General features: G+C 73.0%; 53 protein-coding genes and 1 pseudogene (1 of these 54 cut by a window edge). 27 read left to right on the plus strand and 27 right to left on the minus strand.

The window, feature by feature from the left end; translation table 11 throughout:
* From ASD33_RS34030 to ASD33_RS10405, 3 genes are all read left to right on the plus strand, one after another.
* A partial coding sequence (locus ASD33_RS34030; protein ID WP_132919430.1) for an acyl-CoA dehydrogenase family protein occupies positions 1-94 on the plus strand: 94 nt, incomplete at its 5' end.
* Between the two features lie 44 nt (positions 95-138).
* Positions 139-924 (plus strand): electron transfer flavoprotein subunit beta/FixA family protein, encoded by a 786-nt coding sequence (locus ASD33_RS10400; RefSeq protein WP_056557065.1) that lies wholly within the window; start codon positions 139-141, stop codon positions 922-924.
* Positions 925-963: 39 nt separating this feature from the next.
* A complete protein-coding gene (locus ASD33_RS10405; protein ID WP_056557069.1) occupies positions 964-1,920 on the plus strand; it encodes an electron transfer flavoprotein subunit alpha/FixB family protein in 957 nt (318 codons plus the stop codon).
* Positions 1,921-1,991: 71 nt separating this feature from the next.
* On the opposite strand, the gene ASD33_RS10410 is transcribed toward ASD33_RS10405, so the two are convergent.
* The 5 genes from ASD33_RS10410 to ASD33_RS10430 all read right to left on the minus strand — a co-directional run bounded on the left by ASD33_RS10410 (position 1,992) and on the right by ASD33_RS10430 (position 5,410).
* Positions 1,992-2,375, minus strand: a complete 384-nt coding sequence (locus ASD33_RS10410) for a zinc ribbon domain-containing protein (protein WP_056557072.1) — start codon at positions 2,373-2,375, stop codon at positions 1,992-1,994.
* 132 nt (positions 2,376-2,507) lie between these two features.
* Positions 2,508-3,215 carry a TetR family transcriptional regulator gene (locus ASD33_RS10415; RefSeq protein WP_056557075.1) on the minus strand — a complete coding sequence of 236 codons (708 nt, stop codon included), beginning with the start codon at positions 3,213-3,215 and terminating at the stop codon, positions 2,508-2,510.
* A gap of 113 nt (positions 3,216-3,328) precedes the next feature.
* Positions 3,329-4,090, minus strand: coding sequence for an SDR family NAD(P)-dependent oxidoreductase (locus ASD33_RS10420; protein WP_056557077.1), 762 nt, complete (start codon positions 4,088-4,090; stop codon positions 3,329-3,331).
* Between the two features lie 201 nt (positions 4,091-4,291).
* Positions 4,292-4,762, minus strand: coding sequence for a cyanase (gene cynS, locus ASD33_RS10425; RefSeq protein ID WP_056557079.1), 471 nt, complete (start codon positions 4,760-4,762; stop codon positions 4,292-4,294).
* A gap of 51 nt (positions 4,763-4,813) precedes the next feature.
* Positions 4,814-5,410, minus strand: coding sequence for a carbonic anhydrase (locus ASD33_RS10430; RefSeq protein WP_056557082.1), 597 nt, complete (start codon positions 5,408-5,410; stop codon positions 4,814-4,816).
* An 83-nt stretch (positions 5,411-5,493) separates the two neighbouring features.
* Between ASD33_RS10430 and cynR the strand changes: the two genes are divergently transcribed.
* The 4 genes and pseudogenes from cynR (at position 5,494) to ASD33_RS10445 (ending at position 7,635) form a co-directional block, all read left to right on the plus strand.
* Positions 5,494-6,420, plus strand: coding sequence for a transcriptional regulator CynR (gene cynR, locus ASD33_RS10435; RefSeq protein ID WP_056557085.1), 927 nt, complete (start codon positions 5,494-5,496; stop codon positions 6,418-6,420).
* Between the two features lie 151 nt (positions 6,421-6,571).
* A partial coding sequence (locus ASD33_RS10440) for a heme-binding protein (RefSeq protein ID WP_242427110.1) occupies positions 6,572-6,874 on the plus strand: 303 nt, incomplete at its 3' end.
* A 1-nt stretch (position 6,875) separates the two neighbouring features.
* Positions 6,876-6,970 (plus strand): annotated as a pseudogene (locus ASD33_RS36230) (heme-binding protein); the annotation flags it as partial.
* Positions 6,971-7,002: 32 nt separating this feature from the next.
* The gene (locus tag ASD33_RS10445) at positions 7,003-7,635 is read left to right on the plus strand and encodes an ankyrin repeat domain-containing protein (protein WP_056557091.1); all 633 of its coding nucleotides are present in this window, start codon (positions 7,003-7,005) and stop codon (positions 7,633-7,635) included.
* 34 nt (positions 7,636-7,669) lie between these two features.
* Here ASD33_RS10445 and ASD33_RS10450 read toward each other — a convergent pair whose 3' ends face one another.
* The gene (locus ASD33_RS10450) at positions 7,670-8,821 is read right to left on the minus strand and encodes an acyl-CoA dehydrogenase family protein (RefSeq protein WP_056557094.1); all 1,152 of its coding nucleotides are present in this window, start codon (positions 8,819-8,821) and stop codon (positions 7,670-7,672) included.
* 115 nt (positions 8,822-8,936) lie between these two features.
* Between ASD33_RS10450 and ASD33_RS10455 the strand changes: the two genes are divergently transcribed.
* From ASD33_RS10455 to ASD33_RS10465, 3 genes are all read left to right on the plus strand, one after another.
* Positions 8,937-9,542 carry a TetR/AcrR family transcriptional regulator gene (locus tag ASD33_RS10455; protein WP_056557097.1) on the plus strand — a complete coding sequence of 202 codons (606 nt, stop codon included), beginning with the start codon at positions 8,937-8,939 and terminating at the stop codon, positions 9,540-9,542.
* A 158-nt stretch (positions 9,543-9,700) separates the two neighbouring features.
* The gene (locus tag ASD33_RS10460) at positions 9,701-10,336 is read left to right on the plus strand and encodes a TNT domain-containing protein (protein WP_056557425.1); all 636 of its coding nucleotides are present in this window, start codon (positions 9,701-9,703) and stop codon (positions 10,334-10,336) included.
* Positions 10,333-10,596: a hypothetical protein gene (locus tag ASD33_RS10465; RefSeq protein ID WP_056557100.1), complete on the plus strand. Its 264-nt coding sequence runs from the start codon at positions 10,333-10,335 to the stop codon at positions 10,594-10,596. The genes ASD33_RS10460 and ASD33_RS10465 overlap by 4 nt, the downstream gene beginning before the upstream one ends.
* Here the strand turns inward: ASD33_RS10465 and ASD33_RS10470 are convergent.
* The 4 genes from ASD33_RS10470 to ASD33_RS10485 are packed head-to-tail and all read right to left on the minus strand — an operon-like array spanning position 10,574 to position 15,180.
* The gene (locus ASD33_RS10470; protein WP_056557103.1) at positions 10,574-11,953 is read right to left on the minus strand and encodes a GH1 family beta-glucosidase; all 1,380 of its coding nucleotides are present in this window, start codon (positions 11,951-11,953) and stop codon (positions 10,574-10,576) included. The genes ASD33_RS10465 and ASD33_RS10470 overlap by 23 nt on opposite strands.
* 29 nt (positions 11,954-11,982) lie before the next feature.
* Positions 11,983-12,822 carry a carbohydrate ABC transporter permease gene (locus ASD33_RS10475; RefSeq protein ID WP_056557426.1) on the minus strand — a complete coding sequence of 280 codons (840 nt, stop codon included), beginning with the start codon at positions 12,820-12,822 and terminating at the stop codon, positions 11,983-11,985.
* A gap of 19 nt (positions 12,823-12,841) precedes the next feature.
* Positions 12,842-13,849, minus strand: coding sequence for a sugar ABC transporter permease (locus tag ASD33_RS10480; RefSeq protein ID WP_056557429.1), 1,008 nt, complete (start codon positions 13,847-13,849; stop codon positions 12,842-12,844).
* Positions 13,850-13,863: 14 nt separating this feature from the next.
* Complete coding sequence (locus ASD33_RS10485) at positions 13,864-15,180, minus strand: sugar ABC transporter substrate-binding protein (RefSeq protein ID WP_056557106.1); 1,317 nt, start codon at positions 15,178-15,180, stop codon at positions 13,864-13,866.
* Between the two features lie 188 nt (positions 15,181-15,368).
* Between ASD33_RS10485 and ASD33_RS10490 the strand changes: the two genes are divergently transcribed.
* Both ASD33_RS10490 and ASD33_RS36770 read left to right on the plus strand, forming a co-directional pair.
* On the plus strand, positions 15,369-16,679 hold the full coding sequence (locus ASD33_RS10490; RefSeq protein ID WP_107103668.1) for an ROK family transcriptional regulator: 1,311 nt from the start codon (positions 15,369-15,371) through the stop codon (positions 16,677-16,679).
* 97 nt (positions 16,680-16,776) lie between these two features.
* Positions 16,777-16,899: a hypothetical protein gene (locus tag ASD33_RS36770; RefSeq protein ID WP_277922083.1), complete on the plus strand. Its 123-nt coding sequence runs from the start codon at positions 16,777-16,779 to the stop codon at positions 16,897-16,899.
* A gap of 50 nt (positions 16,900-16,949) precedes the next feature.
* Here ASD33_RS36770 and ASD33_RS10495 read toward each other — a convergent pair whose 3' ends face one another.
* The 6 genes from ASD33_RS10495 to ASD33_RS10520 form a co-directional block, all read right to left on the minus strand.
* The gene (locus ASD33_RS10495) at positions 16,950-17,462 is read right to left on the minus strand and encodes a DinB family protein (protein ID WP_056557109.1); all 513 of its coding nucleotides are present in this window, start codon (positions 17,460-17,462) and stop codon (positions 16,950-16,952) included.
* 68 nt (positions 17,463-17,530) lie between these two features.
* Entirely contained in the window at positions 17,531-18,667 is a 1,137-nt protein-coding gene (locus ASD33_RS10500) for an XdhC/CoxI family protein (protein WP_056557112.1), read from the minus strand.
* A gap of 42 nt (positions 18,668-18,709) precedes the next feature.
* Complete coding sequence (locus ASD33_RS10505) at positions 18,710-20,176, minus strand: NCS2 family permease (protein ID WP_056557115.1); 1,467 nt, start codon at positions 20,174-20,176, stop codon at positions 18,710-18,712.
* 310 nt (positions 20,177-20,486) lie between these two features.
* Complete coding sequence (locus tag ASD33_RS10510; protein ID WP_056557118.1) at positions 20,487-22,886, minus strand: molybdopterin cofactor-binding domain-containing protein; 2,400 nt, start codon at positions 22,884-22,886, stop codon at positions 20,487-20,489.
* Positions 22,887-22,888: 2 nt separating this feature from the next.
* Positions 22,889-23,485 carry a (2Fe-2S)-binding protein gene (locus ASD33_RS10515; protein ID WP_056557121.1) on the minus strand — a complete coding sequence of 199 codons (597 nt, stop codon included), beginning with the start codon at positions 23,483-23,485 and terminating at the stop codon, positions 22,889-22,891.
* A gap of 2 nt (positions 23,486-23,487) precedes the next feature.
* Positions 23,488-24,378 carry a xanthine dehydrogenase family protein subunit M gene (locus tag ASD33_RS10520; protein ID WP_056557124.1) on the minus strand — a complete coding sequence of 297 codons (891 nt, stop codon included), beginning with the start codon at positions 24,376-24,378 and terminating at the stop codon, positions 23,488-23,490.
* A 307-nt stretch (positions 24,379-24,685) separates the two neighbouring features.
* On the opposite strand from ASD33_RS10520, the gene ASD33_RS10525 reads away from it, so the two are divergent.
* Together ASD33_RS10525 and ASD33_RS10530 are read left to right on the plus strand one after the other, a co-directional pair.
* Positions 24,686-26,383, plus strand: coding sequence for a PucR family transcriptional regulator ligand-binding domain-containing protein (locus tag ASD33_RS10525; protein ID WP_056557127.1), 1,698 nt, complete (start codon positions 24,686-24,688; stop codon positions 26,381-26,383).
* Between the two features lie 291 nt (positions 26,384-26,674).
* Positions 26,675-27,460, plus strand: coding sequence for a hypothetical protein (locus ASD33_RS10530; RefSeq protein ID WP_056557130.1), 786 nt, complete (start codon positions 26,675-26,677; stop codon positions 27,458-27,460).
* 123 nt (positions 27,461-27,583) lie between these two features.
* Here the strand turns inward: ASD33_RS10530 and ASD33_RS10535 are convergent, their stop codons facing one another.
* Positions 27,584-29,272, minus strand: a complete 1,689-nt coding sequence (locus tag ASD33_RS10535) for a hypothetical protein (RefSeq protein WP_056557133.1) — start codon at positions 29,270-29,272, stop codon at positions 27,584-27,586.
* A gap of 65 nt (positions 29,273-29,337) precedes the next feature.
* Positions 29,338-30,141, minus strand: a complete 804-nt coding sequence (locus ASD33_RS10540; protein WP_056557135.1) for a GntR family transcriptional regulator — start codon at positions 30,139-30,141, stop codon at positions 29,338-29,340.
* A 194-nt stretch (positions 30,142-30,335) separates the two neighbouring features.
* Here ASD33_RS10540 and ASD33_RS10545 point away from each other — a divergent pair, with 194 nt between their 5' ends.
* Both ASD33_RS10545 and ASD33_RS10550 read left to right on the plus strand, forming a co-directional pair.
* Positions 30,336-31,202: a (2Fe-2S)-binding protein gene (locus ASD33_RS10545; RefSeq protein WP_056557138.1), complete on the plus strand. Its 867-nt coding sequence runs from the start codon at positions 30,336-30,338 to the stop codon at positions 31,200-31,202.
* 204 nt (positions 31,203-31,406) lie between these two features.
* The gene (locus tag ASD33_RS10550; RefSeq protein WP_056557141.1) at positions 31,407-32,534 is read left to right on the plus strand and encodes a DUF2637 domain-containing protein; all 1,128 of its coding nucleotides are present in this window, start codon (positions 31,407-31,409) and stop codon (positions 32,532-32,534) included.
* A gap of 42 nt (positions 32,535-32,576) precedes the next feature.
* Here the strand turns inward: ASD33_RS10550 and ASD33_RS10555 are convergent, their stop codons facing one another.
* From ASD33_RS10555 to ASD33_RS10570, 4 genes are all read right to left on the minus strand, one after another.
* Positions 32,577-32,981, minus strand: coding sequence for an ATP-binding protein (locus tag ASD33_RS10555; protein WP_056557144.1), 405 nt, complete (start codon positions 32,979-32,981; stop codon positions 32,577-32,579).
* Positions 32,982-33,051: 70 nt separating this feature from the next.
* Positions 33,052-34,794: a pyruvate dehydrogenase gene (locus ASD33_RS10560; protein WP_056557148.1), complete on the minus strand. Its 1,743-nt coding sequence runs from the start codon at positions 34,792-34,794 to the stop codon at positions 33,052-33,054.
* Positions 34,795-34,821: 27 nt separating this feature from the next.
* Complete coding sequence (locus ASD33_RS10565; RefSeq protein WP_056557151.1) at positions 34,822-36,309, minus strand: protein phosphatase 2C domain-containing protein; 1,488 nt, start codon at positions 36,307-36,309, stop codon at positions 34,822-34,824.
* Between the two features lie 123 nt (positions 36,310-36,432).
* Complete coding sequence (locus ASD33_RS10570) at positions 36,433-40,194, minus strand: S8 family serine peptidase (RefSeq protein WP_056557154.1); 3,762 nt, start codon at positions 40,192-40,194, stop codon at positions 36,433-36,435.
* Positions 40,195-40,427: 233 nt separating this feature from the next.
* On the opposite strand from ASD33_RS10570, the gene ASD33_RS10575 reads away from it, so the two are divergent.
* The 3 genes from ASD33_RS10575 (at position 40,428) to ASD33_RS10585 (ending at position 42,463) form a co-directional block, all read left to right on the plus strand.
* Positions 40,428-41,411: a LuxR family transcriptional regulator gene (locus ASD33_RS10575; protein ID WP_056557157.1), complete on the plus strand. Its 984-nt coding sequence runs from the start codon at positions 40,428-40,430 to the stop codon at positions 41,409-41,411.
* A 69-nt stretch (positions 41,412-41,480) separates the two neighbouring features.
* Positions 41,481-41,915 (plus strand): hypothetical protein, encoded by a 435-nt coding sequence (locus ASD33_RS10580; RefSeq protein WP_056557160.1) that lies wholly within the window; start codon positions 41,481-41,483, stop codon positions 41,913-41,915.
* A gap of 65 nt (positions 41,916-41,980) precedes the next feature.
* A complete protein-coding gene (locus ASD33_RS10585; protein WP_056557163.1) occupies positions 41,981-42,463 on the plus strand; it encodes a DUF456 domain-containing protein in 483 nt (160 codons plus the stop codon).
* A gap of 64 nt (positions 42,464-42,527) precedes the next feature.
* On the opposite strand, the gene ASD33_RS10590 is transcribed toward ASD33_RS10585, so the two are convergent.
* The 3 genes from ASD33_RS10590 to ASD33_RS10600 form a co-directional block, all read right to left on the minus strand.
* The gene (locus ASD33_RS10590; protein WP_277922084.1) at positions 42,528-43,937 is read right to left on the minus strand and encodes a DNA-3-methyladenine glycosylase 2 family protein; all 1,410 of its coding nucleotides are present in this window, start codon (positions 43,935-43,937) and stop codon (positions 42,528-42,530) included.
* 64 nt (positions 43,938-44,001) lie between these two features.
* The gene (gene rsgA / locus ASD33_RS10595; protein ID WP_056557168.1) at positions 44,002-45,123 is read right to left on the minus strand and encodes a ribosome small subunit-dependent GTPase A; all 1,122 of its coding nucleotides are present in this window, start codon (positions 45,121-45,123) and stop codon (positions 44,002-44,004) included.
* Positions 45,124-45,345: 222 nt separating this feature from the next.
* Entirely contained in the window at positions 45,346-46,410 is a 1,065-nt protein-coding gene (locus ASD33_RS10600; RefSeq protein WP_056557172.1) for a hypothetical protein, read from the minus strand.
* Between the two features lie 97 nt (positions 46,411-46,507).
* On the opposite strand from ASD33_RS10600, the gene ASD33_RS10605 reads away from it, so the two are divergent.
* Positions 46,508-46,966 carry a VOC family protein gene (locus ASD33_RS10605; RefSeq protein WP_056557175.1) on the plus strand — a complete coding sequence of 153 codons (459 nt, stop codon included), beginning with the start codon at positions 46,508-46,510 and terminating at the stop codon, positions 46,964-46,966.
* Here the strand turns inward: ASD33_RS10605 and ASD33_RS10610 are convergent.
* Together ASD33_RS10610 and ASD33_RS10615 are read right to left on the minus strand one after the other, a co-directional pair.
* Positions 46,858-47,646: a DUF6597 domain-containing transcriptional factor gene (locus ASD33_RS10610; protein WP_056557178.1), complete on the minus strand. Its 789-nt coding sequence runs from the start codon at positions 47,644-47,646 to the stop codon at positions 46,858-46,860. The two genes, ASD33_RS10605 and ASD33_RS10610, sit on opposite strands and share 109 nt — an antisense overlap.
* A gap of 29 nt (positions 47,647-47,675) precedes the next feature.
* Positions 47,676-48,800: a YihY/virulence factor BrkB family protein gene (locus ASD33_RS10615; RefSeq protein ID WP_079044700.1), complete on the minus strand. Its 1,125-nt coding sequence runs from the start codon at positions 48,798-48,800 to the stop codon at positions 47,676-47,678.
* Between the two features lie 17 nt (positions 48,801-48,817).
* Between ASD33_RS10615 and ASD33_RS10620 the strand changes: the two genes are divergently transcribed.
* From ASD33_RS10620 to ASD33_RS10645, 7 genes are all read left to right on the plus strand, one after another.
* Positions 48,818-50,476, plus strand: a complete 1,659-nt coding sequence (locus ASD33_RS10620) for an acyl-CoA dehydrogenase family protein (protein WP_056557184.1) — start codon at positions 48,818-48,820, stop codon at positions 50,474-50,476.
* A 390-nt stretch (positions 50,477-50,866) separates the two neighbouring features.
* Entirely contained in the window at positions 50,867-52,153 is a 1,287-nt protein-coding gene (locus ASD33_RS10625; RefSeq protein ID WP_056557187.1) for a helix-turn-helix domain-containing protein, read from the plus strand.
* Between the two features lie 106 nt (positions 52,154-52,259).
* Complete coding sequence (locus tag ASD33_RS10630) at positions 52,260-52,829, plus strand: GNAT family N-acetyltransferase (RefSeq protein ID WP_056557190.1); 570 nt, start codon at positions 52,260-52,262, stop codon at positions 52,827-52,829.
* 155 nt (positions 52,830-52,984) lie between these two features.
* Positions 52,985-53,068 (plus strand): putative leader peptide, encoded by an 84-nt coding sequence (locus tag ASD33_RS36920; RefSeq protein WP_310591794.1) that lies wholly within the window; start codon positions 52,985-52,987, stop codon positions 53,066-53,068.
* 136 nt (positions 53,069-53,204) lie between these two features.
* Positions 53,205-54,902 carry a nitrite/sulfite reductase gene (locus ASD33_RS10635; RefSeq protein WP_056557193.1) on the plus strand — a complete coding sequence of 566 codons (1,698 nt, stop codon included), beginning with the start codon at positions 53,205-53,207 and terminating at the stop codon, positions 54,900-54,902.
* The gene (locus ASD33_RS10640; RefSeq protein ID WP_056557195.1) at positions 54,899-55,078 is read left to right on the plus strand and encodes a hypothetical protein; all 180 of its coding nucleotides are present in this window, start codon (positions 54,899-54,901) and stop codon (positions 55,076-55,078) included. Before ASD33_RS10635 ends, ASD33_RS10640 begins: the two co-directional genes overlap by 4 nt.
* Positions 55,075-55,351: the start of a phosphoadenylyl-sulfate reductase gene (locus ASD33_RS10645; RefSeq protein WP_056557198.1), read on the plus strand. It continues 446 nt past the right edge of the window; 277 of the gene's 723 nt are visible here — the first part of the coding sequence; it begins with the start codon at positions 55,075-55,077; its stop codon lies beyond the right edge, outside the window. The genes ASD33_RS10640 and ASD33_RS10645 overlap by 4 nt, the downstream gene beginning before the upstream one ends.

The following is a 55,351-nucleotide window of genomic DNA, read 5'->3' on the forward strand; positions in this document are numbered from 1 at the left end:
CGTCGAGCGCATGATGCGCGACGCCAAGATCACCCAGATCTACGAAGGCACCAACCAGGTCCAGCGCATCGTCATGGCCCGCAACCTCCCGTAACGGCACGAAGCCCGAACCACCAGCCTCTCGAAAGGAGACAGGCCGTGACCCTGAAGATCGCTGTCTGTGTGAAGTACGTCCCCGACGCGACCGGCGACCGCGGATTCGCCGACGACCTGACGACCGACCGCGAGGCCGTCGACGGCCTGCTCTCGGAGCTGGACGAGTACGCGGTCGAGCAGGCGCTGCGCATCTCGGAGGAGTCCGACGACGCCGAGGTCACCGTCGTGACCGTGGGCCCGGACGACGCCAAGGACGCGCTGCGCAAGGCGCTGTCGATGGGCGCCGACAAGGCCGTGCACGTCAACGACGAGGACATCCACGGCTCGGACGTCATCGCCACCTCGGCGATCCTGGCCAAGGCGCTGGAGAAGACCGGTTTCGACCTGGTCGTCTGCGGCATGGCCTCGACCGACGGCACCATGGGCGTGCTGCCCGCGCTGCTCGCCGAGCGCCTGGGCCTGCCGCAGGTCACCCTGCTGTCGGAGCTCTCCGTCGAGGACGGTCTCGTGAAGGGCCGCCGTGACGGCGACGCCGCCACCGAGCACCTGGAGGCCCCGCTGCCGGCCGTCGTCTCGGTCACCGACCAGTCCGGCGAGGCCCGTTACCCCTCCTTCAAGGGGATCATGGCCGCCAAGAAGAAGCCGGTCCAGGAACTGGACCTGGACGACCTGGACATCGACGCGGACGAGGTGGGCCTCGCCGGGGCCTGGACCCTGGTCGACACGGTCGCCGCCCGCCCGGCGCGCACCCAGGGCACGATCGTCACGGACGAGGGCGACGGCGGCAAGCAGCTCGCCGCCTTCCTCGCCACCCAGAAGTTCATCTGACCCGCCGCCGGTCACTCACCCACACAGGAGCTACGAATCATGGCTGAGATCCTGGTTCTCGTGGACCACGCCGACGGTGCGGTCCGCAAGCCGGCCCTCGAACTGCTGACCCTGGCCCGCCGCATCGGCGAGCCCTCGGCGGTCGTCCTCGGCGCCGGCGAGGCCGCCGCCTCGATCGCCGCCACCGCCGGCGAGTACGGCGCGGCGACGGTGTACGTCGCGGACGGCGGCGAGTTCACCGAGCAGCTGGTCGTCCCGAAGGTCGACGCGCTCACCCAGCTCGCTCAGGAGAAGGGGGCGGCCGCCGTCCTGGTGACCTCCTCCGGCGAGGGCAAGGAGATCGCGGCCCGGGTCGCGCTCCGCCTCGGCTCGGGTCTGATCACCGACGCCGTGGAGCTGGAGGCCGGCGAGAACGGCCCGGTCGCCACCCAGTCCGTCTTCGCCGCCTCGTACCAGGTGAAGTCGACGGTCTCGCACGGCGTCCCCGTCATCACCGTCAAGCCGAACTCCGCCGCCCCGGAGGCCTCCCCGGCCGCCGGTACGGTCGAGGACGTCACCGTCTCCTTCACCGGCAACGCCGCGAAGGTCGTCTCGCGCACCCCGCGCGTCTCCACCGGCCGTCCCGAGCTGACCGAGTCCGCGATCGTGGTCTCCGGCGGCCGCGGTGTCGGCGCGGCCGAGGGCTTCGCGGTCGTCGAGAAGCTGGCCGACTCGCTCGGCGCGGCCGTCGGCGCCTCCCGCGCCGCCGTCGACGCCGGCTGGTACCCGCACGCCAACCAGGTCGGCCAGACCGGCAAGCAGGTCTCCCCGCAGCTGTACGTCGCGGCGGGCATCTCCGGCGCGATCCAGCACCGGGCCGGCATGCAGACCTCGAAGACGATCGTCGCGGTCAACAAGGACGCCGAGGCCCCGATCTTCGATCTGGTCGACTACGGCGTGGTCGGCGACCTCTTCGAGGTGCTGCCCCAGCTGACGGACGAGATCGGCGCGCGCTGACCTCTGCGACACACACAGCGGAAGGGGGTGGGTGGCACTCTGTGCCACCCACCCCCTTCCGCTGTCCCGTCTCAGTACCAGCCGTCGAGCGGTACCTCCTCGCAGAGCCGGACGACCGGCCTGCGCCCGGAGCCGGCGACGCCGGAGACCTTCACCCGGACCCCGGGGCGCACCGCGTGCACCGGTCCGTCGACCCGGCAGCGGACCACGAAGCCCTCCGTCATATGGACCGGCCAGAGGTCCGCGTCGGCGGCGGCGACCCCGCGCCGTACGGATATCACACCCTCGCCCTCGCTGAGTTCGGGCGCGAGGTCGGTCGACCCGCAGGTCGGACAGAGCAGGCGCTGGAACGTCGTGGTGTCGCACCAACGGCAGCGCTGGAAGTAGAGCTCGGAGTCGGTTTCCGACTCCTCGACGTGGACGGCGGTCCCGCTCCTCAGTCCCGTGTGGAACACGATGCCTTCTCCTTGCACTCGGCGGCTCGACCGTGCATGGAGCCAAGATATGGCACTGAGTGCCAACAAATAAAGACCCGAGTTCCCTCAATTGGAGATACCGAGAACCCTGGAGGGATTCGGGTGGACCTCTCAGTCCTCGCCGAGGCTCGACTCCACCTCGCGCACCACGCGCCACATGGGGGTGGACCGTTTGGTGATCACCACGACGATATCCTCGGTCTCCTCGGCCGGCGCGGCCGCGGCCTGGCCGGTGGCCCAGGTGGCGCGGACGAACTCCAGGGCCCCGTCGACCTCGGCCCGCGGGTCGCCCTTCCCGCCCGAACGCAACCAGTGCCGCAGGGCGTGGTTGTGGGCGGCGACCACGGCCGCCGCGACGACGTTGGCGCGCAGGGTGCCGTCCTTGCGGTCGGCCCACCGGGTGCGCAGATAGTCGCCGAGGGTCTTCTCGTACCGCCAGACCACCGACAGCTCGTAGGTGCGCAGTCCGGTCACCTCGCGGGTGAGCCGGTAGCGCTGCACGGAGAAGGTGGGGTTCTCGGCGTACATCCGCATGACGAGCCGGGCGGCGTCGCAGACGCGGACGACCGGGTCGTCGGAGTCGGCGCTCGCGGCGAGGAAGCGCGTCATGTCGGCGAGGCACTGTTCGTGGTCGGGGAAGACCACGTCCTCCTTCGACGGGAAGTACCGGAAGAAGGACCGGCGGCCGACGCCCGCGAGCGTGACGATGTCGTCGACCGTGGTCTGCTCGTAGCCCCGTTCCAGGAAGAGCTGGAAGGCGGCGGCGACGAGGGAGTCCCGCATCGCCGGCTTCGTGGAGTTCGTCGACGCTGTACCCATGGGCCGAACCTAACACCCGAACCGCCTCCGCGCGGCACTAGGTGCCGGGGGAATCCGGCACCGAGTGCTGCGATGAGGGTACGGAGGACCGGAGAGGCCCTCCGGAGCGGGACTCAGCGGGCGGTCATCCGCAGGGCGCCGTCCATCCGGATCGTCTCGCCGTTGAGGTAGTCGTGCTCGGCGACCATCGTCACGAGACGGGCGTACTCCTCCGGGCGCGCGAGGCGCTGCGGGAAGGTGACGCTCGCGGCCAGACCGGCCCTGACGTCCTCCCCGAACCCGGCCATCATCGGGGTGTCGACGATGCCGGGGGCGATCGTGACGACCCGGATGCCGAACTGCGCCAGGTCGCGGGCGGCGGTGACCGTCATGCCCGCGACGCCCGCCTTGGAGGCGGCGTACGCGATCTGGCCGACCTGGCCCTCGAAGGCGGCGATGGAGGCGGTGTTGACGACGAGGCCGCGCTGCCCGTGCTCGTCGGGCTCGTGCCGCGCGATGGCCTCGGCGGCGAGCCGCATCACGTTGAAGGTGCCGAGCAGGTTGACGTGGAGCACGGCCCGGAACAGATCCAGGTCGTGCGGTCCCTTGCGGCCCAGGATGCGGGCGGAGGGGGCGATGCCGGCGCAGTTCACGGCGAGCCGCAGCTCGGCGCCGTCGGCGTCGATCACGGCGAGGGCCTCGCGTACCTGGTCCTCGTCGGTGACGTCGGCGGCGAGCAGCCGGACGCCCTCGGGGAGCGCCCCGGCGGCGGCCACGGCCTTGTCCAGGTCGAGTCCGTACACGGTGGCGCCCCGGGCGGCGAGCGCCTCGGCGGTGGCGGCGCCGAGCCCGGAGGCGGCACCGGTGACGAGAGCGGCGGAGCCGGCGATGTCCATGGAACTCCTCGTACGTGTCGTGCGGGGGCGACCCTGCCGCCGGGTTGGCCGCCGGATCGGGCGCGTGCCCGCGGGGGACCGCGCGGTCCGCGCGATCTGCGCCGCCCACCATAGAACCGCAGGCCGCGCTCCCGGAAGCGGAACCGGGGAGGCCGTCCGGGAGCGCGTCGGCACCAAGGAGGGTCCGGGGTGCGGGCCCGGTCAGAAGGGCTTGGTCGGCAGGTACTTGCCGTCCAGGGTGATCACCGCGCGCTCGCCGCCCTCGGGGTCGGCGACCTTCTTGACGTCCAGCCGGAAGTTGATCGCGGAGATGATGCCGTCGCCGAACTCCTCGTGGACCAGGGCCTTCAGCGTGGTCCCGTAGACCTGGAGCATCTCGTAGAAGCGGTAGATCGTCGGGTCGGTCGGGACGGTGCCGTCGAGGGAGCCCCGGGTGGGGATCGTCCGGAGCAGCCGTACGGCGTCCTCGTCGAGACCGAGGAGACCGGCGACGGCCCGGGCGGCCGGCTCGGGCAGGGCGTGCTGGCCGAGGACGGCGGCGGTGACGAAGGCGACGGAGAAGCCGGTGGCGTCGGCGATCTCCTGCCAGCTGAGGTCCTTGACGGTCTTGGCCTCGACGGCGGCGAGGGCGAGCTCACGACGGGCGGTGGGGTCGAACTGGGCGTGCACCATGAGAGGTACGTCCTTTCGGAAGGGGTGGAAGGGGGCTTCTGGGGGGGTGGGTCAGGCGGCGACGCGGGCCGGCGGGCCCGCCAGCTCCTCGACGGTGCCGTCGGCGATGTCGAAGACCCAGCCGTGCAGCCGGATCTCTCCCTCGGCGAGGGCGCGGGCCACCGACGGGTGGGTGGCCAGGTTGGCCAGCTGCGCGGCGACGTTCTCCCGCACCAGGGCGGCCACGTCGCCCGCCCGTCCGGCCGCGGCGGTGCGGGCCAGGGAGGCGTCGGCGTGCCGCAGCCAGTTGGCGACGGCGGGCGCGGCGGTCAGGTCGCTGCCCTCGGCGAGCGCGGTCATCGCGCCGCAGGCGGAGTGCCCGCAGACGATGACGTCCCGCACGCCGAGCACGGTGACGGCGTACTCGACTCCGGCGGCGACCCCGTCGGTGCCCGGCGTGTGGGCGGGGACGAGGTTCCCGGCGGTGCGGATGACGAAGAGTTCACCGGGGTCGGTCTGGGTGATCAGTTCGGGTACGACGCGGGCGTCCGAGCAGCCGATGAACAGCGTCCCGGGCCGGTGGGCGGTGGCCAGGCGGGCGAACAGGCCGGCCTTGGCAGGGAAGACCTCCCGCTGGAAGCGGGCGATTCCCTCGGCGAGATGAGGCATGTCCTCACCCTGCACGAGCTGGACCTATAGCGTCCAAGACCTTCTGTCGATGTCTGCTATAGATGCGATCTATAGTCGACCGTATGCAGCCGGAACTCCGTCATCTCCGCTATCTGCTCGCCGTCGCCGAGCACGCCAACTTCACCCGCGCCGCCGAAGAGCTCCGGATCGCCCAGCCCACGCTCTCCCAGCAGATCAAGCAGCTGGAGAAGGCCCTCGGGGTGCTGCTCCTCGACCGCACCGGCCGCACCGTGCGCCTCACGGACGCCGGGGAGGCGTACGCGGGGTACGCGCGGCGCGCGCTCCAGGACCTGGCGGCGGGCGAGCGGGCGGTGCTCGACGTCCACGACCTCTCCCGGGGCCGGCTGCGGCTGGCCGCCACACCCACCTTCACCGCGTACCTCACGGGCCCCCTGGTCGCCGCCTTCCACGGCCGCCACCCCGGCATCACCGTGGAGGTGCGGGAGCTGACCCAGGACCACATCGAGACCGAACTCCTCGCCGACCGCCTCGACCTCGGCGTCGCGTTCCAGGGCGGCCACCTCCCCGGCATCGAGGCCACCGCGCTCTTCGACGAGACCCTCGGCCTGGTCGTCGGACCCGGACACCCCTTCGCCGGCCGTACGGAGCCGGTGCCCGCGGAGGAGCTGAACCACCATCAGCTCGCCCTGCTCAGCCAGGACTTCGCCACCCGCCGGCACATCGACGCGTACGTCACCGAGCACGGCGTCCGGCCGCGGATCGCGGTGGAGGCCAACGCCGTCGGCGCGCTCACCGAGATCGTCCGGCACACCGCGCTGGCCACCGTCCTGCCCGACGCCGTCACCCGCGACCACCCGCACCTGAGCCCCGTCCCCCTCTCCCCCGCCCTGCCGTCCCGCGGCGTCACGATGCTGCGCCGCGCCGCCGGTTACCGGAGCGCGGCGGCCCGCGCCTTCGGCGGGCTGGCCGCGCGGTGGGCGGAGGACCAGGTCCGGGCGGAGCCCGGGGAGGGTCAACCGATCGGATGACCCCGGGGTCCACCGTTGCGGGCGCCGGGTGCAGCCGGGACGACGACCGGTCACCCGGGACTCCGGCTCCAGGATGGAGGGGAAGCGGGCCGCGGAGCACCGACGGCCCGTGAAACCCACCGAGTTCACTGGAGCAGATCCCATGAAGCACGTGAAGAAGGCCACCTCGCGCACCCGTGTCGTGACCGGTGGGGCGATCGTCGCCGCGCTCGCCCTCGGTGGCTTCGGTGCCTACTCGGCCAGCGCCACCGGCGAGGACACGGCGGCCGCGCCCGCCGCCGCGGTCGCCAAGGCGGACGCCAAGAACAAGAACACCACGCAGTCGACGCACCTGACGATCGAGGCAGCCACGAAGGCCGCGCAGGCCACGCTGGACGCCGCCGAGAAGGAGAACCAGCGCGTCTCCGTCGCCGTCGTCGACCGCAACGGCAACACCATCGTCACCCTCCGCGGCNGCGCGCCCATCGCGGGCATCGGTGTCGCGGGCGCCCCCTCCGGCGACCTCGACGAGAAGTTCGCCCAGGCCGGCGTCGCCACGCTCGGCAAGTAACCGACACCCGCCCGCGCCCGAGGAGCACCGTCATGAACGCGCTCGACGAGACCCTCCTGACGGCCGCCGCGCACGGTGACGCCGTCGCCGTCCACGCGGCCCTCGACGCGGGCGCCCGGGTCGACGCCCGGGACCGGCACCGCCGCACCCCGCTGCTGCGGGCAGCCCGGCACGACCACGTGCCCGTCGCGCGGCTGCTCCTCGCGGCGGGCGCGGACCCGAACGCCCAGGACGACCGGTCGGACAGCCCGTGGCTGGTCACCGGCGTCACGGGCGGCGTCGCGATGATGCGGACGCTGCTCCCCGCGGGGCCGGACCTCGGCCTCACCAACCGCTACGGCGGTACGGCCCTGATCCCGGCGGCCGAGCGCGGCCACGTCGCCTATGTCCGCGCCCTCCTGCGGGAGACGGCCGTCGACGTCGACCACGTCAACCGGCTCGGCTGGACGGCCCTCCTGGAGGCCGTGATCCTCGGCTCCGGAGGCCGCGACCACCGGGACGTCGTCGCCCTCCTCCTGGCCGCGGGCGCGAACCCGGAGCTCCCGGACCCCCACGGCCGGACGGCCCTGGACCACGCGGCCCGCCACGGCTTCACGGAGATCGCGGCCCTGCTGAGGACCGCCGGCTCGCACCGCCTTCTCCACGGGACCGCCGGGGCCCGGTGAACACCGGGAGCCGTCCGGCCCCCGGTGCCCGCGCTCACGCCGGCCGCGCCAGCCCCCTGCTGATGACCAGCCGCTGGATCTGGTTCGTTCCCTCGAAGATCTGGGTGATCTTCGCTTCGCGCATGTAGCGCTCGACCGGGAAGTCGCGGGTGTAGCCGTAGCCGCCGAGGACCTGGACGGCGTCCGTGGTGACCTTCATGGCCGTGTCCGTGGCGATGAGCTTGGCCGCGCTGGCCTGGCGGCTGAAGGGGCGGCCGAGGTCGCGGCGGCGGGCCGCGTCCAGGTACGTGGCACGGGCCGCGTCGACCGAGGCGGCCATGTCGGCGAGCAGGAACCCGAGGCCCTGGTGGTCGACGATGCGGCGGCCGAAGGTGGTGCGCTCGTTCGCGTAGTCCACGGCTGCGTCCAGCGCGGCCTGGGCGAGGCCCGTGGCGCAGGCGGCGATGCCGAGGCGGCCGCTGTCCAGGGCGCTGAACGCGATCTGGAGCCCCTGGCCCTCGTCGCCGACCAGCCGGTCGGCTTCGAGGAGCGCGCCGTCCCAGTACGCGGAGGTGGTGGGGACGGCCTGGAGGCCCATCTTGCGTTCGGGGGCGCCGAAGCTCAGGCCCTCGGTGGCGCCGGGGGCGAGGAAGCAGGAGATGCCGTGGCTGCCGGGCGCGGTCCGCGCGAAGAGCGCGTAGAAACCGGCCTTGCCACCGTGGGTGATCCACGCCTTGGTGCCGGTGATCCGGTACCCGCTGCCGTCGTCCTGGCGCTCGGCCTTGCAGCTGAGGGCGGCGGCGTCGGAGCCGGCCTGCGGCTCGGAGAGGCTGTAGCCGCCGACGTTCCGGCCCTCCAGCATCTCGGGCAGCCAGCGCTCCTTCTGCTCCGCGGTGCCGAAGGTGTGCAGCGGGTGGCAGGCCAGGGTGTGGACGCTGGTGGCGACGGCGACGGCCGCCCAGCGCGCGGCGAGTTCCTCCAGGACCTGGAGGTAGACCTCGTAGGGCTGGCCTCCGCCGCCGTACTCCTCGGGGTACGGCAGGCCGAGCAGGCCCGCCTCTCCGAGGGTGGCGAAGAGCCCTTCGGGATAGGTCTCGGCGGCCTCGTACTCGTCCACCTTGGGAGAGAGCTCCTTGTCGGCGATCTCCCGGGTGAGGGCGATGAGGTCCGCCGCCTCGGGGGTGGGAAGCAGGCGGTCGACATCCATGGCGACTCCAGCGGCGCGCAAAGTGGTACTGGGGCAGGTACTGCAGTACCGCTGAGAGTAGCGCAGAAGGGTGTCCCCGACACCCCCTGGAACTCCGGCCTGGAATACTGGCCGGGTGATCGAGACCTCAGCCGCCGACGCCCCGAAGCTGACGGGCCGCGGCGCGGCGCGCCGCTCCGCCCTCTTCGAGGAGCTCGTCGCCCTCCTCGTCGGCGAGGGTTTCGCCCAGCTGACGCTCGACGATCTCGCCGCCCGGCTGCGCTGCTCGAAGCGGACCCTGTACGGCCTGGCAGGCAGCAAGGAGCAGCTGGTCCGCGCGGCCGTCGTGCACTTCTTCCGGCGCGCCACGGCCCGGGTCGAGGCGGTGCTCGCCGCCGCGACCGACCCGGCGGAGCGGCTCGCCGCCTATCTGCGGGCGGTTTCGGCCGAGCTGGCGCCGGTCTCGCCGCAGTTCTTCGACGACGTGGCCGGATTCGAACCGGCGGCGGAGGTGTACGAGCGCAACACGCGCGCGGCGGCCGGCCGGGTCCAGCAGCTCATCGAGGAGGGCGTACGGGCCGGGGTCTTCCGCGAGGTGCACGTGACCTTCGCGGCGGACGTCATCTCCTCGGTGATGGTCCGCATCCAGCGGCGCCAGGTCGCCGCGGCGACCGGCCTCGCCGACGCCGAGGCGTACGAACAGCTGGCCGAACTGCTCCTCAGCGGACTCCGTAGGGCCTGAGGGGCCGCACGGCGCACCTGGCCGGATTGCGCCCGCGTTCGGTCACTCTGCGCAGATGATCCACTACTGTGCGCGTCGCCACTGACCACCCCACCCCAGGGAGCCTCCGCGTGGAGCGCAGCCGTACCGCCTTCAGGATCCGTGCCGTCCTCGCCGCCATGGGCGTCACCGCCGCCCTCGCCGCCGCCCCCGCGGCGCAGGCCGTGCCCGCCGAGAAGCCCGCCGCCGCGCCGCCGGCCCCCTGCACCGGGGAGTTCCAGGGCGACAAGCGGCTCGGCCCGAAGTTCCTGCCCAGGAAGTGGCAGCAGCCGGTGGGCCCGCTGCTCAACCGGTACCACCGGACCGGCGGCCTGTCCTCGGCCGACTTCCTGAAGAAGTACTGGGAGGGCCCGGCCGACACCGGCAGCTGGAAGTACCCGCCGAACGACGGTTTCGGCGAGGTCAACGGCACCGTCGACAAGGCGCCCGAGCTGCTCGCCGAGGGCGAGCGGCTGGACCGCTTCGGTTCGGAGTACGGCGGCTACCTGGCCCCGGCCGGCGACGACTACGCCCAGCGCGCGCTGCCCCCGCAGAACCTCAACACCCGGGACGCGGCCTTCCCCTGCGACTACCACCTGTACGAGGTGACCCGGGCGTTCGTGGTCTGGGAGGGCTCCATCGCGCCCTGGTTCGAGCAGCCGGGCGGCGGCCGTCAGATCAAGCTGGACGCCGCGTTCCTGAACCCGGGCGAGGGCCAGCGCCTCAACGTGAAGTGGCTGCTCGACAACGGCTATCTGGTGCGCGTCCCGGCGTGACGGACCGCCGCGCGCTGGACCGGGCACTCCGGGAGGCCGGGGTGCCCGGGGCGTACTACTGGATCGAGGGCGTCCACGAACCGGCGCCCACGCCGCCCGACTTCGTCTATCTGCGGACGGGGCCGGGCGGCCCCGGCACGTGGGAGACCGGGGTGTACGAGCGCGGCGCGTACGAACCGGTCGCCACCCACGCCACGGAGGCGGAGGCCTGCGCGCACCTCCTGGCGCTGGCGGGCGTCACGGGGCAGCCGGGCGCGTGACGGCGGGCCCCGGCGCGCGGTGGGCGCGGACGAGTTCCGCGTACCGCCGGCCGCTCGTCTTCACGGTCCTGCGCTGGGTGGCGAAGTCGACGTGGACGAGCCCGAAGCGCTTGTCGTAGCCGTAGGCCCACTCGAAGTTGTCGAGCAGGGACCAGGCGTAGTACCCGGCGAGCGGGACGCCCTTGCGCAGGGCGCGGGCGCAGGCCGCCAGGTGCTGTTCGAGGTAGCGGGTGCGCTCGGGGTCGTGGACCGCGCCGTCGGGGCCGACGGCGTCGGGGAAGGCCGAGCCGTTCTCGGTGACGTACAGCTCCCGTACGCCGTACTCCTCGGTGAGCCGCAGCAGGAGGGCCTCCAGGCCGCCGGCGTCGATCTGCCAGTCCATTCCGGTACGGGGCACCTCGGGCGGCCGCACCTCGCGGGCGTGCGGGACGGGGCCCGTGGGGTCGTCGGCGACGGTCACCGGGAAGTAGTAGTTGAGGCCGTGCCAGTCGAGCGGTGCGGCGATGGCCGCCGCGTCCCCGGGCCGTTCCGGCAGGTCGACCCCGTACAGCTCGCGCATGTCGGCGGGGAAGCCGCGGCCGTACACCGGGTCGAGCCACCAGCGGTTGGTGTGGCCGTCCGCGCGGACGGCGGCGGCGAGGTCCTCGGGGCGGGTGGAGGCGGCCGCGACGGTGGAGTGGTTGGTGACCAGGCCGACCCGGGCGCCGGGGGCGGCGGCGCGGACGGCGGCGGTGGCGAGGCCGTGGCCGAGGAGCAGGTGGTACGAGGCTCGGACGGCGGCCGTGAGGTCGGTGAGGCCCGGTGCCATCCGGCCCTCCAGGTGGCCGATCCAGGCGGAGCAGAGCGGTTCGTTGAGGGTGGCCCACTGGGTGACGCGGTCGCCGAGGCGTCCGGCGACGGCGGAGGCGTACCCGGCGAGGTGTTCGGCGGTCTCGCGGACGGTCCAGCCGCCGCGGTCCTGGAGGGTCTGCGGCAGGTCCCAGTGGTAGAGGGTGACGGAGGGGGTGATCCCGGCGTCGAGGAGTCCGTCGACGAGCCGGTCGTAGAAGTCGAGTCCGGCGGTGTTGACGGGACCGTCGCCGCCGGGGACGACGCGCGGCCAGGCGACGGAGAGCCGGTAGGCGTCGGTGCCGAGGGCCTTCATCAGGGCGATGTCCTCGGGCCAGCGGTGGTAGTGGTCGCAGGCGGTGTCGCCGTGGTCGCCGTTGTCGATCGCCCCGGGCACGCGGGAGAAGGTGTCCCAGATGGAGGGGGCGCGGCCGTCCTCGGCGGCGGCGCCCTCGATCTGGTACGCGGAGGTGGCCGTGCCCCAGGCGAAGGAGGGCGGGAAGGCGGCGAGGTCGAGCGGTTCGGACACGGGAGTCCTTTCGGGGGCGGAGGAGGGCGTCACTTGACCGCGCCGGCGGTGAGGCCGGTGACGAGGTAGCGCTGGAGGAGCAGGAACCCGGCGACGACCGGGACGCTGACCACGAGGGAGGCCGCCATCACCTGGTTCCAGTACACGTCGTTCTGGGTGGCGTAGCCCCGGAGGCCGACGGCGAGGGTGCGGGTGGCGTCGTTCGTCATGACGGAGGCGAAGAGGACCTCGCCCCAGGCGGTCATGAAGGCGTAGACGCCGACGGCGACGATGCCGGGGGCGGCGGCCGGGACGACGACCCGGAAGAGCGCGCCGAGCGGGCCGCAGCCGTCGACCTCGGCGGCCTCGTCGAGTTCGCGCGGGACGCCGTCGAAGTAGCCGATCAGCATCCAGATCGAGAACGGCAGCGAGAAGGTCAGGTAGGTGAGGATCAGACCGCCGCGCGAGCCGAAGAGGGCGATGCCGGTGGCGTTGCCGATGTTGACGTAGAGCAGGAAGAGCGGCAGCAGGAAGAGGATGCCGGGGAACATCTGGGTGGAGAGGACCGTCACCGTGAAGACCCGCTTGCCGCGGAAGGCGTAGCGGCTGACGGCGTAGGCGGCGAAGACCGCGACGACGAGCGAGCAGGCGGTCGCCGCGCCCGCGACGATCAGGGAGTTCACGAAGTAGTCCGCGAGCGGGACGGTCTCCCAGATGTCGAGGTAGGGGCGGAAGGTGAGGCCGGAGGGGATCCACCGGAACTTCCCCGAGACGTCCTCCAGGGGTTTGAGGGAGCTGGAGACCATCACGTACACCGGCAGCAGGACGAAGCCGGTGAGCAGCGTGAGGAAGATCCGCCGGCCCCAGAGGAAGGAGCGGGGCGGGGCCATGGGCGAGCGGGGCCGGTCGCTACGGGGCATCGGTGGCCTTCCTTCGCCGGAATCCCCGGGTGGTGAGCAGCAGGTAGACGCCCGTGACGACGAGCAGGAACAGCAGGAGCAGCACCGACATCGCCGAGCCCGTACCGAAGTTCCAGGTCTGGAACGAGGACTGGTAGATGTGCAGGGAGATCAGGTCGGCCGACTCGGGGGCCGCCCTGCCGAACAGCACGAAGGGGGTGTTGAAGTCGTTGAACGTCCAGAGGAACAGCACCAGGACGAGCACCTGGGTGACGGGCCTCAGGGACGGCAGGGTGATCCGGCGGAGCTGCTGCCAGAGGCCCGCGCCGTCCAGGGCGGCGGCCTCGTACATCTCGCGGGGGATGTTCTGCAGTCCGGCCATCATGACGAGGAAGGCGAACGGCCAGCCCTTCCAGACGGAGACGACCAGCAGCGTCCAGAAGGCGTTGTCGCCGATCAGCCAGAAGGCGGGGCTGTCGCCGATGCCGAGCTGGTCGTGCAGGACGTGGTTCACCAGGCCGTTGTCCCGCTGGAACATGAACGCCCAGGTGATGACGGCCGCGTAGACCGGCAGGGCGTACGGGACGAGGAAGAGCGCCCGCAGGAAGCCCCGGCCGCGGAAGGTCTCCTGCATGAGGACGGCGGCGGCGGTGCCGAGGAGCCAGCAGAGGCCGACCGAGCAGAGGGTGAAGACGCAGGTGGTGACGGAGGACCGCAGGAGGGACGCGCCGACGGGTGCGTCGAAGTCGACGGAGACCGCGTAGTTGTCGAACGCGGCCCAGGGGGCGGCCACCCAGTCGCGGATGAAGAACTGGGTGAGTTCCTTGAAGCTCATGACGATGCCGATGAGCATCGGCACGAGGTGGACGAGGAGTTCGAGGGCCAGGGCCGGGAGGAGCAGGAGGTAGGGCAGTCCGGCGGACCGGAGCCGCCCGGGACGGCGGGTGCGCGGGGCCGTCCCGGGGGTGGCCCGCCGCTGTCCGGTCCGCCCGACGGGCTTCTCGACGGTGGTGGTCATGGCGGCGTCCGGGTTCACTTCTTCGGCATCTGCTGCTGGGCCTTGTCGAGCTCGGCCCGTACGGACTCGGTGGTGACGGGGCGGCCGGCGGCGGCGTCGGCGAACAGCTTCTTGACCGCGGTGCCGACGACCGTCTCGAACTGGGACTCCTCGGGGACCTGCGGCAGGGCGGCGGCGCTGGTGGCGAGGGTCTGCTTGAGGACGGCGACGGTGGGGGTGTCGAAGGCGGGGTCCCGCTGGGCGCTCGTGACCGGGGGGATGGAGCCGTAGGCCTTGTTGAGGGCCTTCTGTTCCGCGTCGCTCGTCATGAACTTCACGAAGTCGAGGGCGCCTCGGGTGTTCCGGGTGTTCCTGAAGACGGCGAGGTTGATGCCGGCGACCATGGAGTTGATGCCCGTGCCCCGGCCGGGGGTGCCGGAGGCGACGGGGGCGGGGGCGACGCCCCACTCGTCGGCGCTCATGCCCTGGGCGGCGAAGGTGGTGCCGGGGGTCTGCCAGAGGACCATGGCGGTCCGGTCCTTGGCGAAGTCGCTGAGGGACTGGTTCTGGGCGTACTCGGCGTTGCCGGGGGCGACGATCCCGTGGGCTGCCATGAGGTCGACGTACTGCTTGACGGCGGCGACGGCCCCGTCGGAGGTGAAGTCGGCCCTGCCGTCGGCGGTGAAGAAGTCGGCGCCGTGCTGCTTGCCGAGGACGAAGACCTGGTGGATGTTGTTGGCGAGGTTGCCGCCCTCGACGCCGATGGCGGACTTTCCGCCCTTGCTGAGCTTCCTGCCGTCGGCGATCAGCTCGTCCCAGGTGGCCGGCGGCTTCGCTATGCCGGCGTCGGCGAACATCTTCCTGTTGTAGTAGAGGGCGTACGCCATGGAGTAGAGCGGTACGGCCGCGGGGTCCTGGCCGGTGGCGCCGGTGGAGCCGAGCGCGGAGTCGACGAAGCGGTCCCTGCCGCCGATGGCCCGGAAGTTCTCGGCGTTCCAGGGCAGCAGGGCGCCGCTCGCCTGGAGCGAGGCGCTCCAGGTGTTGCCGATGTTGAGGACGTCGGGGCCCTGGCCGGAGGTGGTGGCGGTGAGGATGCGGTTGAGGAGGTCGGACCAGGGGATGACCTCCAGCTCGACCTTGATGCCCGTCTGCTTCTCGAACCTGTCGAGTTCGGGCTGGAGGACCTTCTTGTCGACCTCCAGGTTCGCGCCCTGGTTGGAGGCCCAGTAGGTGAGGGTCCTGGTGCCACCGCCGCCGGAGCCGTCGGTCGGGGAGCCGCCTCCGCAGGCCGCGGCGGTGAGGACGAGGGAGAGGGTGACGGCACCGGCGGCCGCGGCTCTGATTCTGCGCATGGCTCCTCAGGACCCTTTCGGGGAGTGGCGGGGAGCTGGGGAGGAGGGGGTGGCGAAGCGTCCCGCGTTCAGGCCCTGAAGCCCTCCCCGGCTTAATTTAGGATGTGAGTTAAACCTCAAGAGAAGGTCGCGTCAAGGGTCCTGACAGCGGTATGTTGCGCTCAGGACTACTTCACCTGGGGGCCCAAGTGACCATGCGGAACGGCCGCACCGTGCGTGACCTGCGACGCGAGAACCGCACCGCCGTCCTCCAACGCCTCTATTTCGACGGGCCGATGAGCCGCTTCTCGCTCGGCCCCGCGACCGGCCTCAGCTCCGGCTCCATCAGCAACGTCGTCGCGGAGCTCGTCGCGGAGGGTCTCGTCGAGGAGGCGGGCAGCGTCGACTCGGCCGGCGGGCGCCCCCGTACCCTGCTCCGGATCACCCCGGGCAGCGGCTGCATGATCGGCGTCGACGTCGGCGAGACCCGGGTCAGGATCGAGCTGTTCGACCTCACCCTCACCGAACTCGCGCGCACCGAGCGCCCGTTGGCGGTCGACAGCCCGAACCCCCATGACCGGTACGAGGTCGGCGTCGTCGTCGACCACATCCGCGAGGGCATCGCCGAGGTGCTGCGGACGGCGGACGTGCCCGCCGACCGGCTGCTCGGCGTCGGTGTCGGCGTGCCCGGCATCGTGGCCCGTACCGCCGAGGACGGCGCCGTCGTGCACGGCCAGACCATCGGCTGGGACGCCGTCCCCCTGGAGCGGCTGCTGCGCGCGAGCGTGGCCCTGCCGACGATGGTGCCGTACTGGATCGACAACGGCGCGAAGACCCTCGGCCAGGCCGAGATGTGGTTCGGCGCCGGGCGGGGCGCGCGCAGCGCGGTGATCGTCCTCTTCGGCTCGGGCGTCGGCGCCTGTGTGGCCACGGACCCGATGGGGCCGGGCCGGGCGATCGAGTGGGGTCATCTGACGGTACGGGTCCGGGGGCGCCGCTGCCGCTGCGGCGCGCGTGGCTGCCTGGAGGCGTACGCGGGCGCGGAGGCGCTGCTCGAACGGTGGCGGGAGGCGGGCGGGCGGCCTCCGGCGGGGGCGGACGAGGAGACGGCGCTGACGGCGATGCTGGCGGGGGCGTATCCGGCGGACGCCGGGGCGGAACCCGACGCGACGGCCCGCGAGGTCCTCGAGGAGACCGCCGAGTACCTGGGCGCCGGTTTCGCCGATCTGATCAACCTCTTCCAGCCCGAGCGCATCCTCGTCGGCGGCTGGGCGGGCCTCCAGCTCGGCGCCCGCTTCCTGGAGACGGTGAAGGGGTACGCGGCCGAGTACGCCCTGAAGTACCCGGCGGCCCGGGTCTGCATCGACCTGGGCACGCTCGGCCCCGACGCGGTGACGGTCGGCGCGGCGATCCTGCCGCTCGCGGACTTCTTCGCCCGGGGAGGCCGGCGGGCCGAGACGGAGGCCGTCGAGGAGCAGCCGGCGTGGACGTCGACGGTGCGGGAACGGGCGGCGCACTGAGCGTGCGCCGCCCTCGGGGGTCCGGTGGGGTCAGGGGCTCTTCTGCGACCACCCGGAGGGCGAACGCCCCCTCTGCACGGGCCGCCACGCCCTGAGGGTGACGACCGACCTCACGGGCCGCCTGGTGGGTGAACCCCGCGTCCACCGCGACGTACGCGAGGGGAACGGGCCGCTGGAACTGCCGCGGGAGGAGGGACTGGAGACGGGCGAGGGGAGCTGACGCGGGGCCGCGCACCGTCGCCGGCAGGGCCGGCAGCGACCGGCTCCGCGCTACACCCCGGTAGCGCCGTCCACCCGTTCCCGGACCAGGTCCGCGTGGCCGTTGTGGCGGGCGTACTCCTCGATCATGTGGACGTAGATCCAGCGGAGGCTCACGTCCTGGCCCATGAAGCGGCCCGTGTCCGTCAGGGTGTGATCCGCGCAGTTCTCGCGGGCGCGGGCGATCTCCGACCGCCAGGTGGCCAGGGCGTCGGCCAGGGTGGTTCCCTCCGCCACGTCGAAGCCGCCGTCGGGGGCGTCCGGGTCTGCCTGCGGGTCGTGGAGGGGCGGGGCCTCTTCTCCGGCGAACACGCGGCGGAACCAGTTCCGCTCCACCTCCGCCATGTGCTGGACCAGACCGGTCAGCGTGAAGCCGGACGGCGGCACGGACGCCGTGGCGGCCTGCTCGTCGTCCAGTCCCTCGCACTTCATGGCCAGCGTGGCGCGGTGGAAGTCCAGCCAACTCTCCAGCGTCGTGCGCTCGTCGGCGTTCAGGGGCGGCAGGGGGCGATCGATGGCACTCATCGCTTCATTGTCGCCCGTGCCCGAGGCCGTCGACCGGCGGGGCCGCCCGCAGGGAGGAGCCGCACCGGCTACGCCACGGACGTGATGCGGCCGTCCGGCTCGCGCGGGCCGTCGTGGTGGATCGGGGTGTGGGCGCCCGTGAGGGAGCGGCCGGTGCCGCCCCGGCGGTTCGCCACGATCTCGGCGCCGATCGACAGGGCCGTCTCCTCGGGCGTGCGCGCGCCCAGGTCGAGGCCGATCGGCGAGCGCAGACGGGCGAGTTCGAGTTCGGTGACGCCGACCTCGCGCAGGCGCTTGTTGCGGTCCTCGTGGGTGCGGCGGGAGCCCATCGCGCCGACGTAGGCGACGGGAAGCTTCAGGGCGGCGCGCAGGAGGGGCACGTCGAACTTGGCGTCGTGGGTCAGGACGCACAGGACCGTGCGGCCGTCGACCTCCGTCGACTCCAGGTAGCGGTGGGGCCATTCGACGACGATCTCGTCGGCCTCGGGGAAGCGGGCCGGCGTCGCGAAGACGGGCCGCGCGTCGCACACGGTGACGTGGTACCCGAGGAACTTGCCCACCCGTACCAGCGCGGCGGCGAAGTCGATCGCGCCGAAGACGATCATGCGCGGGGCCGGCACGGAGGACTCGACGAGCAGGGTCAGCGGCTGCCCGCAGCGGCTGCCGTCCTCGCCGATCTCCACGGTGCCGGTGCGGCCCGCGTCGAGCATCGCGCGGGCCTCGGACGCCGCCGTGCGGTCCAGCTCGGGGTGGCCGCCGAGCTTCCCCTCGTACGAGCCGTCGGGGCGGACCAGCAGGGCCCGGCCCATCAGGTCCTCGGGTCCGGAGACGATCCGGGCGAGGGCCGCCGCCTCCCCCGTGGTGGCGGCGCCGAGCGCGGCGGGGAAGACCCCGCCGCGCACCGGGGTGACGAGGATGTCGATGACTCCTCCGCAGGTCAGGCCGACCGCGAAGGCGTCCTCGTCGCTGTACCCGAAGCGCTCGACGACGGTCCTGCCGTCTTCGAGGGCCTGCACGCACAGCTCGTACACCGCCCCCTCCACACACCCGCCGGAGACCGATCCGATCGCCGCGCCCTCGCTGTCGACGGCGAGGGCGGCGCCCGGCTGCCGGGGCGCGCTCCCGCCGACGGCCACCACGGTGGCGACGGCGAAGGCACGTCCCTGCTCGACCCACCGGTGCAGCTCTTCGGCGATGTCCAGCATCTCGGTTCTCCTCTGGATGGGGTGGGGAGGGCGGCGGGGGCGTCAGCTGACGCCGAGCCAGCTCTCGATGGGATGGATCGCGAAGTACACGATGAAGATCGCGGTCAGGCCCCACATGAAGCCGCCGACCTCGCGCGCCTTGCCCTGCGCCGCCTTGATCACGACGTAGGAGATCACACCGGCCGCGACACCCGTGGTGATGGTGTACGTGAAGGGCATGAGGACCACGGTGAGGAACACCGGGATCGCGACGGAGCGGTCGCTCCAGTCCACGTGCTTGGCGTTCTGCATCATCATCGAGCCGATGACGACCAGGGCCGCGGCGGCGACCTCTTGCGGCACGATCGCGGTCAGCGGCGTGAAGAAGAGGCAGAGGGCGAAGAATCCGCCGGTGACCACGGAGGCCAGACCCGTGCGGGCGCCCTCGCCGACGCCGGTCGCGGACTCGACGAAGACCGTCTGCCCGGAGGCTCCGCCCACACCACCGACGATACCGCCGGCGCCGTCGATGAAGAGGGCCTTCGAGAGGCCGGGCATGCGGCCCTTGTCGTCGGCGAGCTTGGCCTCGGTGCCGACGCCCAGGATGGTCGCCATGGCGTCGAAGAAGCCCGCGAGCACCAGGGTGAAGACGATCATGCTGATGGTGATGTAGCCGACGTCGCCCCAGCCGCTGAAGGACACGTCCCCGATGAGGGAGAAGTCCGGGGCGGAGACCGCGCTGCCGTCGAGCTCCGGCGGGCCGGAGAACCAGGCCTTGGCCGGGATGTCCGCGACCGCGTTCAGGATGACCGCGACGACGGTGCCCGCGACGATGCCGATCAGGATCGCGCCGGGGATGTTGCGCGACTGGAGGGCGAAGATCAGGAGCAGGGTGAAGGCGAAGATCAGGACGGGCCAGCCCATGAGCTCACCGGCCGGGCCGAGGGACACGGGACCGCCGCCCGGGGCGGGGTTCTCGTGCACGAAGCCGGCCTTCACGAAGCCGATGATCGCGATGAAGAGGCCGATGCCGATGGTGATGGCGTGCTTGAGCGCGAGCGGTATCGCGTTCATGATCATCTCGCGGAGGCCGGTGACCACCAGGAGACAGATCACGGCGCCGTACGCCACGGACATGCCCATGGCCTGCGGCCAGGTCATGACCGGCACGACCTGCGAGGCCATGACGCCGGAGACGCTGAGGCCGGCGGCGAGCGCGAGGGGGACCTTGCCCCAGAAACCCATGAGCAGGGTCGTCGCGGCCGCGGCGAGGGCGGTGGCGGTGATGAGCGCCGGCTGGCTGAGGAGCTGGCCGTTGACGTCCTTGCCACTGAGGATCAGGGGGTTGAGCAGGAGAATGTACGCCATCGCCATGAAGGTGGTGACGCCGCCGCGGATCTCCGTCGCGACGGTGGATCCTCTCTCCGAGATGTGAAAGTACCGGTCGAGCCAAGACCTGCCGGCGGGATTGCGCGAGCCGGAGCCCGCGTCATCGGCGCTGGTCCTGGGCTCCACTGACGACTGGGTCATGGGGCCTACTCCCAAGGTTCAAAGGGGCACCCGCATCAGACTTCGAAGGATTCTGATCTGGTGAAGCTCGCGGGATTTGGGATGGTGCGTGGGCTGCACGACCCGGGGGACGGCCCGAGACGAACGGGTGGATCGGTACTGCGGGGACTGCGTGAGACGGGGGTACTGCGGTGCCACGGGGGTACTGCCGTGGTGCGGTACTTCGGTGGGACGGAGTACCGCGGTGACGCGGGTACTGCCGTGGGGGGCTCCGGGCGGTGCGGGCGGGAAGTGTGACGTTCCTCGGGAGGCACGGACCGCCCGGAGAGTCCTACAGGGTGCCGGTGAGCGCCTCGGGGCGTACCGGCGTCTTGTTGAGCTCCAGGCCCGTCGCCGCCCGGATCGCCGCGAGGACGGCCGGGGTGGACGAGAGGGTCGGAGCCTCTCCGATGCCCCGGACGCCGTACGGCGCGTTGGGGTCGGCCAGCTCGAGGTAGTCGACCGGGATGGTCGGCGTGTCGAGGATGGTCGGGATGAGGTAGTCCGTGAAGGAGGGGTTGCGCACCTTCGCGGTCTTCGGGTCGACGATGATCTCCTCCATCACCGCGACGCCCAGGCCCTGGGTGGTGCCACCCTGGATCTGGCCGACGACGGAGAGGGGATTGACCGCCTTGCCGACGTCCTGGGCGCAGGCCAGCTCGATCACCTTGACGAGGCCGAGCTCGGTGTCGACCTCCACCACCGCGCGGTGCGCGGCGAAGGCGTACTGGACGTGGCCGTCGCCCTGACCGGTGACGAGGTCGAAGGCCTGGGTCGGGCGGTGCCGCCACTCCTCCTCGACCTCCACCGCCCGGTCCTCCAGGACGTCGGCGATGGTGGCGAGGGCCTCGCCGCCGTCGGTGACGACCTTGCCGCCCTCCAGGAGGAGTTCGGCGTTGGCCCAGGCCGGGTGGTACGAGCCGAACTTGCGCCGGCCGATCTCCAGGACCTCCTCGCGGACGATCTCGCAGGAGTTCTTGATGGCGCCGCCGGTCATGTACGTCTGACGGCCCGCGGAGGTCGAACCGGCCGAGCCCACCTGCGTGTCCGCGGGGTGGATGGTGACCTGCTGGACACCGAGCTCGGTACGGGCGATCTGCGCGTGGATCGTGACGCCGCCCTGGCCGACCTCGGCCATGGCGGTGTGGACCGTGGCGACGGCCTCGCCGTTGATGACCTCGATGCGGATCTTCGCGGTCGAGTAGTCGTCGAAGCCCTCGGAGAAGCCGACGTTCTTGATGCCGACGGCGTAGCCGACGCCCCGCACGACACCCTCGCCGTGCGTGGTGTTGGACAGGCCGCCCGGCAGCGCGCGGACGTCCGCGCTCTCGCCGGCGGTCTCCCACTGGCGCTCCGGCGGCATGGGGCGGGCCTTGACCCGGCGCAGCAGCTCGGCGACCGGGGCCGGCGAGTCCACGACCTGGCCGGTCGGCATGATCGTGCCCTGCTCCATGGCGTTGAGCTGGCGCAGTTCCACCGGGTCCATGCCCAGCTTCGCCGCGAGCTTGTCCATCTGGGCCTCGTAGGCGAAGCAGGCCTGGACCGCGCCGAAGCCGCGCATCGCGCCACAGGGCGGGTTGTTGGTGTAGAGGCCGATCGCCTCGATCTCGACGTCCTCGATGATGTACGGGCCGACCGAGAGCGACGAGGCGTTGCCGACGACGGAGGCCGTGGACGAGGCGTACGCGCCGCCGTCGAGCACGATCTTGCACTTCATGTGCGTGAGCTTGCCGTCCTTGGTGGCGCCGTGCTCGTACCAGAGCTTCGCCGGGTGCCGGTGGACGTGGCCGAAGAAGGACTCGTACCGGTTGTAGACCATCTTGACCGGCTTGCCGGTGCGCAGCGCGAGGATGGACGCGAGGATCTGCATGGAGATGTCCTCGCGGCCGCCGAAGGCGCCGCCGACACCGGCCATCGTCATCCGGACCTTCTCCTCGGGCAGGCCGAGGCAGGGCGCGATCTGCTTGAGGTCCGAGTGCAGCCACTGGGTGGCGACGTACAGGTCGACGCCGCCGTCCTCGGCCGGTACGGCGAGGCCGGACTCCGGGCCGAGGAAGGCCTGGTCCTGCATGCCGAAGGTGTACTCGCCGGTCACGATGACGTCGGCGCGCTTCGCGGCCTCGGCGGCGTTGCCTCGGATGATCGGCTGGCGGTGCACGATGTTCGGGTGCGGGACGTGACCGGAGTGGTGGTCGTCGCGGCCCTCGTGGACCAGGATCGCGTCCGGAGCGGTGGCCGAGGCCTCGTCCGTGATGACCGGGAGCTCCCGGTACTCGATCTTGATCTTGGCGGCGGCGCGGCGGGCGGTCTCCGGGTGGTCGGCGGCCACGAGGGCGACCGGCTCACCGTGGTGACGGACCTTGCCGTACGCGAGGACCGGGGTGTCCTGGAACTCCATGCCGTAGTTCTTCGCGGCCGGCAGGTCCTCGTGGGTCAGGACGGCGTAGACGCCGTCCATGGCGAGGGCCTCGGAGGTGTCGATGGACACCAGCTCGGCGTGCGCGACGGTGGAGCGCAGGATCTGGCCCCAGAGCATGTCCTCGTGCCACATGTCCGAGGAGTACGCGAACTCGCCGGTGACCTTGAGGGTGCCGTCCGGCCGGAGCGTGGACTCGCCGATGCCGCCCTTGACGTGGTTCTGGGTGACGTCGGTGGGCGTGCCCACCGGAGTCGTGCGTGTGTTCTGAGCCATCGTCAGACCGCCTCTCCCTGACGCTCCTGGCGAGCGGCCGCGAGGCGGACCGCGTCGAGGATCTTCTCGTATCCGGTGCAGCGGCAGAGGTTGCCGGAGAGCGCCTCGCGGATGTCCGCGTCCGTCGGGGACGGGTTGCGCTCCAGCATCTCGTCGGCCGCGACCAGCAGGCCGGGGGTGCAGAAGCCGCACTGCACGGCGCCGGCGTCGATGAACGCCTGCTGGATCGGAGAGAGTTCGACGCCCTCGCCGGTCTGGGAGTCCTGACCGGGCTTGGCTTCCCACCTCTTGGCCTGGTCGAGCGAGGTGCCGCAGGTGCCCGAGGCGCAACCGGCGTGCTCCGCGCGGTCCTTGGCGAACTCCGCCAGGCCCTCGACGGTGACGACCTCGCGGCCCTCGACCTGCCCGGCGGCGACCAGGCAGGAGCAGACCGGCACCCCGTCGAGACGGACGGTGCAGGAACCGCACTCGCCCTGCTCGCAGGCGTTCTTGGAGCCGGGCAGACCCAGACGCTCACGCAGAACGTAGAGGAGGGACTCGCCCTCCCAGACGTCGTCGGCTTCCTGCGGACGACCGTTGACCGTGAAATTGACGCGCATGGTTATGCAGCTCCCTCAAGCGTGCGGCCTGCGCCGCGGTACTGCTCCCAGGTCCAGCCGAGCTGGCGGCGGGCCATGATGCCGACGGCGTGGCGGCGGTACTTGGCGGTACCTCGGACGTCGTCGATCGGGTTGGCGGCGGCCGAGCAGAGGTCGGCGAACTGCTTCGCGACCGACGGGGTGATGATCTTGCCGTTGTCCCAGAAGCCGCCCTCCTCCAGAGCCGCGTTCAGGAAGGCCTCGGCCTCCTTGGCGCGGATCGGGGTCGGTGCGGCGGAGCCGATGCCGGTGCGCACGGTCCGGGTCTCCGGGTGCAGGGCCAGGCCGAAGGCGCAGACCGCGATGACCATCGCGTTGCGGGTGCCGACCTTGGAGTACTGCTGGGGGCCGTCCGCCTTCTTGATGTGGACGGTCTTGATGAGCTCGTCGGGCTGGAGCGCGTTGCGCTTCACGCCCGTGTAGAACTCGTCGATCGGGATGAACCGGTTGCCGCGCACCGATTCGACCTCGACCTCGGCGCCCGCGGCGAGCAGCGCCGGGTGGGCGTCGCCGGCGGGCGAGGCGGTGCCGAGGTTGCCCCCGACGCCGCCGCGGTTACGGATCTGCGGGGAGGCGACCGTGTGCGAGGCGAGCGCCAGACCTGGCAGATCGGCGCGGAGGTTCTCCATGATCTGGGTGTACGGAACGGAAGCGCCGAGGCGGACGTTCTCCTCGCCGACCTCCCACTCGCGCAGCAGCTCGACGCGGTTCAGGTCCAGGAGGTACTCGGGCCGCCGGTGGTCGAAATTGATCTCGACCATGACGTCCGTGCCACCCGCGAGGGGCACGGCCGTGGGGTGCTCTGCCTTGGCGGCGAGCGCCTCCTCCCAGCTGGCGGGGCGAAGGAAGTCCATGGTGGCTCTCTTCCAGTGATTCTGGTGATCGGGGGTCGTTCAGCAGGGTTCCGGGGAGACGGCCGGCCCTCGACTTCATGTTCATGTGCTGTTAACGCGGTGTGTGGCCTAGTACACAAGCCCACGCTCGCCCGGGTGCAGTCACCGAAAACATGAAGGAGTTGGCTGGGTCCCGTCGTCGTCTTGTAGATTCGAACGAAAGGCGGGGAACAGTCACCTCGCTGTTTTCCCCTGGAAACGGTGGCACCACTCCACCGTCGACTACGGGACACCCCACCACCCCCAGACTAGGAACGGCGGCGACACGATGCGGCTGCGCGCACTGCTGGAGAACGACGCGCTCGGGCTGCGCCTGCTCGGCGGCGAGGACGAGCTGGACCGCACCGTCCGCGGCGTGATGACGACGGACCTCAAGGACCCCAGCCGGTACCTTTCCGGCGGCGAGCTGGTCCTCACGGGCCTCGCGTGGCTGCGGGAGCCCGCCGACGCCGAGCCCTTCGCCCGCATCCTGGCCTCGGCGGGGGTCGCCGCGCTCGCGGCCGGTGAGGCGGAGCTCGGGGACATCCCCGCCGATCTCGTGGAGGCGTGTTCACGCCATCGGCTGCCGCTGTTCGCGGTGAACGAGTCCGTTGCGTTCGCGACGATCACCGAACACGTTGTTCGACAGGTCTCGGGCGAAAGGGCCGGGGACCTGGCCGCCGTCGTCGACCGGCACCGCAGGCTCATGACCTCGGGCCCCGCGGGCGGCGGCCCGGAGGTCGTCCTCGACCTGCTCGGCTCCGACCTGGACCTGCGGGCCTGGGTCCTCTCCCCCACCGGCCGCCAGATCGCGGGCGCGGGCGAGCCCCTTCCGGCCGCCCTCGCCGCCACCCTGGCCGGTGAGCACCTGGCCGCCACCCGGACCGGGCGGCGGGGCCCGCACCGGATCGTCACGGGCGGAACCACGTACTCCCTCTTCCCGATCCGGAACACCGGCCGGGGCGCGGTCCCGGCCTCCCGGGACGTGCGCGAGACGGTCCTCTCGGACTGGCTGCTCGCCGTGGAGGCGGACGCCGGGGAGTGGCCCGCCGCCCGGCTGGACCTGCTCCAGGGCGTCACGCAACTGATCGCCGTCGAGCGGGACCGGCGCGACGCGGCCCGTACGGTACGCCGCCGGCTGGCCCAGGAGGTCCTGGAGCTGGTGCAGACGGGCGCGGCGCCCGCCGAGATCGCCGCCAGGCTGCGGGTCGCCGCCCCGGTGCTGCTGCCGGGGCTCGGCACGGCCCCGCACTGGCAGGTGGTCGTGGCCCGGGTCGACTGGGAGCAGGAGGCCGGCCAGGGCACCGCGGTGGACTGCGGCCCGGTCGCCCAGGCGCTCCTGGAGGAGATCCTCGTCGACCCCGCGACCGTGGGCGCCGAGTCCGCCGACCGGATCGCCGTGGCGCACAGCGGCGACGAGGCCATCGCCCTGGTCCCGCTGGCCGCCGGCCCACTGCCGGACAGCGAGGACGACGGCCCGGCCCCGGCGCTCGGGCTGCACGCGGACGTGCTCCTCGGTGCCGTACGGGCCCCGCTCACCTCGGGTCTCGCCGACGACGGGCGGCTCACGCTCGGCGTCAGCGCGGCCGTGCACTCGGCGGAGGGCCTGCGCGGGGCCCTGGAGGAGGCCCGGCACGCCCGCCGGGTCGCCGCCGCCCGCCCCGGCCGGGTCTGCGCCGCCGGCCACCACGAGCTGGCCTCGCACGTGCTGCTGCTGCCGTTCGTGCCGGACGACGTCCGCCGCGCCTTCACGGCCCGGCTGCTCGACCCGCTGCGCGACTACGACCGGCGGCACCGGGCGGAGCTGATCCCGACCCTGGAGGCCTTCCTGGACTGCGACGGGTCCTGGACGCGCTGTGCGACCCGCCTCCACCTGCACGTGAACACGCTGCGTTACCGGGTGGGCCGGATCGAACAGCTGACCGGACGCGATCTCTCCCGTCTGGAGGACAAGCTCGACTTCTTCCTCGCCCTGAGGATGAGCTGAGCGAGCCGTCCACGCTTCACCCGTTCGGGCGAGTCCAGCGGAGTGACGTCCGGGCCGGTGGGGGCCCCTCGGCCGCACCGGCCGGGGCGCCTCGCCGGGGCCTGATCACGGGCCCGACGGCGATCTGACGCCCGGTCGGTCACCCCGGGCGGAGTGGCGCCCCGATCCATCGGACTCTTGTGAATTCTTTCACCTGACCCCTTGGCCAGGTACTCCCCTTCGTGCTGAGATGCGGGTCTCACTCAACAGCTCAATGGCGCGCTCGGGGAGGGCAATGTGGCGGATACCGCCATGTCTGGTTCCGAATCAAGGGGCGGCGAAGATCCGTCCCTCGCCTACGGCAAGGAGACTCCCGTGGAGACCGCCATATGGCGGCTCCGCTCCCGGGGTTGCTGGACGGACGCGGCGGCACTGCTCGCCCCGCACGCCGCCGAACCGGCCGCCGCGCTCGAACGGGCGGCGCTGCTCATCGAGCGCTGCCTCTACACCGAGAAGGGCTGGGCCGACGCCGAGGAGGCGCTCCGGACGGCCGAGGCGGTGGCCCGCACCGACGAGGAACGCGGGGCGGCGGCCTGCGAACGCGGCTACCTCGCCTACGCGTCGACGCTGCTCGGGGTGCGCGACCGGGCCGACGAGGCGCGGATGGCGCTCGGCCGGGCGGCCGCGCTGATCGCCCCCGCCGCCGAGGGCCGGCCACTGCTCGACCTGCGGCGCGGGCTCATCGCGCAGAACCTCGGCGACTCCCCGCAGGCGGCCCGTGCCGCGTACCGCAGGGCGCATGCCGGGGCGGTCGCGCAGGGGGACTCGCTGCTGCTCTCCTCCACCTGGCGGCACCTCGCCGGACTCGCCCTGCGGGAGGGCGAGTTGGCGGAGGCCCGGCACGGTTTCGCCGAGTCGCTGCGCATCCGGGAGGAGCTGGGCTTCCTCGTCGGCACGGCCCCGGCGCTCACCGCGCTCGCCACCACGGAGACGGAACCGGAGGCGGGCCGCCTGCGCGCCGAGGCCCGCCGCCTCTTCCGCCTGCTGGGCGGGGTGCCGACCTGGCTCGCGAGCCAGCTCACTCCCCGGACCGCCTGAACCCGGCGGCGCGGCGGGGCGGTTGACGGCCCGCGCTCCGGGAGGCGGTCGGCTGCTCCGCGGGGTCGTCGAAAGCCACGGGAAGCGGCCGGCGGCTCGTCGCCGCGGGAAGCGGCCGGCGCCTCAGTTCCTCGGCACCAGACACACCAGGCTCTCGTCGGTGCCGATGAGCAGGGATCCCGCGCCCGTGACGGCGACCGCGCGGACCGGGGGGCCGGGGCGGAAGGCGAGCGTGCGGCCGCCCTCCGGGCGGCGCAGTTCGACGAGGCCGTCGGCCCAGGCCGCGGCGACCAGCGGTCCGTGCGGGGTCTGCGTCGCGTGCACCGACACCACCGGCGACGGGCGCTCGGCGAGGGGTTCGGGGCGGGGGTCGCGGCCCGGCGTCCAGAGCCGTATCGTCCCGTCGGCGCCGCCGGAACAGACGAACGGGGTCTCGGAGTCCACCGCCGCCACCGCCGTCACCCGGCCGCTGTGCGAGGCCGCCTGGTGCAGACCGCGCAGCCCGAAGGCGTGGACGGAGCCGAGCCGGTCCCCCACCACCACCGAACCCGCGATGGCCGCGAGGGCCGTACCGGGGTGGCGGGCCAGGGTCGCGGAGACGGCCTCCGTGAGGCGCTCCAGATAGGGGGCGCGCGGCGCCGCCCCCCGTACGGTGTGCAGCCTGCCCCGGTCGTCCAGGAGCAGCACCGTGCCGTCGGGCGCGGGCGCGAGGGCCGTGACCCGGCCGGGGACGGTGTGCGCGAGGCTCCCGGCGGGGCTCGCGTCCGCCTCGTGGAGGAGCCGTACGGCGCCGGTGCGGTCGCCGACGAGCAGGGTCCCCTCCAGGGGGCCGCCCGCCGCGCCGAGCACGGTGACCGGACCCGGCCAGGGCGGGGTCAGGTCGCCGCGGTGGCGGGCCCAGCGCAGCCGCCAGGGCGATCCTTCCGCCAACTCGGCCAGGGCGGGGCGCAGTCGGGGGTCCGCGCCGTCGCCGAGCGCGGCGAGGAGCACCGACGCCCGTTCGGCCGGGGGCTGTTCGCGGCAGAGCGACTGTCCGGCGCGCATCCAGGCGGCCCGGAGACCGCCGTGGTCGTCGGCGGCGTTCTCGCCGGGCCGGGCGGGCGCCTCGGGGCCGTCGAGCGTGCCGGGCAGGCCCGCGGCTGCGGCTCCGGCGAGGTAGGCCGTGGTCACGAGGAGCGGATCGGCCACGCAGACCGCGACCGGGTCGGAGAGGTCGGGCAGCGGCCGGGCGGGCCCGGCGGGTGCGTCCGCGACGCGCTCCGGGCCGCCGTCGGGGTCCGGGGCGCCGTCGAGGTCCACGAGGGTGACCCGGCGCTCGGCGCGCAGGACGGCGGGGGCCGGGGTGTCGCTGCGGGCCTCGACCACGAGCCGGACCCGCCCCACCCCCGCGAGCTCGGCGATCAGCCGGGTGAGCGCCTCGGGTTCGGCGGCGGCGTGGAGATCCGTGAGGAGCAGGACTGCCCGGCCGGCGGGCCTGGCCTCGCTGGTCGCGAGGGCGTGCACGAGGTCGCCCGGGGACCTGGCCACGACGCCGAGCCGGTCCGCGATCGTCCAGGTCGCGCCGAGCGCGCTCTGCCCGGCGAGGGGGACGAGCACCCGGGCCGTACGCCTGCGGGGCCGGCCGGAGCGCGGACCGTGCCGGGCGAGCCAGCCGAGCAGGGCCGTCTTGCCGCTGCCGGGGGCGCCGGTGACCAGGCACAGCCGGGGCGCCTCGGGATCGGTGAGCCAGCCGAGCAGGGCCGTGGCCTCGGCTTCCGTACCGGTGACGGGTCGGCGTCCGTCCCAGGCCGGGGACGGGGTCGCGGACGGCATGGGACACCTCACGGGCGACGCGATGACGGGCGGCTGACGTCCACGACCTTAGTCGTCCGGGGCGCTCAGCACTCCGATCCGGTGAAGTGCTCCCGGACCAGCTCCTGCACCACGGTCAGGTCCTGGGCGATCAGGGCGTCCAGGAGGGCCGTGTGCTCGGCGGCGTCGGCGACGAGCATCCCGTGCCGGAGGGTGGGGGCGCTGATCAGGGGCCACTGGGAGCGGCGGTGGAGGTCGTCGGCCACGGCGAGCAGCTGCTCGTTCCCGGCGAGGGAGAGGACGGCCCGGTGGAAGGCGCGGTCGGCCTCGGCGTAGTGGGCGCGGTCGCCGCGGGCGGCGGCGGTCGAGGTCGCCTCGGCGAGCGGCCGGAGCGCGGCCCAGCGGGCGGCGGGGACGGTACGGGCGAGCCGCAGCATGACGGGGACCTCGATGAGCGCGCGGACCTCCGCGAGCTCGGCCAGTTCCCGGGGGGTGCGCTCGGTGACGCGGAAGCCCCGGTTGGGCACGACCTCGACGGCGCCCTCGACGGCGAGGCGCTGCATGGCCTCGCGGACGGGGGTGGCGGAGACGCCGAAGCGCTCGCCGAGGGCGGGGGCGGAGTACACCTCGCCGGGGACGAGCTCGCCGTCGACGAGGGCGGTACGGAGGGCGTCGAGGATCTGCCCGCGCACGGAGTGCCGTACGACGCGGGGCGCGGGGACGGTCGGGGCGGGCGTCGCCGGCCGGTCGTGGGGGTGCTCGCCCCGTACGTGCTCCGCGGGGGCGCCCGCGTGCGCCGTCACGCGGACCTGCTCCGGTACGCGCACGGCGTCGCCGGAGGGCGGGGACGGCCTCTCCGTCGCCCGCTCGCGCGCTGCGCCCTGCTCCACCCGGGTCCTCCTGCGGCCTCGTGCCGGGCCCGGCTCGCGTCGCCCGGGTCCTCTGTGCACCATAGGCGAACGGACCGACTTCCCGGGTGCGAGGGCTGCCCCGCTGGTGGGAGGGGGTCTCCGGTGGTGAGAGGCCACCCCGAATCGGGTAAGGTAAGGCTAACCTGCCAACGCTCGCGATTCGGTGGTCCCCCATGACCGTCCCCGCCCTGTTGCCCACCCCCTCGCCCTCGCCCGTCGCGGCCGCCTACGCCCGGCTCGCCGAGGTCTTCCCCGGCCTGCGGATACGGGAAACCGCCCAGGGCGAGCCCCTCCCGCGCGGCGCGGGCTGGGTCGGCGCGGACCAGCTGGCGGCCGGCGGCCCCGTACTCGACGCCTTCCTCGCCTGGGACGACGCGCAGGTGCTGCGCGACCACGGCACCCGGGCCCGCCCCGACGTGGTCGCGAGCTTCGGGCTCCACCGGTACGCCTGGCCCGCCTGTCTGCTCGTCACCGTCCCCTGGTTCCTGGAGCGCAGGGTCCCCCGGCTGCCCGCCCGGAACGTCTCCTTCCAGCGCGCCCTCGGCCGGATGGCGGTCCGGGTCGAGGAGTTCGCCTGCCTGCCGGACGACCCCGGCGCGACGCTGCCCGGCGCCCGGGTCGTCGCCGACGAGGACGCCCTGCGGGCCGAGGTCCGCACCTCGCTCGCCGAGCACTTCGAGGCGGTCCTCGACGGCTTCGGACCCCGCATGCGGCGCGGCCGCCGGGCCCTGTGGGGCATGGCCACGGACGAGATCGTCGAGGGCCTCTGGTACATCGGCGCCCTGCTCGGCGAGGAGCCGCGGGCGATGGCCGAGCTCGACCTCCTCATGCCGGGCACGGCCAAGCCGTACAAGCCGTACGCGGGTTCCGCCGGCTTCCGCGAGCTGACGGGCTCCCAGGGACCCGACGGCACCCCGCGCGCCACCCGCGACCGGGCGACCTGCTGCTTCTTCTACACGCTGCGCCCCGAGGACACCTGCCTCACCTGTCCGCGCACCTGCGACGCCGAGCGGGTCCGCCGGCTGGCCGCGACCGCCTGAGGCTCCCGAGCGATTACGCCACCCGGACGGGTGGCGTCAATCGAACTCAACCCCCCTCCCCTGCATGGATGTTCGACCAGATCGCACCTATTCGTATGCCCTGGCACCCCGATGGCGTGCTCTTGCCCGGAAACACCGTGAGCGCCCCACGGGGTCGGCCAGTATGGGCCGCCAAACGCCCTACTGCGATGCAAGGGACACCGCATGAGACTGACCGACATATCGCTGGACTGGCTGCTTCCGGGCGGCGTGATGGTGGCCGGAGTCCTGACGGCGGTGGCGGTGCTCGCGCGCGGGAAGCGCGCCGGTGACCAGGCCGCGGCCGAGGACTCCTGGGAACGCAACGAGGAGCGCCGCAGACGCAAGGAGGCCGTGTACGGCACCGCTTCCTACGTCCTCCTCTTCTGCTGCGCCGCCGTCGCCGCGGCGCTCTCCTTCCACGGGCTCGTCGGCTTCGGCCGGCAGAACCTCAACCTCGCCGGGGGCTGGGAGTACCTCGTCCCGTTCGGCCTCGACGGCGCCGCGATGTTCTGCTCGGTGCTCGCGGTCCGCGAGGCCAGCCACGGCGACGCGGCCCTGGGCTCGCGCCTGCTGGTCTGGCTGTTCGCGGGCGCGGCGGCCTGGTTCAACTGGGTGCACGCCCCGCGCGGACTGGGCCACGACGGCGCCCCGCAGTTCTTCGCGGGCATGTCCCTCTCGGCGGCGGTCCTCTTCGACCGGGCCCTGAAGCAGACCCGCAGGGCCGCGCTGCGCGAGCAGGGCCTCGTGCCCCGCCCGCTGCCGCAGATCCGGATCGTCCGGTGGCTGCGGGCGCCCAGGGAGACCTTCGCCGCATGGTCGCTCATGCTGCTCGAAGGCGTACGGACCCTGGACGAGGCCGTCGACGAGGTGCGCGAGGACCGGCGGGAGAAGGAGCAGAACCGCATCCGGCGGCGTGACCAGGTCAAGCTCGACCGGGCGCGGCTCAAGGCGATCAACCGCCAGCACCGGGCCTTCGGGCTCGGCAGGGCCGACGGTCGTCAGGTGGAGGTGGCGGCGCTCAACGCCCCGGCCGGTGCCGGCCCGGGTGCGGGGTCCGGCGGCTCGGGTTCCGGCGGCGGTTCCGGTTCCGCGACGGCGTCCGTCCAGGCCGCCGTCGCGGAACCCGCCATAGCGGATCCCGGGCAACTGCCGCTTCGACCCCGGCCATCCCTCCAGGCCGTCGGGGGACGTGACGTCCAGACGGGCGACTCCCGGACGGTGGACCTCACGGCGGAGGACGACACCCAGACGCTGCCCCGTCTCGACTCCCTGGAGCGCAAGCTCAAGGACCTGGAGCAGCAGTTCGGCTGAGCTTCCCCGCTCATGTCCGCGCCTGGACGGCGGGGCCGCCCCTCAGGCGGCCCCGCCGTCCAGTTCGAACCACACCACCTTGCCCACCACGTGGTCCTCGACGCCCCAGGAGTCGGCCAGGGCCTCGACGAGGACCAGTCCCCTGCCGTGCGTACCGTCGTCGGCGGGCGGTACGTGCGGCGGCGCGAGCCCGGGGACGAAGTCCCGGACCTCGACCCTCAGCTGCTCGGGCACGACCGTCGCGGTCACGACGGCCCCGTGCTCGGTGTGGATCAGGGCGTTGGTCACCAGTTCGCTGGTGAGCAGTTCCGCCACGTCGGAGGCGCCCGGTCCGCCCCACTTCCGCAGCAGCTCACGCAAGGCATGTCGCACCTCCGGCACCGCGGTGAGATCCGCGCATCCCACCTTTCTGAGAAGTTGAGTCGGCTGTCGTGCCTCCCCGGCCATAACCCCCACCCACAGATCGCGTCGAACAGGCTCACGGGGATGCATGCCCCGCCAAATCGTCCGCATTCCCTCAGAGTCGGGGCACGTTGCGCAGGTTGGAGCGCGCCATCTGGACCATCCGGCCCACTCCCCCGTCCAGGACGATCTTGCTGGCGGAGAGGGCGAAGCCGGTCACCATGTCGGCGCTGATCTTCGGCGGGATGGACAGCGCGTTGGGGTCGGTGACGACGTCGACCAGGGCCGGGCCCTTGTGCTTGAAGGCCTCCTTGAGGGCGCCGGCCAGCTGTCGGGGCTTCTCGACGCGGATGCCGTGGGCCCCTGCGGCGCGGGCGATGGCCGCGAAGTCCGGGTTCTTGTTGGTCGTTCCGTACGAGGGGAGTCCGGAGACCAGCATCTCCAGTTCGACCATCCCGAGCGAGGAGTTGTTGAACACCACGACCTTCACCGGCAGGTCGTACTGCACGAGGGTGAGGAAGTCCCCCATCAGCATGGAGAAGCCGCCGTCGCCGGAGAGCGAGACGACCTGCCGGTTCCGGTCGGTGAACTGCGCGCCGATGGCCTGCGGCAGGGCGTTGGCCATCGAGCCGTGGCTGAAGGAGCCGATGATCCTGCGCCGCCCGTTGGGGCTGAGGTAGCGGGCCGCCCAGACGTTGCACATGCCGGTGTCCACCGTGAACACGGCATCGTCGTCGGCGAGTTCGTCGATCACCGAGGCGACGTACTCGGGGTGGATCGGGACGTGCTTCTCGACCTTGCGGGTGTACGCCTTGATCACGCCTTCGAGCGCGTCGGCGTGCTTCTTGAGCATCTTGTCGAGGAACTTGCGGTCGGTCTTGGCGCGGACGCGCGGGACGACGCAGCGCAGCGTCTCGCGGACGTCGCCCCAGACGGCCAGGTCGAGCCGGGAGCGGCGGCCGAGGTGCTCGGGCCGGACGTCCACCTGCACGATCTTCACGTCGTCGGGCAGGAAGGCGTTGTACGGGAAGTCGGTGCCGAGCAGGATCAGCAGATCGCACTCGTGGGTGGCCTCGTAGGCGGCGCCGTAGCCGAGGAGTCCGCTCATGCCGACGTCGTACGGGTTGTCGTACTGGATCCATTCCTTGCCGCGCAGGGCGTGCCCGACCGGGGCCTTGATCCGCTCGGCGAACTGCATGACCTCGGCGTGTGCCCCGGCCGTGCCGCTGCCGCAGAAGAGCGTCACCCGGTCGGCCTCGTCGATCATCCGCACCAGGGCGTCGATCTCGGCGTCGCCCGGGCGGACGGTCGGCCGGGTGGTGACGAGGGCGGTCTCCACCGCCCCCTCCGGGGCCGGCTGGGAGGCGATGTCGCCGGGCAGCGAGACCACGCTGACGCCGCCGCGGCCGACGGCGTGCTGGATCGCCGTGTGGAGCAGCCGGGGCATCTGCTTCGGGTTGGAGATCAGTTCGCTGTAGTGGCTGCACTCGCGGAACAGCTGGTCGGGGTGGGTCTCCTGGAAGTAGCCGAGGCCGATCTCGCTGGAGGGGATGTGCGAGGCGAGGGCCAGCACGGGGGCCATCGAGCGGTGGGCGTCGTACAGACCGTTGATGAGGTGCAGGTTGCCCGGCCCGCAGGAGCCCGCGCAGGCGGCGAGGCCGCCGGTGATCTGGGCCTCGGCGCCCGCGGCGAAGGCCGCGACCTCCTCGTGCCGCACCTGGATCCAGTCGATGTCACGGGTACGGCGGATCGCGTCGACGACCGGGTTGAGGCTGTCACCGACCACGCCGTACAGGCGCCTGACGCCCGCGCGCACGAGGATGTCGACGAACTGTTCCGCCACGTTCTGTTTGGCCATGGCTCCATCAACACACGGCGCGGCCGGTTACGCCTCCCAGACACCCACCCCCGTACGGTCGTCGGCGTAACCGGTCACCCGCAGCTGGGTGTCCGCGAGGAAGGCGGCCAGGCCGGGCGGCTCGGCGCCCGTCCAGCGGGCCGCGAGCTCGCCGGCGAGGGCCGGTTCGCCGCGCATGGGTTCCGCGAGGCCGGACGAGGCGAGCAGCAGGGTGTCGCCGGGGCGGGCGACGGAGGCCCGGAAGCGGAAGGGCTCGGCGGGCGGCGGCACCGGCTCCTCGACGAGCGGTCCCGGGGCGGTGGTGATGCCCAGGTCCATGGTGAGCCGGTCGCCCTCCTCGGTCGCCTCGGCGGCGGAGGAGGCGGGGTCGGTGGGCTCGGGGACGGCGGGCGGCGAACCGAAGCCGACGACCGCGGCGCCGGTGACGGCGGCCGGCTCCGGCAGGAGCGGTTCGAGGTCCTGCCAGGAACCGTCGCGCAGCCGGAACAGACCGCCGGCGCCGATGCCGAAGAACACCCGGGTGCGGCACTCGGGGTCGGCGGGGACGAGCAGACAGCGGAGGGTCGCGGTGTACTCGTCGGCGGCGAGGCCGCGCTCGGCGGCGCGGGCGCGGAGTTTGCCGTACGTACGGTCGGTGAGCCGGTGCAGCCCCGACTTCAGGTCGCCCCGGCGGCCCGATCTGATGTCCTCGGAGAGCCGGGCGTGGCTGCGGCAGACGGCCTCGGCGATCCACCGGCAGGCGTCGGCGGCGGCGAGGTGGGCGTCCTCGGCGGCGCGGGAGCCGGCGGCGACGGCGACGAGGACGAGCGCGGTCTCGTCGTGGCCGAAGCGGGCGGTGAGCAGGGCGTCGCGCCGGGGTTCGCCCCGGTACCGGGCGGAGTCGCCGCGTACGGAGGCGGCGCGCAGGGTGCAGGTGCCGTAGCGGGCGCCGTCGAGCACGGTGTCGGCGACCAGCTCGCCCAGCTCGCCGGGCCGGGCGACGGGCAGGGCGGTCGGCTCGGGCTCGTAGGTCGGCGGCCGGCTCCCGACGAATCCGGTACGGGGGCGGGGCACGGCGACCTGGACGGTGAGGTCCCCGTCTCCGCTTCCGGCGTCGTCTTCCGCTCCGTACGCTCCGGCGCCGGGCTCGGGGGCCTGGCCCTCCTCGTCCGGAGGCGCCGGTTCCGTCAGCGGGACCCTGACCTGGACGGTGGGCGCCTCGACGGGCGGAGGCGGGGGCGGTCCGGGGAAGGTCCGCGGGCCGACCGGCGGGGCTTCCCAGGGTGCCTCCCAGGGCGTGGGCCCGGCCGTGGTCGCACCCGGGGGCGATTCCCGCCCCGGCGCCGGGGCGGCCTTCGCGCCCGGGGGCGCCGTGGGCCCCGGGACCGCCGTCGGGCCCGGACCCGTCTTCGGGTCCGGGCCTCGGGGTGCCGTGGCGAAGTGGTCGTCGAGCGTGTCACCCGAGACCGTCGGGGCCGTGTCCGGCGCCGACTCGTCGTAGAGCTTGTCCCACCAGTTGTCCCCCTGCTGAGTCATGCCCCTATTGTCCACACCGCAGGGCATCCGAAAACGGGACATCAGGAAAACCGTTGCTGCAAATGGGTGGTCCGCCGGGCGGCCCCACCCCCCACGGGAAGGACGCCCGGCGGACCGGCGTGATCAGCGCACGTCGTAGGCGCGGACCACGGTCTGGGTGACGGAGTTGCCGTTGGCGTCCGTCAGTTCGGTCTTCAGGGTGACCGGCTTGCCGGCCGCGCCCGCGTGGTTCACGGTCGCGGTCCACTGTCCGCCCTGCTGGGAGACCCGCGCTTCGGTCCAGGTCGTGCCCCCGTCATAGGAGTACGAGAGCTTCGCCGAGGTGAGCGCTGCGGGGGTGTAGCCCGCGTGACCCGTCGCGGTGAGGCCGATCTGCTGGCCGTCGGTCGCGGCGAGGGTCTTGAGTCCGTCCTCCGGAAGGTCGTACCGGGGGAAGAGAATCGGGATGCCCTGAGAATAGACGCTCTCGTCAAGCTTGGAGGTGAATTTCCACACCGAGTTGACGGAGGTGGAGCGGGCCCACACCCTGCTGCCGATCTTCATGATGTTCTGTTCGAGGGTGTACGTCCCGGCTTCGGCCGGTACCTCGAAGGCACCGAAGGGCCAGCCGTTCTCGCCCAGCACCTCGCCGTCGCGGCTGAGGCGCACGTTGCCGATGTCACCGAAGGAGCCGGCCTCGGCGTGGTGGGTGCTGTCGCCCCACATGGCGGAGGCGAAGCCGATGATGTTGCCCTGCCGCTCGGCCGCGAGAACCGGCTTGCCGGTGGTGTCGCGCGGGGCGGTGGGGGCGATGACGCCGTCGTACCACTTCTCGGTGCGCTTCTCGCCGGGCGTGTACGTGTGGTGCGCGCCCATCATCAGCTCGCCGAACGGGAAGCTGCTGTTGACCATCTGCGACCAGGCGGTGTCACCCGTGGAGTAGTACTCGGTGCGGGTGCCGGGCGCCGGGACGGTCTCCAGGGAGCCGAAGGAGACGGCGACGCCGTTCGGTCGGTGCGCGGCCGGGAAGTCCGTGAAGTCGGTGGTGATGCCGGACGAGCCGTAGCTCGCGTCCGTGCGGCCCAGCTGTCCGTCGCGGACCCGGTAGTTCTTGTCGTCGCGGATCGCGGCGGTCTCGGGGAAGGCGAGGTTGTAGAGGTACGGGCTCTTCGCCGTGGCCTGCCAGGCGAGGGTGACCTCGCCGGCGGTCAGCTTGCCGAGGAGCGCGGTCGCCTCGTCGGCGGGGACGGAGAGGGTCGGCAGTCCCAGTCCGGTGAAGCCACCGCTCGGGTACCAGCGGCCCGGGGCCGAGTGGTACGCGACGACGGCGACGGCGCCGGCGGTCTTGGCGTTGCGGGCGATGGCGCCCGCCGCGGTGGAGTCGTCGGGCAGCCGGACGAGGGCGATACGGCCCTGGACGCCGGCGGCCTTCAGCTCGTCCGGGGTGCCCGTTCCGGCGTCGACGAGCCGGGCGGATCCGGCGCCGTCGAGGTTGTCGGACGCGATGGAGGCGGTCAGCGGGTGGAGCGCCAGGCCGTCGGTGGTGCGCAGCGAGGTGATCTGCGGGGCTCCGGCGCGCCAGTAGCTGCCGAACTCGAAGTCGCCCTCGTCGGCCCGGCCTTCGACCGAGGCGTAGTAGCCGCGGATGGTGCGCGGGCCCGAGGCGGTTCCGGCGTGCAGCCAGAAGTCGTCCCAGGAGCGGGCGAACGCGAGGGTGGCGCCGCGGAGTTCGGAGGTCCGGTCGGTCTTCACCGACAGCTTGTGGGCCTTGCGGGCGTCGAGGACGACGGTGGTGTCCTTCTTCAGTTCCACCTGGGGGCGGCCGAGGTAGCTGAGCGAGTCGTTCAGCGTGGCGCCCTCGCCCGCGTCGGGGGTGGTGACGAAGGAGGAGAGGAAGTAGCTGCCGGGGCGCAGGCGGTAGACCTGGCTGGCGGCGCCCTCGTTGAAGCGGCGCTCCCCGCTGGCGTCGTCGGTGCCGATGACGTCGAGGGAGGAGGCTCCGTCGGCGGGCTTGCCCAGCCGGTCGATCATCTTGACGCGGAGGGTGACCGTCTCGGGCTCGACGTAGAGCGAGAACGGGGTGGAGACGTGGACGCCGCCGGCGGCGGTGGCGAGGACGCGGCCGGTGACGTCACCGTACTGGGCGGCGTCGAGACGGGCGGCGGGGTCGAGGTCCAGCGGGACCCGGACGGTGGCGCCGGCCGGGACCGTGACGGTGCGCTGGCCGAGACGGGCGACCGAACTCCGCACGCGGGAGCCGTCGTTGCCGGTGACCCGCTCGACGGCCAGGTTCAGGGTGACGGGGGCGTCGGAGGTGTTGGTGTACGGGACGGAGACCGTGGTGCGGTCGCTCCTGTCCTGCGGCCAGTTGAAGGTGCCGCCCTGGACGGCGGGGGCGCCGAGGACCGTCTGGTCGATCGCGGCCTTGACGTCGAGGCGGCCGCCGCCGACCTCGCGGACGTCGCCGGGGACGGAGCTGTCGGCGGAGGCGACCAGCGCCGCCTTGATCTGCTGGGCGGTCCAGTCGGGGTGGCGCTGCTTGACGATGGCGGCGGCGCCCGCGACGTGCGGGGTGGCCATCGACGTACCGGACATGGAGCGGTAGGCGTACACGCCCCGGCCGCCGGCCGCGGCGGCGGAGATGCCGACGCCGGGCGCCGCTATCTCGGGCTTGAGGGTGTGGCTGCCGATCGTCGGGCCGCCGCTGGAGAAGTACGCGGTGGAGTCGTCGCGGTCGGTGGCGCCGACGGTGAGCACGCTGGGCGCGCAGCCGGGCGAAGATACCGTGTTGTGGGTCGGCCCGGAGTTGCCGGCGGCGATGACGAACAACGTGCCCTCGTTCTGGGCGAGTTCCTCGGCCGCGACGCTCATCGGGTCGGTGCAGTCGGTGGGTTCGGTGCTGCCGAGGCTCATCGAGACCACGTCGGCGCCCTGGGCGACGGCCCACTCCATGCCGGCGATGATCCAGGAGGTGGCGCCGGAGCCGGAGTCGTTGAGGACCTTGCCGTTGAGGAGGGCCGCGCCGGGCGCGACGCCCTTCTTCTTGCCGCCGCTCGCGGCGCCGGTGCCGCCGACGGTGGAGATGGTGTGGGTGCCGTGGCCCTGGTGGTCGCCGGCGGTCTCGGAGTCGGTGAAGTTCTCCGAGGCGGTGATCCGGCCCTTGAGGTCGGGGTGCTCGGCGTCGGCGCCGGTGTCGAGGACGGCGACCTTGGTTCCGGTGCCGTCGTATCCGGCGGCCCAGGCCTCGGGGGCGTGGACCTGCTTGGTGGAGCGCTCCAGGGTGGCCTTGACCTTGCGGTCGAGCCAGAGCTTGGTGATCCCGGCGGCGGAGCGGGCCGTGGGGGTGTTGACGTCGGCCCAGAAGGTGGCGGCCCGCTTCTTCTCCGTCGTGAGCGCGACGCCGTCGACGGTCCTGAGGACCTGGCCGCGCCGGGCGCCGCGCGGGGCGGCGGGGACGGAGCGGGCGAGGTCGGAGCCGTAGACCGCGATGAGGGGGAGCGTGCCGGTGGAGGCGTCGTCGTAGCCCTGGCGGACGAGTCCGGTGACGTTGAAGAGTTCCTCGTCGACGCGTCCGGCGGCGAGCGCGGTGGTGGCGCCCTCGGGGTAGACGTACAGGTCCTGGCCGGAGCGGCGGGTCTGGACCAGGGGGACGGTGCCGTCCTCGCGGGGCAGGGCCGTGGCGGCCGGGTTGCCCTGGGCGTCGTGGGTGACCACGACGCGGTCGCCGGTGACCAGGGTCACCGTGGCGGCGCGGTCGCCGGCGCGGGCCGAGGCCTCGCTGCCCACCAGTGGTCTCTTGCCGGCCGTACCGTCCTGCGGCTCATTCGCCATGGACGGCGCGACTGCGGTGACGGCCAGGACGACGGCGGTCGCCGCCCCCAGGGCCGTACGCGAAATCGGGCGCATCGCTCTCCCCATCTGATTCCGGATAAAGGGCACAAGGCACCCGTCTCCAGAGGCTGTTGGTGCTGCGGTGGCGCCACATTGGCAGAGGTGAGGGCGGTACAGGGATGATGGGCGAGGCGGGAATACGCCGTGGCCGTTTCCCGCCAGGTCACCAACGGAACGAATGCCTCCGGTGAACGTCCCGGGAAGATCCGGTACGCCCGCCGCAGGTGGGGCGAGGGGTGGGGCAATCCATGCTGGGAGCGATAGGACTCGACGAGCGCCAGGAGTCCGCGTACCGGGCGCTGGTCGCGCTGGGCGCGGCCGAGGTGACCGACCTGGCGCACCGGCTCGCGCTGCCCGAGCACGACACCGAGCGGGCGCTGCGCCGCCTGGAGGCGCAGGGCCTCGCCGCGCAGTCCTCGGCCCGGACCGGACGCTGGGTGGCGGCGCCCCCGGGGGTGGCGCTCGGCGCCCTGCTGACCCAGCAGCGGCACGAGCTGGAGCAGGCGGAGCTGGCGGCCGCGCTGCTCGCCGAGGAGTACCGGGCGGAGGCGGCGGAGGCGGCCGTCCACGACCTGGTGGAGGTGGTGACCGGCGCGAGCGCCGTCACCCACCGCTTCCTCCAGCTCCAGCTGGGCGCGCAGGAGGAGGTCTGCGCCCTGGTGACGGGCAAGCCGATCGCGGTCTCCGGTCTGGAGAACGACGCGGAGGAGCAGGCGGCGGGGCGCGGGGTGCGCTACCGGGTGGTCATCGAGCGCGAGGTCCTGACGCTCCCCTCCGGGCTGCTGGAGCTCTCGGCGGCGCTCGGCCGCGCGGAGAGGATCCGGGTCGCGGACCGGGTGCCGACGAAGCTGGTGGTCGCCGACGGGAACCTGGCGATGGTGCCGCTGACCGGGCGGGGCGTGGAGCCGGCGGCGATCGTGGTGCACGCGAGCGGGCTCCTCGAATCGCTGATGGGGCTCTTCGAGTCGGTGTGGCGGGAGGCGCTGCCGCTGCGGCTCGGGGCGGGTGCGCAGATCACCGAGGACGAGGCGCCCGGCCCTGACGTCATGGACCTGGAGATCCTGTCGCTGCTGCTGGCCGGGATGACGGACGCGAGCGTGGCGAAGCAGCTGGACCTGGGCCTGCGGACGGTGCAGCGGCGGGTCAAGGGCCTGATGGAGCTGACCGGGGTCACGACCCGGCTGCAGCTGGGCTGGCACGCGTACGAGAAGGGGTGGGTGGCGCGCGGCTGAGGCCGGGGGCTGTGGCAGGGTGAGCGCCCGGTTCCCCCTCTCGCGTACGACCCCTCAGGAGCACCACCGATGAACGGAAGGCGCCGCCGCGCCCTGCTGGCCACCGTGACCCCGATGCTGGAGCCCGGGGAGCGGGTGGAGGTGACGACGGTCGTGAACCTCAGCTCCGTCTCGGCGCGCCGCACCGCCGCGTTCGGCGTGGCCTCGGCCGTCCTCAGCGGGGGCGCGATGGCGGTGATCCCGGTGCCGACGCCGATGTACCTGGTGATGACCGACCGCCGCTTCCACGTCTTCCGCGCCGACCCGGTGTTCGCGAAGCCGGTGGAGCACACGATGACCTTCCAGCGGGCCGGCCTGGTCCGTACCGGGATCAGGGAACGGTTCCTGAACTCCTCCTTCGTCGTCTCCTCGCCCCACGACGAGACCTCCCTGAAGATCGTCTTTCCGCTGGTCGGACGCGGGGAGCGCAATCTCGTGGCCGCCGCCCTGCCCGTGGCCGGCTGACCGGCCCGTACTCCGTCCGTCGCCCTTGACCTGCGAGAACGCCCGGATTCCTGCACCCTGGGCAGATGGGTGTGTGGCAGCTCCTGCTGATCGCGACGGTGATGCTGCTCGGACTGTTCGGGGTGCTCACCCCCGGCGTGCCGGGGACGTGGCTGGTGTGGGCCGCGATGCTGTGGTGGTCGCTGCACGAGCGGACGGACCTCGCCTGGCTCATGCTGGCCTCGGCGACGGGTCTGCTGCTGCTCACCCAGGTGGTCGTGTGGCAGCTGCCACCCCGCCGTTTCCGGGGCGTGGGCATCACCCGGCGGATGGTGGCGTACGCCGGGTCGGGCGCGCTCCTGGGATTCGTGCTGATCCCGGTGCTCGGCGCGATCCCGGGGTTCATCGGCGGGATCTACCTCTCGGAGCGGCTCCGGCTCGGCGGCCACGGGCAGGCCGGGGCGGCGACCAGGGCGGTGATGCGGGCGGCGGGCACGAGCGTGCTCGTCGAGCTGTTCGCGTGCCTGCTGATCGTGGGGGCGTGGGCGGGCGCGGTGATCTGGGGCTGACGCGGCCGGGAGGGTCGCGCCGGAAGCGGGTCGTACGCCCTGGGCCCCGTCCTCAGCGACAGCCCTACGCTGCGCTCCCCCGCGCCGGCGTCCTGAGGTAGTGCGTCGCGTACGAGCGCCAAGGGCGCCATTCCTCCGCGTCCGGACCGCCCGCCGACGGTACGTCGGGGTCGCCGAGCGCCCGCATCCGGATCAGGGCGGCGGCCGCCGCCGTGACGCCGGGGACGGTGAGCAGCGCCCGCTCGGCCTCGTCGCGGTCGGCGCCGGGGTCGAGGCGTACGGTCCCGTCGGCGAGCGCGCGGGCCAGCGGGCCGGCGACGGGATGGCCGGTGAGGGCCCCGGGCTCGGGGAACACATGGGTGAGGGTGCCGCAGGCGGTGGCCAGCGGCGTGCCGTGGGACTCGGCCAGCCGGGCCGCCTCGCTGGGCCCGAGGAGGGTCCGCAGGGCGAACTCCTCCGGTTCGGCCGTGCCCGGGGAGCGGACCCCGGGCCGGGCGGCCACCTCGGCGGCGAGCCCGGGGGCGGCGCCGAGGCGCTCGGCGACGGCGTACGGATCGGCGTCCAGGTCGAAGAGGCGGCGCAGCCGGTGCACGGCGGTGGTCAGGTCGCGCAGCTCGGTGAGGTGGATGCGGGCCTCCAGCCAGCGCCCGGCGGAGCGCTCGTCGACGGAGACGACGCCGGTGCCGTACGGGAGCCGGAGCGTCCGCCGGTAGGTGCGGGCGCCGGGGGCGCCGAGGACCTCCTCCACCCGGGGGACGGCCTCGGCGGCGAGCAGGTCGAAGACCTCGCCGGCCGCGTACGGCCCCCGGTGCGCGAGCCGCAGCGGCACCCCGGCGGCGAGCGCGGTACGGGCCCCGGCACCGCTGCCGGCCTCGGCGCGCAGGGCGCTGGGGGTGCGGGCGTAGACGGCGCGGATGGTCTCGTTGAACTGGCGGACGCTGGCGAAACCGGCCGCGAAGGCGATCTCGGTGACCGGCAGTCCGGTGGTCTGGAGCAGCAGACGGGCGGTGTGCGCCCGCTGGGCGCGGGCGAGCGCGACGGGCCCGGCGCCCAGCTCGGCGGTGAGCTGGCGCTGCACCTGCCGGGTGCTGTAGCCGAGGCGTCCGGCGAGGCCGGGCACGCCCTCGCGGTCGACGACGCCGTCGCCGATCATCCGCATGGCGCGCCCGACGACATCGGCCCGGACGTCCCAGGCCGCCGAACCGGGCACGGCGTCCGGCCGGCAGCGGCGGCAGGCGCGGAAGCCGTGGCCCTGGGCGGCGGCGGCCGTCGGGAAGAAGGCGACGTTCTGCCGTTTGGGGGTGACGGCCGGGCAGCTGGGGCGGCAGTAGATGCCGGTGGTCCGCACGGCGAAGAAGAACTCGCCGTCGAACCGGGCGTCCCTGCTGCTGACCGCTTCGTAGCGGGTGTCGTCGTCCTTCACGCCTCCCAGTGTGCGGCCCGGGACGACACCCGGCTCGCGGATTTCGGACACGACGGTACGGGGGCGGGGGCGGTACGGAGGGGAGCGCCGTGCTCCCCTCCGTACCGTCGGCCCGTCAGCGGACGTGCCCCCGCTTCAGCTCCATCGCCCGGCGCCCCTCGGCGCCCCTGCGCTTCCAGTCCTTGAGCATCTCGGTGCGCATCCGGGCGTCGGTCTTGGCGACGAGCCGCCGGTTCTCGCGGAGCAGCTTGCGGTAGCTCTCCAGGCGGCGCACCGGAAGGGAGCCGTCCTCGATCGCCGCCGCGACGGCGCAGCCCGGCTCCGCCTCGTGGGCGCAGTCGTGGAAGCGGCAGTCCTTGGCCAGTTCCTCGATCTCGGCGAAGACCTGTCCGACGCCGGCCTCGGCGTCCCAGAGCCCGACCCCGCGCAGTCCGGGGGTGTCGATGAGGACTCCCCCGCCCGGCAGGACGAAGAGGTTGCGGGTGGTGGTGGTGTGGCGGCCCTTGCCGTCGATGTCACGGGCGGCCTGGACGTCCATCACGTCCTCGCCGACGAGGGCGTTGGCGAGGGTGGACTTCCCGGCGCCGGAGACGCCGAGCAGCACGGTCGTACCGCCCGCGACGACCGCGGAGAGCACGTCGAGTCCCTCGCCCGTGGTCGAGCTGAGGGGCAGCACCTGGACGCCGGGGGCGACCGTCTCGACGTCCTCGACGAGGTACGAGAGGCCGGTCGCGTCGGGGACGAGGTCCGCCTTGCTGAGGACCACGGTCGGCTGGGCACCGGACTCCCAGGCCAGGGCCAGGAAGCGCTCGATGCGGCCGAGGTCGAGTTCGACGGCGAGCGAGACGGTGATGACGGCGTGGTCGACGTTGGCCGCGAGGATCTGGCCCTCGGACCGCTTGGAGGAGGTGGACCGCGCGAAGGCCGTACGACGCGGCAGGCACGCCCGTACGTACCGGGGGTCGCCGGCGTCCTCGGGGTCGACGGCGGCCCAGTCGCCGGTGCAGATGACCCGGAGCGGGTCGTGCGGGGTCACGAACGCCGTGTCGGCGCGCACGGTCCCGTCGGCGGTGGCGACGTCGCACTGCCCGCGGTCGACCCGGACGACCCGGCCGGGGACGAGTCCCTGGGCGGCGTACGGAGCGAAGGCGGCGGCCCAGCCCGAGTCCCAGCCGTGGGCGTCGAGCGGCGAGCCGGAAGTGGAGAGAGAGGTGAGCGGGGAAAGCGGGAAAGACAAGGGGGACCCTTCACAGGGGTGGCCCCGGCACGGTGGGTGAGAAGTGAGGTCAGCCGGTGGCCACGGAGGTGGAGTGGATGAACTTCTGCGTGAGGGCAAGGCCCGTCGTGACGACAGCCATCGGTCACACCTCCTGTGTGTGTCTTTCGCGGCGCGTGATGCTCGCGATCTCGTACGGCGGTCACCGTAGCCGCAACGGCCCGGCGCGCGCCATGGATTAATTCAGGCCATCGCGAGCGCGGTCGTCAGGACCGCGGCGAGCAGCACGGCGATGGTCAGGGCGGCGGTCCCGGGCGCGGGTACGCGCAGGCGTGCCGCCGGGGGGATGTCCTCCGCGCGGGCGGCGTCGGCGCGGGCGCGGCTCAGGGCGGCGGCCGGGGGGTGCTGCGGGAGGTCGACCCGCCAGGGGCGGCGCGGGTCGTGGCGGACGACGGCCGCGCGGTGGACGTGGACGTGCTGGAGGTCGAGGGGGTGCTCGACCTCGATCCGGTAGGGGTCTCCCGCGTCCGGCAGGACGGTCAGGTCGAAGACGAAGGAGGTGCCCCGGGTGGTGAGGGCGTGCAGTCGCGCGGGCGAGTGGGCGGCGTCCGGCCCGGTCACGGGGCCGCGCGCGACGCCCGGCCGGTGGCGCAGCCGCGCCTGACCGAGCACGACCAGGAGTGCGACGGTGCCGTTCAGGCCGAGCATCATCGCCCACCGGGGGCCTTCGAGGACCCCGTGCACCAGGGCGGTGGTGGCGACGGCGGCGGGAACGGCCGTGACGAGGGTGGCGGGTGCGGCGGCCTGGCGCAGCAGGGCGCGGAGCGGGAGGCGGGCGGCGCCGGCCGGGGCGGTCTCGGGAACGGGGTCCCCGGCCTGCGGCCCGGCAGCGGGGTCCTGGGGCTCGGCGGTGTCGCTCGGCCCGCCGCCCCTGTGGTGTATCGCCCGTACGACGCCCGCCACCACCAGGACGGCGCCGAGCGCCGCGAGGCCGTAGGCCCAGACGACCGCCTCGTCGTCCTCCCGGTCCATCAGGAGGCCGAAGGCGGCGAGGAGGAGGGCGATGCCGGCTCCGGCGGCCCCGAGGAACGGGGCCGCGATCACGGCGGCGGCGATCAGCGACGGGACGGCGATGAAGAGCGCGCCGCCCGCGAGCTGGTTGGTGGCGCAGCCGTCGGGGTCGCACTCCCACCGCACGCCCGAGTACTCGGTGGCGAACACATGGCAGACGTACCAGGTCTGCCAGAACAGCAGGACGGCCGCGGCCGCCCAGGGCCACGAGGTCCGTCCGTACGCGCGCGTGCTCATGGACCGACCGTAGCCCGGGGGCCGGGCGGCGCGGCAGGGCGGGGGCGCGTCCGATTCGTTCAAGACCGGCCGGGGGCGGTCTGCCTACCGTGCCTCCATGGACAGGACATCGCGCATCACCCCGCAGCTGGACCTCGTCGGTCTCGTCGTCTCCGACATGGCCGCCTCGCTCGCGTTCTACCGTCGCCTCGGTCTGGACGTCCCCGACCCGGCCGGGAACGCGCCGCACGTGGAGGCGACGCTGCCCGGCGGGCTGCGGATCGCCTGGGACACGGAGGACGTGGTCCGTTCCTTCGACCCCGGCTGGACGCGGCCCGCGGGCGGCCACCGGATCGAGCTCGCCTTCCGGTGCGGTACGCCGGGAGACGTGGACGCGGTGTACGAGGAGCTGGTCGCCGCCGGGTACCGGGGGCATCTGAAGCCCTGGGACGCCGTCTGGGGCCAGCGTTACGCGGTGGTCCTCGACCCGGACGGCAGCGGCGTCTCGCTGTTCGCCGACGCCGGTCCCGATTCGGCCACCGGCGCCGGTCCGGACCCCGCCACCGACGCCGCGTAGGCGCTCAGGGTCGTCCCCGCGAGCGCCCGTGTCTCGCGGGCGAGATGGGCCTGGTCGGCGCAGCCCGCGCGCACGGCGGCCTCCGCGTACGGCACTCCGGCCCCGACCAGGGCGAGCGCGCGCTGGAGGCGGAGGACGCGGGCGAGGGTCTTGGGGCCGTAGCCGAAGGCGTCCAGGGAGCGCCGGTGCAGCTGCCGGGCGCCGAGCCCGACGGCCCCGGCCGTCTCCGCGACCGCCCGGCCCGCGGCGAGACCCGCCACGACGGCCCGGAGCAGCGGGTCGGGGGCGGGGGCGTCGGCGGCCCGGCGCCGTACGAACGCGTCCAGGGCGGCGGCCGGATCGGCGGCCGCCGCGATCCGCTCGCCGAGGCGCCGGGCCTCCGCCTCGCCCCACAGCGCGCCGAGGGCGACCCGCCGGTCGCGGAGTTCGTGGGCGGGGACGCCGAGGAAGCCGGGTGCGTCGCCGGGGGCGAAGCGGATGCCCGCGTACCGCCGGGCGAACGCGCCGGGCACGTACGCGCGTGTGTCGGGTCCGGCGACGAGGAGGTGTCCGTCGGCCCAGATCAGGTCCATGCAGCCGTCGGGCAGGACCGGCCGTTCCGCCGGGGCGCCGGCGGGGGCGGCGGCGGTCCGGGTCCACAGGACGGCTCCGTCGAGCAGGGCCGGGCGTTCCTCGTACACACCTCGACGATAGGCCCCGAGGGGGTCGGTCAGTCCTTCTCCCAGCCCGAGTGGAGGCGGGACTTCACGTCGTCCGGGGGGAGGAACTTCGACCAGCGCTCGGGGAACTCGGAGGGCATGTCGGGGTCGTCCTCGTCGACGTCCTCCGCCTCGGCCCGTACGCGGGCGACGAGCTCGGCGGCCTGGACGGCGCGGGCCCGTTCGTTGGCCTCGCGGGCGGCGGCGGTGGCGACGGAGGGCCAGACCCGGTCGATGGCGGCGTTCACGGCGGCGCCGACCAGGACGGCGAAGGCCGAGATGCCGATCCAGAGGAGGACGGCGATGGGGGCGGCGAGGGAGCCGTAGATCGTCGGGCCCTCGACCTGGCTGGTGAGGTAGATCCGCAGCAGGAAGCTGCCGAGGACCCACATGCCGAGCGCGACGAGGGCGCCGGGGATGTCCTCGATCCACGGCGATCTGACGGGGACGGACACGTGGTAGAGCGTGGTGAGGAAGGCGATGGAGAGCAGGATGACGGCCGGCCAGTACAGGACGGCGACGACCTCGGTGCCCCAGGGCACGAGTGCGACGACCCGGTCGGGGCCGACCACCGCCAGGGGCAGGACGACGGCTCCGATGAGCAGCGCCACGATGTAGAGCAGCAGGGCGAGGAGCCGGGTCTTGACGATGCCCCGGTGTCCGTCGAGCCCGTACATGACGGTGATGGTGTCGATGAAGACGTTCACCGCACGCGACCCGGACCAGAGGGCGATGGCGAAGCCGAGGGAGATCAGCTCGGGCCGTTTGCCCTGGGTGATGTCGTCGAGGAGGGGTTCGGCGATCTCGTGGACGCCCCGGTCGGACAGGACCGTGCCGGCCGCGTGGAGGATGTTCTCCCGGATGCTGGCCACGGTGTCGGTGTTCGTCAGGTCGTCGGCGTACCCGAGGACCGCGATCAGGCCGAGCAGCAGCGGGGGCAGGGACAGCAGGGTGAAGAACGCGGCCTCGGCGGCGAGGCCGAGGATCCGGTACTCGATGCACGAGTTGACGGTGTCCTTGAGGAGCAGCCAGGCCATCTTCCGCTTCGAGACGTTGCGGTAGAGGACGCGCGCGCGGTGGAGCCTGCTCCAGGGCCGCCGCTCGGGCCGTTCGGGTGTTTCGCTTGCTGCCTGCACCTGCTTACCGTATCGGCATGGCACCGAGCACCCACACCGTGACCAACCAGGCTCCGCCCCTGGTGGGACATGACGTCTTCACGAGCGACCGGGCGTTGGCGGAGGCGGTCGAACGGCACCTCGCCCCGGAGCTCCTCGCGGAGGCCCGCGAGGAGCTGGAACTGCTCGGCCGGGCGAACGGTTCCGCGCAGGTACGGGAGTGGGGGGAGCGTGCGAACACGCATCCGCCGCGGCTGCGGACCCACGACCGGTACGGGCACCGGATCGACGAGGTCGAGTTCGATCCGGCCTGGCACCGGCTGCTCGGCAAGTCGGTGGGGGCCGGTCTCACGGACGCGTGGGGCCGGCCGGGCGGCCATGTCCGGCGGGCCGCCGGGTTCCTGGTGGTGTCACAGGTGGAGGCGGGGCACGGCTGCCCGCTGTCGATGACGCACGCGGCGGTCCCGGCGCTGCGGGTCGAGCCGGAACTCGCCGAGGTGTGGGAGCCGGCGGCCACCGCGCACCTGTACGACCCGGAGCTGCGTCCGGTCGCGGAGAAGCCGGGCGTCCTGCTCGGGATGGCCATGACGGAGAAGCAGGGCGGCAGCGACGTCCGGGCGAACACCACGGAGGCGCGCCCGCTGGCGGCCGACGGGGAGTACGTCCTGACGGGGCACAAGTGGTTCTGTTCGGCGCCGATGTCGGACGCCTTCCTGGTCCTGGCGCAGGCCCCGGGGGGCCTGACCTGTTTCCTGGTGCCCCGGGTGCTCGCGGACGGCTCGCGGAACGCGTTCGCGCTCCAACGGCTGAAGGACAAGCTGGGCAACCGTTCGAACGCCTCCGCGGAGGTGGAGTTCGACGGGACGACCTGGGCGCGCCGGGTCGGCGAGGAGGGGCGCGGGCTGCGCACGATCATGGGGATGGTGGCGGCGACCCGGCTCGACTGCGTCCTCGGTTCGGCGGCGCTGATGCGGCAGGCGGTGGCGCAGGCCGTGCACCACTGCACGTACCGGAGCGCCTTCGGCGGGCCGCTGTCCGAGAAGCCGCTGATGCGGAACGTACTGGCCGATCTCGCCATCGAGTCCGAGGCGGCGACAGTTCTTGGAATGCGTCTGGCAGCGGCCTACGACGCCGGCGACACCGACGGCGGCGGCGACGCCGGGCGGGAACGGGCCTTCCTCCGTATCGCCGTTCCCGCGGCGAAGTACTGGGTGACGAAGCGGTGCGTGCCGATGGTGGCGGAGGCGCTCGAATGCCTGGGCGGCAACGGCTACGTGGAGGAGTCGGGGATGCCCAGGCTGCTGCGGGAGTCGCCGCTGAACTCGGTCTGGGAGGGCTCGGGGAACATCCAGGCGCTGGACGTGGTCCGGGCGCTGCGGACCGAACCGGCCTCGCTCGACGCCCTGCTGCGGGAGGTCGGGGCGGCGCGGGGCGCGGACCACCGGCTGGACCGGGCGATCCGGGGGCTGCTGGTCGAACTGGCCGACCTGGAGGGGGTCGAGGCGCGGGCGCGACGGCTGGCGGAGCGCGTCGCGCTGGTGCTCCAGGGGGCGCTGCTGGTCCGGTGGGCGCCGCCGGAGGTGGCGGACGCGTTCTGCGCGTCGCGGCTGGGCGGGGACGGGGGCGCGGCGTTCGGGACGCTGCCGCACACGCTGGATCTGCGGGGGCTGGTGGAGCGGGCGCGGATCGAGGTCTGAGGGTCCGTCCGCCCGTCCGTCCGGGGGGCCCTGCGTCCGTGTCCGTACGGGGGCCCTGCGTCCGTATCCGTCCCGGGGCCTGTGCCCGCATCCGTCCCGGGGCCTGTGCCCGCATCCGTACGGGGGAAGCTTGCCGCGCGTACCAGGGGTGGACCGCAGGGGGTCGGCACGCGCGGAAAAGCGGGGGTGGTGCTGCGCCGACACGGCACCACCCGCCGCTCGGACCACCCTCGCCCAGGGGGGCGGTGGAGGACCAGAGTTGCAAAGGGTTGCAGGATTACCCGAACCGGGCCTCACGGGACGCTTCCGAACGGCACGATGGGCACCGACACTCCGGACATCTGCCCCGTGCAGAACCGATACAGCACCCCGGGTGGCTGGGAGAGACCGATGAATAACACGCAGCTCGACATGAAGCGCCTCGCCGCCATGGACGCCGCCCAGGCCACCCGGCTGCTCCGCCGGGTGCGCGAGGAGACCCTCGCCGGCCGGCGGCCGCCGATCGCTCCCCGCCCCGTCATCGACGCGTCCTGGCAGCGGATGGCCCGGCTCGGCCTCGACCCCGACCAGGGGACGAGCAGCGTGCTGCTCCAGCGGGACGAGCTGGAGGAGCGGCGCAGGAGCACCCTCCTGTCCGAGGTCATGCAGACGCTGAGCGGCGGACTCGCCGGCATCGCCGACACCTCGCTCCAGATCATGGTGGTGACCGACGAGCACGGCCGGGTGCTGTGGCGGCAGGGGAACCTCGCGGTGCTGCGGCAGGCCAACGGGATCTGTCTGGAGGAGGGCGCGGCCTGGACCGAGCACACCACCGGCACCAACGCGGTCGGCACGGCGCTCGCCATGGGCAGGGCCGTCCAGGTGCACTCGGCCGAGCACTACGTGCAGGCCCTGCACAACTGGACCTGCGCCGCCGCCCCCGTGTACGACCCGCGCGACCGGCGGCTGCTGGGCATCCTGGACGTGAGCGGTCCCGCGTCGACCTTCCATCCGGCGATGCTGGCGCTGGTCGGTTCGGTGGCCCAGCTCGCCGAGGCCGAGATGCGGGAGCGGCACCGCGGTTCGGTCGAGCGGCTGCGGTCGGTGGCGGCGCCGATCCTGTGCCGGGTGGGCGGCCGGGCGGTCGCCGTGGACAGCCACGGGTGGACGGCGGCGGTCACCGGTCTCGCGCCGGTGGACCGGATCGCGCTGCCGAAGTCCTTCCGGGCCGGGCGGGTGTGGCTGCCCTCGCTCGGCGTGTGCGCGGTGGAGCCGCTGCCCGGCGGCTGGCTGCTGCGGGTGGAGGAGGAGAGCCGGCCGGCGGACCCGGGCACGGAGGCGGCGAGCCGGGTGGTCCTCGACCTGAGCCGGCCGCGCCGCTGGACGGTGGCCGTCTCGGGGGCGGCGGGCAGCTGGCAGCAGGAGCTGAGCCCCCGGCACGCCGAGCTGCTGTACGTACTGGCGCTGCACCGGGACGGACGGACGGCGGCGGAGCTGGCGGACGACGTCTTCGGGGACCGCACGCGGACGGTGACCGTACGCGCGGAGATGTCCCGGGTACGCCGGAACCTGGCCGGAGTCCTGGCCCACCGCCCGTACCGCTTCCGCGAGGAGGTGGCGGTGGAGGTCCTCCGCCCGACCCTCCCGGCGGACCTGCTGCCCCACTCGCTGGCACCGGCGGTACGGGCGGGGGTGTAGGGCCTGTCGCCGGGGACCGACCCCGGACGTCCATATTCCGGACACCTCCACCCGGTCACTGAACCCCCGGTCGCCGCCCCGCGCGGGCGCATGATGCGATGGGCCCATGAGCATCACTCTCACCACGTGGTCCCTCGAACAGACCTCGCCGGCCGACCTGCGGCCCTCCCCCGTCCCCGAGGGCGGCGACATCACCGTCGTGCGGGCCGAGGTCCCGTCGCCGGAGTACAGCCGCTACCTCTATACGGCCGTCGGCGGCGACATCCGCTGGAACGACCGGCTGCCCCTGACGTACAAGCAGTGGCAGGAGATCGTGGAGAAGCCGGGCACCGAGACCTGGGTGGCGTACGAGAAGGGGACACCGGCCGGTTACGTGGAGCTGGAGGCGCAGGCCGACGGTGTGGTGGAGATCGTCTACTTCGGCCTGATCCCGGCCTTCCGGGGGCGCCGGATCGGCGGCCACCTGCTCTCGTACGGTGTCGCGCGGGCCTGGGACCTGGCCGCCCGCTGGCCGGGGCGCGAGGAGACGAAGCGCGTCTGGGTGCACACCTGCTCCCTCGACGGGCCGCACGCGATGGCCAACTACGAGCGGCGCGGCTTCCGGCTCTTCGACACCAAGGTCGAGGAGGCCGAGGAGTCGGAGACCCCCGGCCCGTGGCCCGGCGCCTACGCCTGAGCGCACCGCCCGGCACTCTCCCGCACACCCGAAGGGGCCCTCATCAGGGCCCCTTTCGCGTGACCCAGAACACACCATCTCGCCAAGCGAGACGACTACGTCCGCATCCTGGACGATGCTGGACTGGGTCCAAAGTCCCGTGACACGCTTCCGTCATGTCTGGAACTGGAATTGCCTTGGTGAGTCGGCGGCACGTCGACCTCGGCCGCATGTCCAGCGCCATCTGTCCGGCGCGCTGAGAGAACCAGCACCGCCGCGATCTCCATTCAGCACGACTCTGCCCCGCCCTGCTGCGCACTGACGCGCCACCCTCTGACCTGAGCGCGAGTGTGCAGGTCAGAGCCGCCCTCTCGCAGTCCCGAAGGACAAGACGCCATGGCCGCCACCCCGGAAAACCCCACCCCAGCCGCCGCACGCCGCAAGACCGGGCGCCACCGTGGCGAGGGTCAGTGGGCCGTGGGGCACTTCACCCCGCTGAACGGCAATGAGCAGTTCAAGAAGGACGACGACGGTCTCAATGTACGGACACGTATTGAGACGGTCTACTCGAAGCAGGGTTTCGACTCCATCGACCCCAACGACCTGCGCGGACGCATGCGCTGGTGGGGCCTCTACACCCAGCGCAAGCAGGGTCTGGACGGCACCAAGACGGGTGTCCTGGAGCCGGAGGAGCTGGACGACGAGTACTTCATGCTCCGCGTCCGTATCGACGGCGGCCGGCTGACCACCGACCAGCTCCGCGTGATCGGCGAGATCTCCGAGGAGTTCGCCCGGGGCACCGCCGACATCACGGACCGGCAGAACGTCCAGTTCCACTGGATCCGCATCGAGGACGTCCCCGAGATCTGGAACCGCCTGGAGACGGTCGGCCTGTCCACCACCGAGGCCTGCGGTGACACCCCGCGTGTCATCCTCGGCTCCCCGGTGGCCGGTATCGCCGCCGACGAGATCATCGACGGCACCCCCGCCATCGACGAGATCCAGCGTCGGATCGTGGGCAACAAGGACTTCTCCAACCTGCCCCGCAAGTTCAAGTCCGCGGTCTCCGGCTCGCCGCAGCTCGACGTGGCGCACGAGATCAACGACATCGCCTTCGTCGGCGTGCGCCACCCGGAGCACGGCCCCGGCTTCGACGTCTGGGTCGGCGGCGGTCTCTCCACCAACCCCAAGCTCGGCGTCCGCCTCGGCACCTGGGTCTCGCTCGACGAGGTCCCGGACGTCTACGAGGGCGTCATCTCGATCTTCCGCGACTACGGATACCGCCGGCTGCGCAACCGCGCCCGCCTGAAGTTCCTCGTCGCCGACTGGGGCCCGGAGAAGTTCCGCCAGGTCCTGGAGGACGAGTACCTCCAGCGCAAGCTGACCGACGGCCCCGCCCCCGAGCAGCCCGCGGGCCAGTGGCGCGACCACATGGGTGTGCACCGGCAGAACGACGGCCTGTACTACATCGGCTTCGCCCCGCGCGTGGGCCGGGTCGACGGCGCCACCCTCACCAAGATCGCCGGCCTGGCCGAGCAGCACGGCTCCGGCCGGCTGCGCACCACCGCGGACCAGAAGATGATCCTCCTCGACATCGAGGAGGACCGGATCGAATCGGCGGTCTCGGCCCTGGAGGCCCTCGACCTGCGGGTGAACCCCACCCCGTTCCGGCGCGGCACGATGGCCTGCACCGGCATCGAGTTCTGCAAGCTCGCGATCGTCGAGACCAAGGCGCGCGGCGCCTCGCTCATCGACGAACTGGAGCGCCGCATCCCGGAGTTCGACGAGCCGCTGACGATCAACATCAACGGCTGCCCGAACGCCTGCGCCCGCATCCAGGTCGCGGACATCGGCCTCAAGGGCCAGCTGGTCCTGGACGACGAGGGCAACCGCGTCGAGGGCTACCAGGTCCACCTGGGCGGCGCCCTCGGCCTGGAGGCCGGCTTCGGCCGCAAGGTCCGCGGCCTCAAGGTCACCGCGGCCGAGCTCCCGGACTACGTCGAGCGGGTCCTCAAGCGCTTCCAGGCGGAGCGCGAGGACGGCGAGCGCTTCGCCACCTGGACCGCCCGCGCCTCGGAGGAGTCCCTCTCATGAGCGAGCGCGCCGCACCGTTCCACTGCCCCTACTGCGGCGACGAGGACCTGCGTCCCAACGAGCAGGGCCACGGCGCCTGGGAATGCGCCTCGTGCAGCCGAGCCTTCCAGCTGAAGTTCCTGGGGCTCCTCGCCCCGGCGACTTCGGGCAACACCCCTGGGAGGGAAGAGATATGACGACCACTCAAGACGATCAGGGCCAGGACGCCACCGCGGCCGACCTCAAGGCACTCGCCGAGCAGGCCGGCCGCGACCTGGAGGACGCTTCTCCGCTGGAGATCATCCGCTGGGCCGTGGGCACCTTCGGCGCGGACTTCTGTGTCACCTCCTCCATGGAGGACGCGGTCGTCGCCCACCTCGCCTCGCGCGTGAAGCCCGGCGTGGACGTCGTCTTCCTCGACACCGGCTACCACTTCGAGGAGACCATCGGCACCCGCGACGCCGTGGACG

The sequence above is a fragment of the Streptomyces sp. Root1304 genome (genome assembly GCF_001426405.1).
Classification (GTDB): Bacteria; Actinomycetota; Actinomycetes; order Streptomycetales; family Streptomycetaceae; genus Streptomyces.

Bases quoted from the DNA above. Each gene is read 5' to 3' on its own strand.
- ASD33_RS10500 (WP_056557112.1), bottom strand. From the start codon at position 18,667: ATGCTGGACATCGCCGAAGAGCTGCACCGGTGGGTCGAGCAGGGACGT.
- ASD33_RS10555 (WP_056557144.1), bottom strand. From the start codon at position 32,981: ATGGCCGGGGAGGCACGACAGCCGACTCAACTTCTCAGAAAGGTGGGA.
- ASD33_RS10515 (WP_056557121.1), bottom strand. From the start codon at position 23,485: ATGCGCGTCAATTTCACGGTCAACGGTCGTCCGCAGGAAGCCGACGAC.
- ASD33_RS10460 (WP_056557425.1), top strand. From the start codon at position 9,701: ATGGGCGTCACCGCCGCCCTCGCCGCCGCCCCCGCGGCGCAGGCCGTG.
- cynS (WP_056557079.1), bottom strand. From the start codon at position 4,762: ATGGTGCACGCCCAGTTCGACCCCACCGCCCGTCGTGAGCTCGCCCTC.
- ASD33_RS10580 (WP_056557160.1), top strand. From the start codon at position 41,481: ATGAACGGAAGGCGCCGCCGCGCCCTGCTGGCCACCGTGACCCCGATG.
- ASD33_RS10570 (WP_056557154.1), bottom strand. From the start codon at position 40,194: ATGCGCCCGATTTCGCGTACGGCCCTGGGGGCGGCGACCGCCGTCGTC.
- ASD33_RS10445 (WP_056557091.1), top strand. From the start codon at position 7,003: ATGAACGCGCTCGACGAGACCCTCCTGACGGCCGCCGCGCACGGTGAC.
- ASD33_RS10565 (WP_056557151.1), bottom strand. From the start codon at position 36,309: ATGACTCAGCAGGGGGACAACTGGTGGGACAAGCTCTACGACGAGTCG.
- ASD33_RS10485 (WP_056557106.1), bottom strand. From the start codon at position 15,180: ATGCGCAGAATCAGAGCCGCGGCCGCCGGTGCCGTCACCCTCTCCCTC.
- ASD33_RS10525 (WP_056557127.1), top strand. From the start codon at position 24,686: ATGCGGCTGCGCGCACTGCTGGAGAACGACGCGCTCGGGCTGCGCCTG.
- ASD33_RS10520 (WP_056557124.1), bottom strand. From the start codon at position 24,378: ATGGACTTCCTTCGCCCCGCCAGCTGGGAGGAGGCGCTCGCCGCCAAG.
- ASD33_RS10545 (WP_056557138.1), top strand. From the start codon at position 30,336: ATGACCGTCCCCGCCCTGTTGCCCACCCCCTCGCCCTCGCCCGTCGCG.
- ASD33_RS36920 (WP_310591794.1), top strand. From the start codon at position 52,985: ATGTCTGGAACTGGAATTGCCTTGGTGAGTCGGCGGCACGTCGACCTC.
- ASD33_RS10640 (WP_056557195.1), top strand. From the start codon at position 54,899: ATGAGCGAGCGCGCCGCACCGTTCCACTGCCCCTACTGCGGCGACGAG.
- ASD33_RS10495 (WP_056557109.1), bottom strand. From the start codon at position 17,462: ATGAGTGCCATCGATCGCCCCCTGCCGCCCCTGAACGCCGACGAGCGC.
- cynR (WP_056557085.1), top strand. From the start codon at position 5,494: ATGCAGCCGGAACTCCGTCATCTCCGCTATCTGCTCGCCGTCGCCGAG.
- ASD33_RS10430 (WP_056557082.1), bottom strand. From the start codon at position 5,410: ATGCCTCATCTCGCCGAGGGAATCGCCCGCTTCCAGCGGGAGGTCTTC.
- ASD33_RS10450 (WP_056557094.1), bottom strand. From the start codon at position 8,821: ATGGATGTCGACCGCCTGCTTCCCACCCCCGAGGCGGCGGACCTCATC.
- ASD33_RS10560 (WP_056557148.1), bottom strand. From the start codon at position 34,794: ATGGCCAAACAGAACGTGGCGGAACAGTTCGTCGACATCCTCGTGCGC.
- ASD33_RS10585 (WP_056557163.1), top strand. From the start codon at position 41,981: ATGGGTGTGTGGCAGCTCCTGCTGATCGCGACGGTGATGCTGCTCGGA.
- ASD33_RS10420 (WP_056557077.1), bottom strand. From the start codon at position 4,090: ATGGACATCGCCGGCTCCGCCGCTCTCGTCACCGGTGCCGCCTCCGGG.
- ASD33_RS10415 (WP_056557075.1), bottom strand. From the start codon at position 3,215: ATGGGTACAGCGTCGACGAACTCCACGAAGCCGGCGATGCGGGACTCC.
- ASD33_RS10605 (WP_056557175.1), top strand. From the start codon at position 46,508: ATGGACAGGACATCGCGCATCACCCCGCAGCTGGACCTCGTCGGTCTC.
- ASD33_RS10480 (WP_056557429.1), bottom strand. From the start codon at position 13,849: ATGACCACCACCGTCGAGAAGCCCGTCGGGCGGACCGGACAGCGGCGG.
- ASD33_RS10575 (WP_056557157.1), top strand. From the start codon at position 40,428: ATGCTGGGAGCGATAGGACTCGACGAGCGCCAGGAGTCCGCGTACCGG.
- ASD33_RS10530 (WP_056557130.1), top strand. From the start codon at position 26,675: ATGTCTGGTTCCGAATCAAGGGGCGGCGAAGATCCGTCCCTCGCCTAC.
- ASD33_RS10475 (WP_056557426.1), bottom strand. From the start codon at position 12,822: ATGGCCCCGCCCCGCTCCTTCCTCTGGGGCCGGCGGATCTTCCTCACG.
- ASD33_RS10630 (WP_056557190.1), top strand. From the start codon at position 52,260: ATGAGCATCACTCTCACCACGTGGTCCCTCGAACAGACCTCGCCGGCC.
- ASD33_RS10625 (WP_056557187.1), top strand. From the start codon at position 50,867: ATGAATAACACGCAGCTCGACATGAAGCGCCTCGCCGCCATGGACGCC.
- ASD33_RS10505 (WP_056557115.1), bottom strand. From the start codon at position 20,176: ATGACCCAGTCGTCAGTGGAGCCCAGGACCAGCGCCGATGACGCGGGC.
- ASD33_RS10550 (WP_056557141.1), top strand. From the start codon at position 31,407: ATGAGACTGACCGACATATCGCTGGACTGGCTGCTTCCGGGCGGCGTG.
- ASD33_RS10620 (WP_056557184.1), top strand. From the start codon at position 48,818: ATGGCACCGAGCACCCACACCGTGACCAACCAGGCTCCGCCCCTGGTG.
- ASD33_RS10405 (WP_056557069.1), top strand. From the start codon at position 964: ATGGCTGAGATCCTGGTTCTCGTGGACCACGCCGACGGTGCGGTCCGC.
- ASD33_RS10600 (WP_056557172.1), bottom strand. From the start codon at position 46,410: ATGAGCACGCGCGCGTACGGACGGACCTCGTGGCCCTGGGCGGCCGCG.
- ASD33_RS10635 (WP_056557193.1), top strand. From the start codon at position 53,205: ATGGCCGCCACCCCGGAAAACCCCACCCCAGCCGCCGCACGCCGCAAG.
- ASD33_RS10535 (WP_056557133.1), bottom strand. From the start codon at position 29,272: ATGCCGTCCGCGACCCCGTCCCCGGCCTGGGACGGACGCCGACCCGTC.
- ASD33_RS10510 (WP_056557118.1), bottom strand. From the start codon at position 22,886: ATGGCTCAGAACACACGCACGACTCCGGTGGGCACGCCCACCGACGTC.